The sequence below is a fragment of the Stenotrophomonas sp. SKA14 genome, from assembly GCF_000158575.1.
Classification (GTDB): Bacteria; Pseudomonadota; Gammaproteobacteria; order Xanthomonadales; family Xanthomonadaceae; genus Stenotrophomonas; species Stenotrophomonas forensis.
The window spans coordinates 3,367,225-3,422,853 of the sequence record NZ_DS999412.1; the positions used below are offsets into that span (position 1 = coordinate 3,367,225).

A 55,629-nucleotide genomic window follows, 5' to 3' on the forward strand; every position below is an offset into this window, starting at 1 on the left:
GTGAGCGGCATGGATGCCGCGACCAAGCCTACATGGACGTATTTACGGCGTCCCCCTCAACCGGACCCACCCCGCCAACCCACGGATAGCCAGCTTCTGCTGTTGCTTCGGCTCTGGCTTGCAGCAGGTGCAGGGCTGCAAGCCCTGCAAACCAAAACCCCCTCAGTGAACAGCAGGCCGCGACGGCGGCAGCCACGCCGCCACGATGCCCAGCAACGGCAGGAATGCAGTCAACTGGTAGACGTACTCAATGCTGGTCTTGTCCGCCAGCAGACCGAGCACGGCCGCGCCCAATCCGCCCATGCCGAACGCGAAGCCGAAGAACAGACCGGACACCATGCCAATGCGGTGCGGCATCATCTCCTGCGCGTAGACCACGATTGCCGAGAACGCCGAGGACAGCACGAAGCCGATCAGCACCGCCAGCACCGTCGTCCAGAACAGATCCGCATGCGGCAGCATCAATGCGAACGGCGCCACGCCCAGGATCGAGGTCCAGATGATCGGCTTGCGACCGATGCGGTCACCCAGCGGGCCGCCGAGGAAGCCGCCAGCGGCAGACGCCACCAGGAAGGCGAACAGGTGCAGCTGCGCCTGTGCCACCGGAATGCCGAAATGATGGATCAGGTAGAAGGTGAAGTAGCTCCCGATGCTGGCCATGTAGAAGTACTTGCTGAAGATCAGCACCAGCAGGATCGCCAGCACCTTGGCCACGGTGCGCGGCGGATGCCGCGGCGCCATCGACGCGGTGCTGGCCGGACGCGGCGCGCCCAGGTGCAGCGCATACCAGCGGCCGACATAGGTCAGCAGCGCGATGCCGATCAGGGCGGCACCGGCGAACCACGAGGCCGCGTGCTGGCCATACGGTACGATCACCGCAGCGGCGATCAGCGGGCCGAGTGCGGTGCCAAAGTTGCCGCCGACCTGGAATACCGACTGCGCGAAGCCATGACGACCGCCCGAGGCCAGCCGCGCGATGCGCGAGGCCTCGGGGTGGAAGATCGCCGAACCGATGCCGACCATCGCCGCGGCCAGCAGCACCACAGCGTAGCTCGACGCGAAGCCGAGCAGCAGCATGCCGCACAGGGTCGAGGCCATGCCGATCGGCAGCGAGTACGGCGCCGGGCGCCGGTCGGTTGCCATGCCGACCAACGGCTGGAAGATCGACGCGGTGAGCTGGTAGGTCAGCGTGATCAGGCCGATCTGGGTGAAGCTGAGATTGAAGCCGCCCTTGATCACCGGATAGATGGCCAGGATCAACGACTGCATCATGTCGTTGACCACGTGCGAGGTGGAGATGGCAGCCAGCACGCCGGGAGCCACCGGGCGTGAGGTCGTTGCAGGAGAAGCCAGGGCGGACATGGACGCAGTCAGGTTGGGGGCGAGCCACGCATGCTACGGTTGCCCTCCCCTCCCTTCTGCCGCGTTCGGGTCATGGCCTATCGCAAAAAGGACATTGCCGGTGACGTCGATCCGACGGCGCCCTGGCGCGATGTCCCCCAGCATCGCCCGGTCACCTATCGGGTCACCCAGTACCCGGCCGGTAGCCACATCGCGGGCCACAAGCACCAGCGCCACCAGCTGGTCTATGCCATCTCGGGGCTGATGGTGGTGCGCTCGGAAGTGGGCCGCTGGGTGGTGCCCTCGACCCGTGCGATCTGGATGCCGGCCGGCATGGTGCACGCGGTGGACTGCATCGCCGCCGTGCACATGCGCAGCCTGTACATCGACCCGTTGTTCGCGCCGCAGTTGCCGGCCGAAGCGTTCGCGGTACAGGTGGCCCCCCTGCTGCGCGAGCTGCTGCAGGCCGCCACACTGATCAAGGGCGAGCACATCGAAGACAGCCGCGATGGCCGCGTGGTGCGCCTGCTGCTGGACGAACTGCATCGCATGGACGTGCTGCCACTGCATCTGCCTGCCGCGACCGACCCGCGCCTGCAGCGGATCTGCCAGCACATCCAGAAGCACCCTGGCGATGACGCCACGCTGCAGGACTGGGCGCAGGCACTGGAGGTGGACGTGAAGACCATCCAGCGGCATTTCGGCAGCGAACTGGGCATGACCTTCGGCCAGTGGCGGCAACAGGCGCGGCTGCTGGCTGCGATGGAACGGCTGGCAGTGGGTGACAAGGTCATCGATGTGGCGCTGGCGATGGGCTACGACAGCCCAAGCGCGTTCACCAGCATGTTCAAGCGACAGCTGGGGCAGACGCCGGCGGCGTTTTTCCGTTGACCCCAAACGAAAACGCCGGGCGTGGCCCGGCGCTTCCGTTCAACGCGTCCGTTGAAAAACTCAGGACGTCATGCGGTCCCAGAAGCCCTTCACGCCATCCATGAAGGTGGCCGACTTCGGCGAGTGCTTGCGCGCTTCCTCACCGACGAAGGTGGTTTCGAACTGCTCCAGCAGCTTGCGCTGTTCGTTGGTGAGGTTGACCGGGGTCTCCACCACCACGCGGCAATACAGATCGCCCTCGCTGCGGCTGCGCACCGAACGCACGCCCTTGCCGCGCAGACGGAACAGCTTGCCGGTCTGGGTCTCGGCCGGGATGCGGATCTCCGCCTCGCCGCCCAGCGTGGCCACGCGCACGGTGTCGCCCAATGCGGCCTGCGAGATGCGGATCGGCACTTCGCAGTGCAGGTCGTCGCCATCGCGTTGGAAGATGGCATGCTCGCGCACGCGCACTTCCACGTACAGGTCACCCGGCGGGGTACCGGCCGGGCCGGCCTCGCCCTCGCCCTGCAGGCGGATGCGGTCGCCGGTATCGACGCCGGCCGGCACCTTCACCGACAGCACCTTGTCTTCCTCGACACGGCCGTTGCCGTGGCAGGTCTTGCAGGGCTTGGCGATGATCTGGCCGCGGCCGCCGCAGTTGTGGCAGGCCTGCTGCATGGCGAAGATGCCGCGCTGGATGCGCACCTGGCCGCGGCCATGGCACACATTGCAGGTCTCGACCTTGCCGTCTTCGGAGCCACTGCCATCGCAGTCGCCGCATTCGGCCAGGGTCGGAATCTCGATGCGGCGCTCAACGCCACGCACCGCTTCTTCCAGGTCCAGCTCCATCACGTAGCCGATGTCGGCGCCGCGACGGGCCTGGCGCGGGCCACCGCCTGCTCCACCAAAGATGTTGCCGAAGATATCGCCGAAGATATCGTTCATGTCCGGGCCGCCCGGACCGCCACCACCGCCCATGCCGTGCTCGAACGCAGCGTGGCCGTGGCTGTCGTACATGCGGCGCTTGTTGCCGTCGGACAGCACTTCGTAGGCTTCCTTGCACTCCTTGAAGGAGGCTTCGGCCGCCGCATCACCCGGGTTGCGGTCCGGGTGGAACTTCATCGCGCAGCGACGGTAGGCCTTCTTCAGCTCGTCGTCGGTGGCGGTGCGGGCAACGCCCAGCACTTCGTAGTAATCGCGCTTGCTCATATCGTGAATCTGGTTCCGGAAAGTCGGGATTCGTCAAAGCGGAAGAGCGGAACCAGGTCCGCTCTTGCGTCGGGCGCCCCGACACGCCGGTGGCGGCCAGGACCCTGATGCGACAACGGGACGCTGCCAGGCAGCGTCCCGCGTCGGTCCGGATCAGGACTTCTTGTCGTCCTTGACTTCGGTGAACTCGGCATCGACCACATCGTCGTTGCCCTTGCCAGCGTTGCCGGCGTCGGCGCCCGGGGCGGCACCGCCCTGGTCGGCCGAAGCCGCGGCGAACAGCGACTGGCCAGCCTCTTCCAGCACCTTCGACTTGGCTTCGATCTGTGCCTTGTCGTCCCCCTTCATCGCGGTTTCCAGATCGGCCAGGGCCGCTTCGACCTTGCCGATCACTTCGCCGCCGACCTTGCTGCCGTGCTCGGTGATCGCGCTGCGGGTGCCGTGGATCAGGGCGTCGGCCTGGTTGCGGGCCTGCACCAGCTCCTGGAACTTCTTGTCTTCCTCGCGGTTGGCTTCCGCGTCGGCGACCATGCGTGCGATCTCTTCCTCGGACAGGCCCGAACCGGCCTTGATCTCGACCTTCTGTTCCTTGTTGGTCTTCTTGTCCTTGGCCGACACGTGCAGGATGCCGTTGGCGTCGATGTCGAAGGACACTTCCACCTGCGGCAGGCCGCGCGGGGCCGGCTCGATGCCGGACAGGTCGAACTTGGCCAGCGACTTGTTGAAGCGGGCCTGTTCGCGCTCACCCTGAAGCACGTGCACGGTCACGGCCGACTGGTTGTCCTCGGCGGTGGAGAACACCTGCGAGGCCTTGGTCGGGATGGTGGTGTTCTTCTCGATGATCTTGGTGAACACGCCGCCCATGGTTTCGATGCCCAGCGACAGCGGGGTCACGTCCAGCAGCAGCACGTCCTTGACGTCGCCGCCGAGCACGCCGCCCTGGATCGCCGCACCCAGTGCCACCGCTTCGTCCGGGTTGACGTCCTTGCGCGGTTCCTTGCCGAAGAACTCGGTCACCGCCTGCTGCACCTTCGGCATGCGGGTCTGGCCACCGACCAGGATCACTTCGCTGATGTCGCTCGAACGCAGGCCGGCATCGTTCAGGGCGACGCGGCACGGCTCGATCGACTTCTTGATCAGGTCTTCCACCAGCGCTTCCAGCTTGGCGCGGGTCAGCTTGATGTTCAGGTGCTTCGGGCCCGAGGCGTCGGCGGTGACGTACGGCAGGTTCACTTCGGTCTGCTGGGCGCTGGACAGCTCGATCTTGGCACGCTCGGCGGCGTCCTTCAGGCGCTGCAGGGCGAGCGGATCCTTGCGCAGGTCGATGCCCTGGTCCTTGTTGAATTCTTCAACCAGGTACTCGATGACGCGGTTGTCGAAGTCTTCGCCGCCCAGGAAGGTGTCGCCGTTGGTGGCCAGCACTTCGAACTGCTTCTCGCCGTCGACGTTGGCGATCTCGATCACCGACACGTCGAAGGTACCGCCGCCCAGGTCGTACACCACGATCTTGCGATCCTTGTTGTCGCCCTTGTCCAGGCCATAGGCCAGCGCGGCCGCGGTCGGCTCGTTGATGATGCGCTTGACGTCCAGGCCGGCGATGCGTCCGGCGTCCTTGGTCGCCTGGCGCTGGCTGTCGTTGAAGTAGGCCGGCACGGTGATGACCGCTTCGGTGACCTTCTCACCGAGGAAGTCCTCGGCGGTCTTCTTCATCTTTTCCAGCACCTTGGCCGAGATTTCCTGCGGCGCCATCTTCTTGCCGTCGCTGGTGGACACCCAGGCGTCGCCATTGTCATGGGCCAGGATGCCGTACGGGACGTGCGCGATGTCCTTCTGCACTTCGGCGTCGGTGAACTTGCGGCCGATCAGGCGCTTCACCGCGTAGAAGGTGTTCTTCGGGTTGGTCACGGCCTGGCGCTTGGCCGAGGCGCCGACCAGGACTTCGCCGTCCTTGGTGTAGGCGACGATCGACGGGGTGGTGCGATCGCCTTCCGAATTCTCGATGACGCGGGCCTTGCCGCCGTCCATGATCGCCACGCACGAGTTGGTGGTGCCGAGGTCGATACCAATGATCTTGCCCATGGGGGAGACTCCTGAGGATGCTTGTTTGGGGTCAGTCCGGCCGTTCGGCCGGTGGATGAATACGATGTGGGGGAGGCTCGTGGAACATTCAAGCCATCTCCCGAACGCTGTGTTTCCGGTCGTCCGGTGCGTTCAGCGTCGGGCCGGGTCGCGGGTCATTCCCGCCGCCCGACCCGGCACGGGTCAGTCGGCGGCCACCACAACCAGCGCCGGCCGCAGCAGGCGCTCGTTGAGCAGGTAGCCCTTCTGGAACACGGTCACCACGGTGCCGGGGGCGGCGCCCGGGGTCGGCACCTGGCTGATGGCCTGGTGATGTTCCGGGTTGAACGGCTGGCCGGTCGGGTCCAGCAGGACCAGGCCGTTGTCGGCGGCGACCTTCAGCAGCTGCTTGTAGGTCAGCTCCAGGCCTTCGCGCAGCGGGTGCGGGTCATCGCCGGCAGCCTTCAGGCCTGCATCCAGGCTGTCGAACACCGGCAGCAGCTCGCCCAGCAGCTTTTCGTTGGCGAACTTGCGGGCCTGCTCGATGTCGCGGGCCACGCGCTTGCGCTGGTTCTCCAGGTCGGCGCGCTCACGCAGCGCATCGGCCTTGATCTGCTCGACTTCGGCGCGCAGGCGCTCCACTTCGTCATTGACGCCGGCGGCGGCGGCCGCATCGGCGGCACTCTGCTGGGATTCGATATCTGGATGTTCGTGGTTCATGTCTGGGTCCCTGGCGGTCAGTCTCCGCCTCCACCCACCCTAGTGTGGGCGGGATGCTGCGTTTCAAGCGTCGGATGTTCCCGGCGTGCGCCCGGCCGGCGAAAAGGCCGCGCCCAGCACATCAGCAGTGGCCTGGACCAGCGGGATCATGCGGTCGTAGGCCATGCGCTTGGGCCCGATCACGCCCAGCACGCCCAGCACCTGGCCGTTGGCGGTATAGGGGGCGGTGACCAGCGAAACGCCCTGCAGTGGCATCATCCCGGTCTCCTCGCCGATGAAGATACGCACGCCCGGCGCCTGGATGGTCCGCTCCAGCAGCTGCAGGATCTCGCGCTTGCTGGAGAACAATTCGAACAGCTCGCGCAGGCGCTCCAGGTCGGACAGGTCCTGCACGCCCATCAGCCGGGTCTGGCCGGCCACCAGCATGTCGTCGGCCGCCGGCTGCAGGGCCTGCTCGGCCAGCTCGATGCTGTGCGCCAGCAGCTGTTCCAGCTCGGAGCGGGCGTCGCGCAGCTCCAGCAGCAGGCGGGTGCGGATCTCGGCCATCGGCAGCCCGGCGAAATGGGCGTTGAGGTAGTTGGCGACCTGCTCCAGCTGCCCCGGCGCGAACTCCTGGCGGGTCTCGATGACCCGGTTCTGCACCTCGTTGTCGGCGAACACCAGGATCGCCAGCACCCGGCGCCCGTCCAGCGCCACGAAATCGATCTGGCGGAAGGCGAACTGCTCGCGCCGTGGCGCGCTGACCACGCCGACAAAGTGGCTCATCGCCGACAGCAGCTCCGAGGCGCTGCCCAGCAGGGCCTGGGTGCTGCCGCCGCCGGCCAGCTCCTGCCGCAGGCGGGCCAGTTCGCCCTCGCCCGGCGGCTGCATCTGCAGCAGGCTGTCGACGAACACCCGGTAGCCATGCGCGGTCGGGATGCGCCCGGCCGAGGTATGCGGCGAGGCCAGCAGCCCCAGGTCCTCCAGGTCACCGAGGATGTTGCGGATGGTGGCCGGGCTGACCTCCAGGCCGGCCACGCGCGCCAGCGTCTGCGAGCCGACCGGCTCACCGTCCTGGATGTAACGCGCGATCAGCGTGCGCAGCAGATGGCGCGCACGCGGGGCAAGCTGGTCGGGAGAACCGTGCATGGAATCAACCTGTGAGACACGGACACTAGATAATGGCGGCGCATCACCTTGGCAAGTCATTGGACCTCCCTCGCCCGCGTGCTAGCGTTGCGCGGCTGCTGATACCTCTTACCCATGCTCAGACATCTTTCGATCAAGGATTTCGCCGTCGTCCGCGCCACCGAACTGGAGTTCGGGCCGGGCATGACCGTGGTTTCAGGCGAGACCGGCGCCGGCAAGTCGCTGATGGTCGACGCGCTGGGCTTCCTGTCCGGCCTGCGCGCCGACAGTGGCGTGGTCCGCCATGGCGCGGCCCGCGCCGAGCTTTCCGCCGAGTTCGCGCTGGACCAGCTGCAGGCCGCGCGCCAGTGGCTGGCAGACAACGAGCTGGACGATGAAGAGCAGTGCCAGCTGCGCCGGGTGATCCGCGCCGACGGCGGCTCGCGATCCTGGATCAATGGCCGTCCGGTCACCCTCGCACAGCTGGCTGACCTGGCCGCGCTGCTGGTGGAGATCCATGGCCAGCATGAACAACAGGCGTTGCTGACCCGTCCGTCGCAGCTGGCCCTGCTCGATGCCTACGCCCGCAACGAGGACGCGCGCCGCCAGGTGCGCCGCGCCGCCGCCGCGTGGCAGGCACTGGTCGACGAATCACTGGCGCTGTCGCAACAGGGCGACGTGAGTGACCGGATCGGCTTCCTGGAGCACCAGCTGCGCGAACTGGACCGCGAGGACCTGGAACCGGAGTCGATCGCCGCACTCGGCGCCAGCCACCGCCGCCAGGCCCATGCCAGCGCCCTGCTGAGCGCCTGCCAGGCGGCCAGCAACCAGCTCAACGGCGACGACGGCAGTTCCGCGCTGGACCTGCTGCAGCAGGTGCGCCACGAGCTGTCGCGCCTGATCGAGCACGACCCGCGCCTGGGCGAGGTGGACGGCCTGATCGAGAATGCCTCGATCCAGCTGCACGAAGCCCTTTCGCTGCTGGACCGCGTGCATGACGACCTCGACGCCGACCCCGAGCAGTTCGAAGAGAACGAGCGGCGCCTGGGCCGCCTGCACGACCTGGCGCGCAAGCATCGCGTGCCGATGGACGAGCTGGGCGCGCAGCGCGAACGCATGCATGCCGAAGTGGAGCAGCTGCGCGGCGCCGACGAGCGCCTGCAGCGCCTGGCTGGTGAGATCGACAAGGCCGCCGCCGCCTGGCGCGTACAGGCCGAAGTGCTGACCGTCAGCCGTCGCAATGCCGCCGCCGAACTGTCGGCCACCACCACCGGCATCATCGCCGAGCTGGGCATGGGCGGCGGCCAGTTCCTGATCGAACTGGAGCCGCAGGACAACGGCAAGCCCGACCCACAGGGTGCCGAGCGCGTGGAATTCCTGGTCGCGGCCAATGCCGGCCAGCCGCCACGCGCCCTGCGCAAGGTCGCCTCGGGTGGTGAACTGTCGCGTATCTCGCTGGCCATCGAAGTGGCCGCGCTGGACCTGGATGCGGTGCCGACCATGGTGTTCGACGAAGTCGACTCCGGCATCGGCGGCGCGGTGGCCGATATCGTCGGCCAGAAGCTGCGCGCGCTCGGCGAGAAGCGCCAGGTGCTGTGCGTGACCCACCTGCCGCAGGTCGCCTCCAAGGGCCACGCGCATTACCGGGTCAGCAAGGCGCCGGTGGAAGGCATGACCCAGAGCGCTGTGGAGAAGCTGGACAGCAAGGCACGTGAGGAAGAACTGGCGCGCATGCTGGGCGGCGTGGAAGTGAGCAAGGAAGCGCGCGCCGCCGCGCGCAAGCTGCTGGTAGAGTCGAGCTTGCTCGACTGACCGAGGTCATCCACGCATGGCATGGATCTACAGGTAGTGCCGGCCGCTGGCCGGCAACCGGACCTCTGCAGGCGAAGATCGTGAGGTTGCCGGCCAGCGGCCGGCACTACCCCCGTGGCTGCGCCAGATCCACCGTTTCCACCAGGTAGTCCAGGAACGCGCGTACCCGCAGCGGCAGATAGCCGCCCTGCCCCAGGAACACCGCGTGCACCTCCTCCAGGTCACCGGGGTTGGCCTCTTCCAGCACCGGCAACAGGCGCCCGGCGGTGATGTCGGCCTGCACCTGGAAGGCGGCCAGCCGCGCCATGCCCAGCCCGCCCAGCACCAGCTGGCGCAGCGCATCGCCATTGCTGGCACGGGCGTTGCCGCTGGGCAGCAGCATGCGCTCACGACCGTCCTGCAGCAGCGGCCAGCCCTGCATCGCCCGCGCATGGCCGATGTCCAGGCGGTTGTGCGCCTGCAGCTCCTCGACGCTGGCCGGCAGGCCGTGCCGCTGCGCGTAGGTCGGTGCGGCCACGATCATCATCCGCGTCGCGCCCAGTCGCCGCGCCACCAGGCTGGAACTCTTCAGCGGGCCGGCGCGCACCGCCACGTCGGTGCGCTGCTCAAGCAGATCGATCACCTCGTCGTTAAGGGTCAGGTCCACCCCCACCTGCGGGTTGCGCTCGAGGAACGCCGGCAGCAGCGGCAACAGGAAGTGCTGGCCGAACGGCACGTTTGAATTGACCCGCAGCCGCCCGCGCGGCTCCGCATGCGCGCTGGCACAGCGTTCGGCCTCGTCCAGGTCGGCCAGCACGCGCAGGCCGCGCTCGTAGAAGGCGCAGCCTTCCGGGGTCAGCTGCAGTTGGCGGGTGGACCGCTGCAGCAGGCGCGTGCCCAGCCGCTGTTCCAGCCGGGCCACCAGCTTGCTGACTGCCGACGGGGTCATGTCCAGGGTGCGGGCGGCGGCAGAAAAACCGCCGGTCTCGATCACTCGCACGAAGACTTCCAGTTCGCCGGATCGGTTGATGTCGGGTCGCGCCATGGCAATGAATCCAGTTCACAGATGATTGTCCATACGCAGTCTAGTTCACAGATGAGGGCGGAATCACCATGGCGGCTCCTTTCCCCGGAATCGCTTCATGGACCGCCTCCGCACGCTCACTGCCAGCACCCTGCTCGCCCTGTCCGGCGCCGCCAGTGCCGCCCCTGCCCCGCACTGGGTGGCCAGCTGGCAGGCCAGCCCGCAACCGGTGTGGGGCGCCGACTTCCAGTTCCCGACCCTGGTCCCGGCATCGCTGCACGACCAGACCTTCCGCCAGACCGCGCGCATCAGCCTGGGCGGCGCGCGCCTGCGGGTAAGGTTGAGCAATGCCTACGGCACACACCCCCTGCGGATAGGAGCGGCCAGCGTGGCCGCACGACCGGGCGCGACACCACAGCCGCTCCACTTCGACGGCCAGCCTGGCGTGCTGATCGGCCCGGGCCAGGAACGGCTGAGCGATCCGCTGGCCCTGCCCACCGGCAATCAGCAGGCCCTGCAGGTCAGCGTCTTCGTGCCGGGGCCGACGCCGCTGCAGACCTTCCACTGGGACGGCCGCCAGACCAACTGGATCGCCGGCGGCAACCAGAGCCAAGCGCGCCACCTGAATCGGGCCACGCCCACCACCGCACGCCTGTTCCTGAGCGGGATCGAGGTCGAAGCCGCCGCCAGCGCACGCAGCGTGGTGGTGATCGGCGATTCGATCACCGACGGCGCCACCGCCAGCCTCGACCAGGACCAGCGCTGGACCGATCATCTGGCCGCGCGGCTGGCACCCCACGGCGTCGCGGTGGTCAACGCTGGCATCTCCGGCGGCCGGCTGCTGCGTGACGGCATGGGCGAGTCGGTTCTGGCCCGCCTGCAGCGCGATGCATTGGATCAGCCCGGCGTGGCCAGCGTGATCGTGCTGATCGGCATCAACGACATCAGCTGGCCCGGTACCGCCTTCGCCCGGCAGCAGGCGCGTCCCACGCTGGCCGAGCTGCAGGACGGCTATCGGGCGCTGGCCGAACAGGCACGTCGGCGCGGACTGCGCATCCTGGGCGCCACCCTGGCGCCCTTCGCTGGCGCCCTGCCCGGCACGCCACTGGACGACTACTACCAGCCCGACAAGGAGGCGCTGCGCCAACAGCTCAACACCTGGCTGCGCACGGACAGCCAGTTCGACGCGGTGATCGATCTGGACGCGGCCCTGCGCGACCCGGCCGATCCGTCACGGATGGCGGCGGCCTACGACTCCGGCGACCATCTGCATCCGGGCGACGCCGGCAACCAGGCGATGGCCGAGGCGGTGGATCTGGAGGTGTTGATGGCGCCATCCACGCATGGCGCGGATCTACTGTGAACGACGAAAAACCCCGGGCGAGCCCGGGGTTCTGTCGCGTCCGGCTAGCCGGGACGGCTTACTTGCGCTTCTTGCGCACGTACAGCACCAGCGAGTGCTCTTCCAGCTCGTAGCCGTGATCGGCCGCGATCTTGCGCTGCAGCTCCTCGATCTCGTGGCTTTCAAACTCGATGATCTTGCCGCTGTCCACGTCGACCATGTGGTCGTGGTGGCCGCCGCGGTCCAGCTCGTAGACGGCCTGGCCGCCTTCGAAATTGTGCTTCAGCACGAGGCCGGCAGCCTCGAACTGGGTCAGCACCCGGTAGACCGTGGCCAGGCCGATCTCGTCGCCATGCTCCAGCAGCTGGCGGTAGATGTCTTCGGCGGTCATGTGGTGCTGGGCATTGCGCTGCTCGAGCAGCGCCAGGATCCGCATCCGCGGATGGGTCACCTTCAGGCCGACTTTACGCAGGTCGTGGGTTTCCATAGGTCTCCGTTCATTGGCGATTTAGCGCCAGCTGCCTCGGATTGGGTCGCGGTGGCACGCCGGGAGTGTATCATCGGTTTGATTTCCCCAACCGCCAGTCCCGATGCGCAATCTCCTGTTGGTCGCCGCCGTCGCCCTGTCCACCACCGGGTGCGGCATCATCTACAAGCAACCCATCTATCAGGGCAACCTGATCCGGGAAGATGCCGTGGCCAAGCTGCAGGTCGGGCAGAGCAAGCAGCAGGTCACCGTGCTGCTGGGCACCCCGTCCATCCCCGACCCGTTCCATGCCCAGCGCTGGGACTACACCTCCAGCCAGCGCGTGAACCGCCTGGGCCGTACCGAGGTGAAGAATTTCGTCGTGTTCTTCGACAACGACACCGTGACCCGTTGGGAAGGCGACTACTTCCCGGGCAACGACAAGGCCCTGGCCCAGCAGACCGTGCGCCAGTTCGGCCGCAACCTGCCGAAGGACAAGAAGAAGAAGGGCCGCTGAGGCACCCTGCCCGTCCGCGCGGACGGGTCATGGGCATCAACCGCCGAGCGCGCGCCGCCGGCGGTTGTCCTTGGGGTCGGCCAGCAACGGGCGTAGCAGCTCGATGCGGTCGCCTTCCTGCAACACCTGCTGCGGGCGCGCCAGCACGCCATGCACCGCCACCGCCGGGCATCCGGCAGTGCCGTCCAGCGCGGCGGCGGCGATGGCATCGGCCACGGTCGCGCCCTCTTCCAGCTGCAGCCGGCGCGACAGCACCCGCTGCGGCCAGGCCAGCACCACCTCGACCTCGATCATCGCTCAGCCCTCGTCGGCGACGCGGACGAAATCGTTGACCATCCGATCGGCCAGTCCCTGGAAGCCGATCGCCAGGGCCGGGCCCAGCAGGCGCGAACTGGGCTCGAACTCCAGGGTCAGGGTGACCTTGCAGGCATCTTCGGCCAGCGCATGGAATTCCCAGCGGCCGTGCAGTTGCTTGAACGGGCCATCGCGCAGCTGCATGTCGATGCTGTGCGGGCGCTGCAGGGTGTTTTCGGTCTGGAACCAGGTGCTGAACGAGCCCAGGCCCAGGTCCAGGCGCGCCACCAGCCGGTCTTCGCCCTGCTCCAGGATCTGGGCGGCCGAACACCAGCGGAAACGGCGCGGATAGGCCTGGACATCGTTGACCAGGTCGAACATGCGCGCGGCCGAATGTTCGACCAGGGCGCTGCGGCGGATAGTAGGCATGAATACAGGACGTTTCGGCAATCGACCGGGCGGGCCCGAATCGGAGACAATACGGAAATGAGCAAGAACAGCGGCAAGGATAAAGCAAAGAGCGCGACGGCCAACAAGACCATCGCGCTGAACAAGCGTGCCCGCCACGAGTACCACATCGAGGATCGCTTCGAAGCCGGCCTGGCCCTGCAGGGCTGGGAAGTGAAATCGATCCGTGCCGGCCGCGGCAACATCGTCGACGCCTACGCCTACGTCAAGGATGGAGAGATCTTCCTGATCGGCGCGCAGATCACCCCGTTGATCCAGGCCTCGACCCATGTGGTGGCCAACGACCGGCGCGAGCGCAAGCTTCTGCTGCACCGGAGCGAGATCGACAAGCTGGTCGGCAAGGTCGAGCGCGATGGCTACACGATCGTGCCCACCGCGATGTACTGGAGCAAGAACAAGATCAAGCTCGAAGTCGCGCTGGCCAAGGGCAAGCAGACCCACGACAAGCGCGATGCCGCCAAGGACCGCGACTGGGCGATCGAGAAGCAGCGCGTGATGCGTCGCGGCAACCGCGACGCGTAAGCGGTTGCGCATGCCCCTGTAGAGTCGAGCTTGCTCGACTGCTTTGGCTTTCTGTAGAGCCGAGCCATGCTCGGCTGGCTTGGCTTTCGGTAGAGCCGAGACATGCTCGGCTTCGGCAATGACTCGACTCTACAAGCGGCTCAACCGGCCAGCGCGCCCAGCTTGCGCATCCGCGGCGCCAGCGCCGCATGCATCACCGCCAGATGCATCACCACCGCCAGTTCGGGTGCGTGGCGGTCATCGCCCGCGCGCCACCGCTGTGCGAGCTGTGCCGCATCGGGTGGCAGCAGCGCCAGCAACTGCGTATCGTCCAGCGCGTCGGCCGCGCCCTGCAGCTGCCTGGCGACCTGCCGCGACTGCCACACATGCACGCCGATGCTCAAACTGGCCAGCGACATCAGCACCACGGCCAAGCCGTGCTCGAACCACTGCGACAACACCTCCGGCCCCCACAGCAGGGCCGCCAGCACCGCCAGGCCCGGCAGCCGCCAGCCCAACCAATGGATGCGACCGCGCTGCGCCCAATGCACCACCACCGCGCTGGCTACCAACGCCGCCGCCGCCGTTGCCGGCAGCTCGGTCAGCCAGGTGGCGGCGAGCAGCAGCCCCAGCAGCGCCCAGACCCAGCCGGGGGGCAGCGCGCGCCGCTGATAATCGGCACCGACCGGTCCTACCAGCTGTCGCAGGCTGCGTTGTTGGCTTGCCTCGGTCACCCACCGTCTCCGTGTCTGCTCTAGCTTGGATGGTCGTCGCCAGTGTGTCGCAAATTCGTGCCAATGAAGTTACCAATCCGCTATGCCGGCCGCACTACACCTCGCTGCCGATTGCCAAGGTGACTGTTCAGCTGTTTTGCCGTAGCATTGCCACCGTTGGGCAGGCCCTGACCGTGGCGACACGGAATCGGCCTTGTACCTTGCAGCACTGTAGAAACCGGGGGTGCATTGGTTTCGACGGGGGTTGTGAAGTCGCCTGGCGCATGCCGAGGGGGTAGCTTTCCTCGTAAATCCAGCTGCAAAACTCTAGTTGCCAACGACGACAACTACGCTCCGGTCGCTCTCGCAGCCTAAAAACTGCGGTGCGTGACCTTCTGCCGACTTAGGCGGAGCCTCGAAACTGCTTGTGTCCATGCTCGCAGCGTAGAGTCATTATCATGGAATCGCGCTGGGCGGCTGCCTGTCAGTCCGGCACTAGAACACAACAGGCTGGTTCCCGGATGCGCTTTGCACGCCGTGCTGTTCGGGGATGAGATCTAACGGCGAGCTAAGCATGTAGTGCTGGGGATGGAGTGCCTTCGGACGGCGGTTCAATTCCGCCCACCTCCACCAACTGCTTGCAAAATCTATCACTAAGTGGCTGATTTTGCAAGGGTTTTGGCATCGGAGTGATACACGAACTGAGCCTGTCTGCAGGTATCAAAGTAGGTATCACTCCGTGCCAAAGCCATTTTTCCTGCGCCGACCGAGCGGGCTATACGTCCGTTTTTTTGTGCCTACGGATCTACAGCCTCTTATTGGCTCCCGCTACCTGGTGCGACGCCTGCCCCCTGCTTCAATCGATCTGATGCGGCTTACAGCGGCAAGCGCCGCTGTGGCACTCTCTCAGGCATTCGACCGCATCAGACGTAGCCCAATGACCGAGAAGGATCGGGACGCCCTGCTGAGAGCGTTGGCCGGAACCATTGACCGCTGGACCGGGAACATTGAGCTGCCTAACGGCGCGAGATTGACCGACCTACAGGTGAATGGACGCGAGGACGCCAAAGCTCTGCTGGACACCATCAAGGGACTCGCGAGCTCAGGCTTTGCCCAAAGTTCACCGCTGCCCGGAGCCGGGGACACCCTGACAAAGCGTGTTGGTCTCTACCTGGAAGACCTTAGGAACGCTAAGACATCGCCAGGCAATCTGCTCGACAGTGAAAACACGCTCACCATCTTCCGCGAAATAGCAGGGCTCGACCTGCTCATGTCGCAAGTGGGGGAGACCCAAGTGCGCGCCTTCCTAAATGGGCTTCATGACTGGCCGAGCAATGCGCGCAAGAAGGCAGAATACAAAGAACTGAGCGCCGCGCAAATCATCGCCAAGGTCAAGCAACAACGCGCCAAAGGGCTCGTTATCGCGGGCCTGTCTGATCGGACTCTAGGCAAACATCGTGACCGACTGGCCAGCTTCCTCAATGCACAAGTAGCCGGTGGGCTGCTCACACGTTCGCCGCTCGATGGAATCAAGCGCCAGAGCTCGGCCACCGCAATCGCCACGCTCCCCCGTCGCCCCTTCAGCATTGAGGAAATCAACCAACTCTTCGATATGGAGAAGTTCCTTCCCTGGTCAGAGGAGCGGCCTGATCGATACTGGGGAGTCCTGCTAGCAGCGGGCACTGGGGCGCGGGTCAACGAGCTTGGGCAACTCTATGCCGACGATGTGGCCGAGGTGAATGGCATTTGGGGAATCCACATTCGTGCGGGGCGGCGGGATCAAAAGCTGAAAAACGCAAACTCCTTGCGCTTCATCCCACTCCACCCACGCTTGTTGGAGGCGGGCTTCTTAACTTACGTCGAAGATGTAGCGCAGTCGGGCCATGAGCGCCTGTTTCCCCACCTGCCTTGGCATAAGAAGGCAGGCTACGGGGACGCCCTCGGAGATCAGTTCCGCGCCTATCTTGTTGGCTTGGGCATGATGCAGCCCGGCATGGGCTTCCACTCGTTCCGACATACTGCGAGCACCCGGCTTCTCTATGCGGGGGTGCTTAGCTCTATTGCCGCTGCCATTACGGGGCACAAGGCGCATATGCCCGGCGAGCTCGGAACCTATGTAGATGTGCCCACGCTCCAATCGCGCGCAGACGCGGTAGCGCTTCTCCCCGTTCCCGAAGGTCTGCCGGCCTATCAGCCTGGAGAGGCAGCGCAGTCTCTCAAGCAAGCGCAACTCAGAGCGAAGCGGAGGGTGGTGAATGCAGCTGCACGTGAACGAAAAGCGGTCGCTCTTGCCAAAAGCGCGCACTCCACGACGCCAGCAAGTCGGATGAGGAAGCCATCGAAGGCGTCGTAGCGCCCGGGGGATCGCGGCGACAATGATTAGGCAACGCCATCAACCACTCCAGGTGCCCAAGATTCGGGGCTGGACTCTTGCTATCGCCTCGCTGTCTGCTTTGCCACCCGTCCCGGCGCGTCTTGCCAAGTCTGGCCCTGCCGAAAGGCACGCGGCGCCCCGCCAAAAATGTGACAGACATCAAACTATTGAATAGATGGGTTGCCTGAGGCAGGATCTCATGACTGAAGGGCGCATCAGCCAGGGAATTTCAGGGGGAAAGTAAAAGCTCGCAGTAGGCGTCAAGAAGCCCGGCAGATGTATCTGTCGGGATGATAATTGTGGCACGGGATGAAAACGACCAATAAATATGCCGACATCTACGCCCGCGCGAGCAATGAACATCTCACGTCAGCCGCTGCTGACCAATACGGCGCACAGATAATGCGCCGCCCAACTTCGCATGAGCAGAATACGTATCCAGGAGAACAAGCGTGTCTAGCCCGTTCCAAGATGTCGCACCCCGCATTACTGGAAATCCGAAGGTCAGAGAACCGCAACAAGGAGCCTATGAGGCGCTAGCACAGCATGTAGCTGACGGTGCGGACATAAGAGAAGTTAGCGTAGTACTGCCCGTGGGATGCGGAAAGTCAGGAACTATAACGCTCACTCCATTTGCGTATAAATCGAAACGAGCATTGATCATCGCTCCCGGCGTTGCGATTGCAACGCAGCTGGCAGCTGATTTCGACTTTAGTAGCGAGAAGCTATTCTATGCACGCTGCGATGTGATGGACGGCCCCAATTATCCAGAGCCAGTGGAAATAAGAGGCACCGATGCAAATCGAAGTGACCTTGACGCCGCACACGTTGCCATTACAAACATCCAGCAGATTTCCGGCGATGGCAACAAGTGGTTGCGAACGCTTCCTGCCGACTTCTTTGACCTGATCATTTTCGACGAGGGCCATCATAGCGTTGCAGCAACCTATGAGGCCCTGAAAGCAAAATTCCCTGCAGCCTCGGTCGTGAACTTCAGCGCCACGCCTCTTAGAGCTGATGGCCAGATGATGAGCGGTCCCGTCGTTTACTCATACCCAATCTTCAAGGCGATCAGAGCGGGCTATGTTAAACAGCTCAAAGCAATCCAACTCAATCCGAAGACCTTACGCTATGTCAGGCGACCAGGCGATTCGGAGGTTGAAGTCTCCCTAGATGAGGTCCGACGCCTAGGTGAGGAGGACGCGGATTTCCGCAGAAGCATCGTAACGTCCGAAGAAACACTGAATACCATTGTTGATGCGTCCCTCAGGGAGCTCGACCGGCTCCGTAACTTGACAGGGGAGCCACGCCTAAAGGTAATCGCCTCGGCATTGAATTATGAGCATTGCATTCAGATTGTGGAGGCTTATCGCGCACGGGGAAGGAAGGCCGATTTTGTGCATTCCCGTGAGAGTAAAAAGAATGACCAAGTCATGCAAAGGCTGGCGAATCATCAACTGGACGTGATCGTACAGGTGAGAAAACTTGGCGAAGGTTTTGACCATCCGTTCCTGTCGGTAGCGGCGGTCCTTAGCGTGTTCTCCAACCTGTCTCCATTCGTCCAATTCGTTGGGCGAATCATGCGCGTAATCAAGCAAGATGCGCCGGGGGACGTTGTAAACCAGGGCAGTGTGATCTTTCATGCGGGCGGCAACATTGCCGCCAGGTGGGGAGACTTCCAGCAGTTCAGCGAAGATGACCAATCCTTCTTTGACCAGCTTCTTCCTCTTGAAGGCTTGGATCCAGCAGATCCCACGGAGTTCCGTGAGTATGCGCCTCGCGACACTACCAATGGGAAGCCCGAGGTCAAAGAGCAGTCCGAGGTGGAAATGCAGGAAATCCACCTCCTAAAGCAGGAAGAGGAAGACGCCATTCGCCTGTTGAAGCAGAGCGGAATTATCCCTGCAGACTTTGACCCTACTACCCAAGCCCTCAAGCCCATCGCTGTCCCTAAGGCAGCAAAACGACAGGCCGCCAGAGACGCTCTTAACGAGCTTATTCAACTCCACGCAGGACGAATTCTCAATGAGCGAGGAATTAAGCATGGCGGGCGAGAGTTGGATCACAGACGGCTTGGTCGCGACAACTACGTAGTGGTAGTCACCACTCTCAACGAGGCGGCGAACACCTTGGTCGGCCGGAAGCCAGGGGAACGAAGTGAGATGTCACAGGTGGAACTGGACACCATTCGGGGGCAGTTCGATGCCCTTACAGCAAGCGTTTGCAGGAAGCTGTTCGATGGCGACTAAGTCCTTGATCGTCTCGACAATGGTAGACAGGGCGAAGAAGGCCCACAACTGCCAAGCTAACAGTAAACATAGGATCGAACGCGGAGACATTCGACTAGGGGTGCGAAAAGACCGGGGCTGGGATCGATACTGTGTTGCTTGTGCGCAGAGCATGATCGAGCGCGGTTTATTGCGACTGGGAGAACTGAGCAAGTTGGAGCCTGAGGAAAGCGAAGACTAAGAGGCAACATAGGCCCATCATTCCGCGCATGGAGGATGGGCCACTCTGCTTTCCTGCCTAGCTGCATTCGCTGGAATGGGGCTGCTTAGATGGTGCGCGTTTCAGTAAGCCAAGCTTTCATCCTAGCGAACCATTCATCCCTCTCAGTCTCATTGACAGCTGTGCTCTTGAGCCAACGGTCGGAGTGGCGCACGAAAGGAACCAGCCAGAGCGGGTGAACAACGTCCCGCACCTGGACTTCCAGACGATGGGTGATGACTCCTTTGTAGCTGTATTCCCCAGTGCGGATGGCGAGCACTTCAGCCCGCCGCAGGTAGCGCTCGCCCTTCACGGGCTCCCGGATCCAGATAGTGTCCCTGCCCAGGTCCAAGGCGATATGGTCATGGCAAACAGTGGGCTCAAACTCTTCAGGCCTATGCTTCTTCAGTTTGGGCGCGCGGCGACGGAACAGCCACGGCAAGCCCCACAGCAGCGCAAGGGGCCAGAAGACCAGCTGCCCGAACAGCATCAACCCGAACACGGCACCCTCAGCCGTCGTGCCCTTTTCGAACACCACACCGCACAGCCACCAAAGTGCAAGACCGGTGATGATCCAGCGGACTACCTTGAACAAGGTCCACATACGAGCTTCCTAGCGATGGTTGGGAAGGACCTGGGTCAGCGACGGTCTACGACAGTCCAAGTGCCATCGACCTTATCGATGACGAAAGTGCCGACAAGCTGCTGTTGCTCAGTGCGAGTGCCCAGCTGATACCGCGCAGTTCCGGTGACACTGCACGCATAGCCGGGGCTGTCCCCACGCACGCACTCTCCTACCTTCAAGTGCTCAAACGTCATCGTCGTTCCCGTCGCCTCCTTGAAATACACGGCCAAGGCTTTCTCAACATCGCCGCTCCCAGGACCACCCGAGCAAGCAACCAGCAGCGCAGTAGCGGAAAGCGTCCAAAGCTTCTTCATGTGTGTTCCTTCAGTCGATGAGTAGGCAGTGATTGCCCGGATTCGTTGCAGTGCCAGGTAGGACTTCGCTATCAATCAGTGACCCGGCCTTGTTGATGACGATCACGATCTGACTAGGCCGCGCAGAGGAGTCCTCCTCACGCTCCCCTAGATAGACCAGAGCGACGGCATCCTTGAAGTCATAGACCTTGCCGAAGCCAATGACGCTATGCGCTTCGGGAGGCAGCAGAACCGGCTTTCCATCGAGCTTGATAGCGCGTTTGTAGTCCCGGCCTTCGACGGAGTCGATGCGGCCGATGCTGGTTCGGATGGGGCCGGTGGGGATCGCGGAGCCATGACCCGTGGCCCAAATGAAAGCGGATACCTTCGGCCGCCCTCCCCCATCCACCCTGAACTGGCCAGTCTGCAGTTGGCACGACAGGCTGGGCATAGCGTCAGCAGAAGCAGTGAACGCCAGAAGACCCACCAATGCCCAGCACCTCATATCCATAACCACCTCCTCGCCCAACGAATATTTGCGTTCAATGCAAATGACCGGCTAAGCTTAGGCGGGCACACTTCGGGTAGTCAATGCCCTTCTTGCTGCCCCGAATGCCCGCGCCGTTACCAACAACCACTGCTCTTGGCCAACGCCTCCGCGCCGCACGCGCAGCCAAGGGCTGGACTCAGGCCCAGCTAGGGGAACTATTGATGGGAGTGGATGACCCAAACACCACTGCGCCCCGCATCAGCAGGTATGAGAGGGGCCTTCATAAGCCTGATCTGGAGACCATTGAGAAGCTCGCGGAGCTTCTGGATCTCCCAGCCGCTTACTTCCTTGCTGCCTCTGACGTGGTTGCGGAGGCAATCTTGGTGCTGACACAGCTTGATGCCCGAAAACAGAAAGAAGCACTGGCGCTTCTAAAAAGCCTCGCCCCCGCTAGCAAGTGACGCGCACCGAACGGCCTAGCGACTTCCTACGCTATGCCTAGGTGCCAGCAAGGAAGACCCTAATGACAAGCCTCGCCTACGACCTCCTGATGGCATTGATTCCCGGCACGGCCGCTGGATACTACTCGGGCTTGCTGATGGCCAAGCTCTCAAAGTTCAATGCGCTGAAATACGAGGCACTTCGAGCTATTCGATCAATCAACTACATGGGCGATGCCAGTAACACACAGATCATCAGTTCAGATAAGAGTGAAGAACTTCACCTGATAGCATCCGAGCTCTTCCTTCTCAAGCACAAGGGCGCCGGAATTTCCTTGATGCAAGTTAGCAATGAGCTTCTAAATTCCATAGCAGCATGTAAGCACTCGGCGCATCCCGTCGATAGCTTCATAAAACAGATCAGTGACTGGCAAGCTCGAATTCGCGGCCTAAAGGTAGGACCACGCTTCTTCCTTCCTTGGGGTCAAATCTGATGTGCCTTTGACCGAACATTAAAACATTCGTCGGCGCCCGGAAATTTTCGGTCCGCTCCGTTTTTCTGCTGTAGAACTCCAAGTGCTCCTTTACGGACAAGGCCACCTCCGCCCCCGATTCAGGACACATCTTCCTGCTGACTCAGGACACTATGGGCCCGCTGTTTTGCCTCGGTCTTTGCTTCTAACCGCCGACCGACCGAGGCAAAGTCTCCCCCAACCCGCAATAAGCGAGCCTGGGGACCTTTGCCGGGCCGGCCTACTCTTGCCTAGGCAGAGGACCATCGTCGGCGCTGTGATCACTGTCAATACACAGCTGCGGCAGGTTCACGCCTGACATGGCGCCGGGGCTGGGGTCCTGCCACCAGCATTCACTGGCGTCTCTCCCATGGGCTTTGCCCCGTGATCAGGCTGTCGCCTGACGCTCTCCAATCTTGCCCTTCGCATACATGGCCGACCCGAGACGGGGCACACAATCCAAGGCCAGCTAGGGAACCCATGCCTTGGAACCTCCGCGACGCAGAAGCCATGCTGCCGGATGTGGACGTATTCCTCCACGGTTTAAGGCCGCTATCCGTAGGAGATGGATAGCCCCGGATTGTCACCGGGCGCGAACTAATCGGACCTCCGTGCGATAGCCATTGGTTCCAGCTGGGTTGCGAGGGGTTGCGCTCTTCCCGATGTCGGCTATGTTGTTGCTTGGGGCCGATGCCTGGGTGTGTAGAGCTGCTTTCTACCTACTCGCAGCCGTTGCTGTTATCAACGAGCTGCCGCTAAAAAACAGCATGAGGCCAACGCCAATTCTGTCAATGCCCCCCGAAGAATATTCGGGGGCATTGTTTTTCTAGCTTCAGACGCGAGGTCCGCGACATCTTCTTTGGTCCTTTTTCTCCAACTCGCTATCGTTCAGTTGTTCCGTAAGCGTGCGCGTTGGGGTAGTTCCAGAACACTGCGATTTGTGCGGCTGTGCTGTATCAGCAGTGATTGGATAGCGCTTCAGCATTGATGCTGCGAGCCTATCCAAAGCTTCTACACTCGTAGCTGCCTGCGCCGCATACTTCACCTGTGCTTCCGGGCCTGTAGCTAGACGCGCAGCATCGTGCCGCGTCCTGCGCCGCTCAATGCGCTCTTCGCCACTCCGACGCCGCTGCGCCCAATCGCGCCTGCTACCGCTCCAGAGCGACGGCTTGGGATTTTTCCTCTCCCATGTCACCAATTTCATTTGGGCTTCCGTGAGTGAAATGTTTGCCTTAACTTCGGCTTGTAGCCTGCGCTCCCATCGAGTGGCGTCACGAGCCACCTGCTTCAATGAACTGTGAAGCTCGCGCATATCGTTTCGATATGACGCCCTGTGGGGGTAGGCGCCCGCCCTGCTCGACATGTCAAAGAGCTTGGCGACCGTCGAAAGACTTTGCCGAACGGCAGCATCTATATCCTCCAGCCAAACCCGTCTCGCTTCCATCTCCAGCTGCTCTATTTCAGCGTCGTAACGAGCCATGGCCTCGTCTGCTTGCTTGTTCGCAATCTTGCTACGAAGACGCCTAGCCGCCTTCATCAATACTGGCTTGAGACTTGGCGGAAAGCGCGATGCGGCAGACCCCACTCGTGCAGCTCGCTGCTCTACTGATGCTGGCCTTTTTCGTGCTCGTGGCGGCGCCAGCGCGACCTGCCCGAGGTGCGGTTGCCGCTCTTCTTTGCCAACAGCTGCAAGCCGCTCACGTTGAGCTGCTTCTTGCGTATGGGAGCGTGGCGTCGCCATCACCCTTCCCTCTTGCTCCAAGCGTTCCAGGTAGTCACGCAGTTCAATGCGATTGGCGTTTTGGATCTGGTTATTTACCGTGGCCCGCTCGCTATCTTCACCCCTCCTACGCATCGCGGTTGCTGCCTTACCCTCGTGCTGGGTGGCTTCGCGAGCCAGCATGGCTGCGAACCCGATATAGCCATCAGCTTCGGCGGCATGTGCTTGCTTAGCTAGGCTGCGATGATCAACACGTTCAGCGACCTGTGCTCGTTCCAGATGCGAATTGATACGGTCAGCCACCGCCTCACGAAGAATGCGGATAGCCTCCGGTCCTGCGCCACCACGCGCATCAAATTCAGCACATGCACGTTCACCCAGGCCATCAGGACCGATCTGACGAGGCGTCATAAGGAGATGCACATGGTGATTGCGCTCATCCCCTTTCTTATCGGGCTCATGGACTGCAACAAGCACCGCAACCTGATAGCGGTCAACCAACATCTGACCCAAGTCGCACGCGAGCGCACGACGCTGCGCTTCGTTCAGTTCTGCAGGCAGAGCAACTTCAAGCTCTCGCGCCGTCCTGGCGTTTAGCCGGGTCTCGGCCATTTCCGAGCGATTGAAACAGGCGACCGGATCTCGCGCCCATTCGGGGGCATTTTGCGGGGCCAACATATCAACCGAGGCAACGCCACTGCGCCTTGTGTAGTCGTGTTTGATACCGGTCAATTCGTCATTAATCACAATGCCCGCACGATACGCCGCAGCGGCAGTAGAGGAATGACCCTTGCCGCGCGAAAAGGCTTTGACGGTGGCGTGATAAATGGCCATTTCGATTTTTGTCCTTGCTCCTGCTCTTGTTTTTGGCGACGCCCCCGAGGGGGCTAGCATCGGGGGCGGCCTGCGAAGCGGGCCGGGGTCTGGGGCGGAGCCCCGGCGCACGGTTTCCCGCAGGGAAACCATAAGTGCGCTCTTGCTTTGATCCTTGCCGCCACTATTCGTGACGGCTTCGGGCAAGAGACCGGGGCTCGCTTCGCTCGCGTTTCCCGCTGGGGCTGGCTCGCTCTCGCTCGCCCGTGCCCCTCTATTTCAGGATGGCAGGTAATTGCAATATGACAAGTCGATGACTTGCCAATAGCCGATTTTCTGTTTGCATGAGGTGCAGGACATCAGGAGAGCTCAACAATGGCAACACGCTCTATACAAGAACAAATAACCGCCGCCACTGAGCGTCTCGCAAAATTGAAAGCACGGGAGATGCTGGCCGAGCAAAGATCAAAAGCAAAGACAAGAGCGAGCGAACGCAAAGCAGACGCGCACCGCAAGATTCTCCTGGGCGGCGCGGTCATCGCTGCGGGGGCTGATGCATTGGATGAGGCCGAGCTTGTTGGCCTACTACTTGCGTATCGAGATCGCATTGAAAAACCGGAAAACGCTCAACAAAGAGATGGAATGCGCACACGCGGGCGCATTTATCTAGCGGAGCGAGAAGCGTCCCGTGCAAGGAAGCGCTGACCATGAAGCCTTCACAACTAAATCATGCGGTTCTCTGTGAACTGAGACACCAACATCGGCAACGTGGCATCTCATTGATCGAGGTGATGCTGGCAGTAGGCGCTATGACACTACTTTCCGGTGCGGCTTTCGCTATCTATCAGTCATCGGCAAACAACGCAGATGTTCGCGCGGAACAAGCGAATATTCACACCATTGCTCGAAATGCAGACATGACGTATGGAGCGCTCGGCTCCTATGCGGGACTGACAACCGCTCAGGCTATTGCCGACCGCGTTCCACCCGTTTCAATGAACTCTGGCGTTGGCCTAATGAGCCGATGGGCGCAACCCGTTATTCTTGAGCCTGCCACCATTGATGGTCGCCCCAACGCAGGGTTGAAGATTGTTTACCACGCGGTTCCAACGCGTGCGTGCCTAAAGCTAGCTGCTGCAGCAAGTGAAGGCATGTATGACCTGGAAATAGGCGATACATCCGTCTTCCATCGAAGCAACAATGGTCGTCCGACTGTATTGGACATCCAAGCCGCGACTCAACAATGCAGGAATCCAGCGCAGCTCGCGTTCACATACTACGGCGGCGCTACTGGCCTGTCAGCGCAAGTTCTCACACCCGTTGCACTGCCAACGCCCCCTCCAACATCAGCTCCGCCACCACCGGCGCCGGTGGTGGCGCCACCGCCCGTAGCTGTTACTCCACCGGCTCCATCTCCTGGCTGCGCAGCGGCTCCCACGGCTCCAGCCACAGGAACGACACCTGCGGGTCAAACGTGTTCGTTTATTTGGAATTCGGTAGCGGCTCCTGCTTGCTGGGCTCCGCTGGCGTTATGCGTGCCAATCGCCGCTCAACCTCCAATTCCAACCGCACCACCGGCACCACCCGCCGTCACTCCTCCTATTGTCCCTCCCGTCATCACACCCGTCTGCTCAGCGCCTTTACCGTTGAGCGAAAGCGCGGCGCAAACGGGCGTTTGTCCTTCAGGCACTCTCACCATCAGTGGCGCCAATTCTTTTCCGCAGACCCGCACCCGCACTACGACGTATTCATGCCCCGACCCGTTCGCAAGCCCAACAGCACTGACGGGACCATGGTCAGCCTGGTTACCGGCAGCAGCAAGTATGTGTGCTCCCGAATGCACGTCTGCGCCGCCAACCAGCGTTGCAATCACGCGCGCCGCGCCAGCAGAGAGCCAGAACGTGGGTTGCCCGGCCGGGCAGGCAGGTCAGCACTGGCGACAACGCAACCGCGTTGAGAACGGCACGCGCACCACGTCCTGGTCCTGCCCGGCCGCGACCGGATCCCCGGTGTCGAGCACCTCGGAGAGCTGGAGCGGCACCTACACGGCATCCAGTGGTTGGGTTACCACCTCCAACACCTGCACGCCCCCGGCACCTCCGGCAAGAACCTATCCGACCTACACCGGGAAATCGTGGATTTCCTGGGGCGACGGTGGGCTTTACGGCTGGGGCGTGTTCTGCTCGGTGTCGCAGTTCCTCGCTGACGGATTTCACTGCACGCAGAGCGTTAATACCAACGATGACGCGACGTTTTCGGGTGGCCTCGCGAGGCCTCAAGAACAGGCATTGACGCCAGAGCGCCGGACCTGCGTCGCCGCACTTAAACAGAAGCTGACACCAATGCCTGGATTTGGCTCCCCAAGCACCGGGCCAGTTAGTTGGCCGACAGAGTGCGCCTGTGAGGTGGTCGGAGCTGGCTCGGCGTTCTACTGGCAGACCGTGGGCGCATCGGACTGGTCAGCCTTCGAGTTCCAATGCCAGTAAACGGCCATTGGTTCACTCCGCGGAGAGGGAGACCGGGCCAAGCCAAGCCAAAAAAGCAAAGCCCCCGCGCGAGCGAGGGCTTTGGGTGTCGGCGGGCAAAGCAATTTCTCTAATTTTTCTAAGCTGCCCATAGGGCAGTGAACTGCCGACGTTCCAGATCTAAGGCAGTTCAAGGCGTTGTCAAGCGTTCGACCTGCATCACTCCGTGGAGAGGGCTACCGGGCCAAGGCGCTCGGTCTTTCCGTTGACCAGGTGCAGCAACTGCCCGCCAGCAATCAGCCAACCATCTCCGTTAGCGCGGTCGGCCTTGCTGAACCCTACTGCTCCGTCGTTGCGCAGGGTCGGGGCCCCGGCATTGCCGTCCTTGTAGAAATGGCTCCACGCCCTGGCGGCCGGCGTCATCGTCAGCACCTTCTGCCAAGGATGGCTGTGGATGGTTTCGCCAGTGAAAGCAGAACCTTCCATCACCTCGCTGGTCCGTATGACACAGCCGTGTGGCACGCCATCTGTGTAGAGGCGCAGGGAAAAACGCTGGCCGTCGCTGGCAATCGCGCCACAGGCCTCGTTCCCGCTCTGGCGGGTGTAGTCGTGGAGCACTCGCCCAGTGCGTCGGAGGAAATCCGGTAAAGCCTCGCCGGGTTCGCTGACATGGTCGCCCAGATGCTGGCGCTCCCAACCCTGTTTGGTTCCGGCGGGCGGAATTGAACCGGCCTGCGCCAGTGCCTCACCACACGCTCCAAGCCAAATGGTCAACACCACCATCACCGATGCAATGCGCACAACTGCTCCTAAGCAGTTGTGCTTTGCACCTCGGCCCCATGCCGGGTATCATCAGAGGTATGAAAATTTGCACCTTTTGGAAGCTAAATATCGTTTGCTTTCAATAGGTTGCAAATGGGCGCAAATGGCTCCGCCCACCTCCACCAATACCGGGTCCGCAAGGGTCCACGAAGAGCCGGAATCCCTCGTCAAACAAGGGGTTTCGGCTTTTTCGTTTTCCACGGTTGTGCATGCCGTTCCGTTGCCGTCTATGAGACGGCGGGGTACTTCCAGGGGTACCGAGCCGCCCACGAAATCCCGACACCCCGTGCCCCTGACCGACGTTGCGATCCGCCGCGCGAAGCCAGCCGACAAGCCGCAGAAGCTGTCCGACGCGGGTGGCCTCTATATCCACGTCACCGTTGCCGGAACGAAGAGCTGGCGCGTGATCGCGCGGACAGCGTCAGGGAATCAAAGGTATTCGAGGTGCCGCTGATCGCCTCAGCCTTGGGGTACGGTCGCAATTCAAGATGGGCCCGAAGCATTCGGCGGTCGGCCCCAGCCAGCAGCGTCTTGGGCTCGACCAGGGAACTGGCCGGCAGGATGAGACTGGCAAGGCAGTTCGCCGCTTACACAGCTGAGCATGATTCGAAGGCCCCCATGAGGCCACCACTCCAGCTTGTGCCTTCGCGATTTGGATGACTAGTACAATTGAGAGATACAAGGCCCAACCAACATACACACGGAGATGTCATGAGCAAATGGATACTTCTTGCGGCAGTGGCTGCGGCGCCAGCGCAGGCCCAGAATGTAAACAACTTGGCCTCACTTGCCTCTTTCGTCAATGACACGAGAACTGCGTGCAGCGCGCTGGCATCGACCCACCGCAGCAGCGAACTACAGTACATCCAGAAAATGACTCTGGACTCTCAGGCTGCAAGGCAAAAGATTCGAAACGATGTCGAGCTGTACAGCATCGGCCACGGTAGTGTGAGCACGGATCGCTACAGATTGGATCTGATGAAGGCCCAGTCCGAGATTGATAGAGAAGCTATCGAACGCGGCATGCTCAACAACAAGGAGCGCACCGCAGAGGTCGCAACCTGTGTGACGGATGCAGTACCTAAGGGCAAAGCAGCCTACACCGCATTCAAGAAGGGAAAGCGTGCACCTGCAGATCTGAACCTTGCCAATGACATGATGACCTCTTGGCTGGTGAACATTGAAACGATCTCGTTGGATAAGCCCGAGGGCACCAGCGAATCGAACGAGTCGTGGAAGCGCGCCAAGGCGGCAGTCGAGCTCAGCTCTCCGTAAGATCCCCCTTGCCAGCGGTACCGCCCAAAGCCTCGCCAGTCGGGGCTTTGTTCGTGCCAAGGAGAATACTCACGAATCGCGTTTACAGAAAAACCACGCTCTGTGATATTCGCACCGTCGACCAACACCGTGCTGGACCGCGGCAGTCCGGGATGGACAACACGGCTCTCAATTCAGCTTCCGGTAGTGCCCGGGCTAACAGCGAAAACGGCAAAGAACCACGCATTGCCGCTGAGGCGGTCATCGACACCACCGCACCGGAAGCCCCGCGCAACGCCGGTGATGCTGGAACAGACATTCGGCTAACCGCACTGACGCCTGATCAGCCCCCTACGTGCCTCCCCGCAACCGCCCCACCCCGCTACACCCAGCGCCGCACGCGCTGGCAGAAAATCGCATACGCCCCTGGAAAACGCGCCGAAAGCGCGCGTTCTTCCGGCACGATCTGCCAGCGGGTGATGTACAGCACGAACAGCGGCACGGCCAGCCACGCGACCGGGTTCTGCAGGTACAACATGGCCCCAGCCAGAACAATCGACTGGCCCAGGTACATCGGATTGCGCGTGTAGCGGTACACGCCGTGGGTGACCAGCGCGCTCGACGCCGACGGACGCAGCGGATTGACGGTGGTACGCGCACGCCGGAAGGCCAGCTTCGGCAGCAGGTTCAGCACCACGCCCAAGGTCACCAGCGCAGCTGCAAGCACCCCCGGCATCGGCAGCGGCACCCGCATGCCCACTGCCACGCGGCTGGCCAGGTAGCCGATGCCGCCGCACAGCAGCATCACCAGTGGTGGTGGAATCCGCGTCTCAAGCCAACGCATCGCCGTCCTTGCATGCCTGCATTCACCGCAGTGTCACACGCGAATGCCTGAATCGCTTGCATGGCGGTGGTTTCAAGGCACAAACCGACCGCCCGGTATCTTCCGCTTTGACAGGCCGGACGCTAGAGTGGCGCCACCGCGCAGGAGGATCGTATGGCTACCACGGGCTTGGGCTTCATCGGCCGCACGACCCTCATCATCACCGTGCTGCTCAGCTTGGGCGGTTGCGCGACGCTGCGCCAGTTCGGGCCGTCGGTACAGGTGGCCTCGGTCACACCGGGGCAGTACATCGCCCTCAAGCGCGGCGACATACTGACCTCCGGCAAGCTCAGCGCAGCGACCACCGAGACCCTGCGCGTGGCCGGCCTCGATGAGGGCATCTGTGCCAAGCCCGGCCTGCCCTGCATCGAGGCAATGGAAGGCAGCATCGTGGTGCGCGAGGAAGACAAGCGCTCGAGCCTGGCTGAACTGTGGCTGCAGTACGCGATGACCCTGCCCGCCCCCAAGCGCGAGTACTCCGCGTCGGGCCGCGCCAAGACCGCGATCACCGAACTGGACGCCGACTTCCAACCGCGCCTGGACGCATGGATGCAGGTCGCACGCCAGGCCTACGCCTATCTGTTCTTCACCGAACGCACCGCCAACCAGCGGGGCTTCGAAGACCGCCAGACGCAGGTGCGCGACTACTACAACCTGGCCGTGCAGGAAGCCTCGGTGCAGCTGTACAACGCCTACGCGACCGGCCGCGTGCACAGTGAGGCCAGTCATTTCCAGCTGGGCCGCTGGACCTTCGTGCTGGCGCCTTCCACCGAGGCATCACCGCTGGACACGCGCACGCCGACCGAGCTGGTGCCGGCCGCTTCGCTGTCATTCACCGGCACGCTGCGCAGCGTGCATCGCCGCGATGGCTTCGGCGCCGAGCTGGTGGCGGTGATGGATGATCCGGCAGGCACCACCGCCTCCACGACACCCGCCACGCACGCAGCCGCCGCGACCACGCAGAGCTGGAGCGAGATGCCTTCGCCGTCGATGACCGTGCTGCTGCGCTTCTCCGGAAAGAATCTATGGGAAGTGCTGCACGACGACGAGCCGGAACTGGAGATCCACGACCCCTACCAGGTCACCGAAGTCACCCTGCACGGGCAGGAGGTACCGCTGGCGGCGAACTTCACCGCTGGCTACGCGCTGTGGCTGGCGAGATCCAACTTCAGCCACCAGTCGCTGCGCTCGCTGTTCGGCGGCAAGGGCGGCATCGACACGCCGCACCTGTACATGATGCAGCCTTATGATCCCAACCGCCGCGTGCTGCTGATGATCCATGGCCTGGCCAGCAGCCCGGAAGCCTGGGTCAACGTCGCCAACGAGCTGATGCGCGACGACGAGATCCGCGAGGATTTCCAGATCTGGCAGTTCTACTACCCGACCAACATGCCCATCGCGATGAGCCACGATGCGATGCGCCACACACTGGCCGAGGTGTTCAGGCATTTCGACCCCAGTGGCAGGGCGCAAGCGTCGCACGACATGGTGCTGGTCGGGCACAGCATGGGCGGGGTGATTGCGCGGCTGATGGTCTCTTCATCCGGTGACCATCTGGTCGATACCCTGCTGGCCACTGCGCAGATGACACCGGCGCAGCGCGAACTGTTGCGCACTCGGGGGGCGCCGGTACTGACCTTCCTGCCGGAACCGGAAGTGTCGCGCGTGGTGTTCATCGCCACGCCGCACCGTGGCACCGACGTCGCCGGCACCCGCCTGGGCCGCTGGATCGGTCGCCTGGTGCGGCTGCCGCTGACCGTGCTGGAAGACGTCGCCACCATCGCCAACGATGGCCAGGTCGACCGCAACGATGGCAAGCACGGCTACCAGATGAACAGCATCCAGAACCTGGACAAGGACGACGCGTTCGTCCGCGCCGTGGCTGACCTGCCGATGGCACCCAAGGTGCAGTACCACTCGATCATCGCCCGCGCCAAGGCCGACGGGCCGTTGGAAAAGACCGATGACGGGCTGGTGCCGTACTGGAGCTCGCACCTGCCCAACGCCGTGTCGGAAAAGGTGATCGTGTCCGGGCACAGCGTGCAGGAAGCCACGCCCGCGATCATCGAGCTGCGGCGGATCCTGCACGAGGACATGCAGCAGCACGGGGCAGCCGCCAGATAGCCTCGGGCGACTGAGGGAAATCCCTCATCGCGCGTGCGCATCCACGCTTCTATGCTGGCCTTACGTTCCCCGCAGGAGGTCCGCATGAACACGCAAGAGCCCAGCCGCCAGCCCAGCCCCGATCCGGCCGAGCGCGATGCCTTCTTCCCCTCGCCGTACTCGCTGTCGCAGTTCACGTCGCCGAAGAGCAACCTGTCCGGTGCCGACTATCCGGACGCGCGCCGCGATGGTCGCTGGAAGGTGCTGATGATCGCCGCCGACGAACGTTACCTGCCCACCGCCAACGGCCATCTGTTCTCCACCGGCAACCATCCGGTGGAAACCCTGCTGCCGATGTATCACCTGGACAAGGCCGGCTTCGACATCGACGTGGCCACGCTGTCGGGCAACGCCGCCAAGTTCGAGTGGTGGGCCTTCCCGCACGAGGACAAGGAGATCGGCGGGCTGTACGAACGCTATGAAGAACGCTTCCGCCAGCCGCTGGCGCTGGACGACGTCGTAGCCGCACTGGATGCGGGTTCGGACTATGCGGCAGTGTTCATTCCCGGTGGCCATGGCGCGCTGATCGGGCTGCCGCAGAGCCGCGCGGTGAAAACAGTGCTGCATTGGGCGATGGCCGAGCAACGCCACATCATCACCCTCTGCCACGGCCCTGCGGCATTGCTGGCCGCTGGTGTCGACGAAGCCGATGGCGGCTCACTGTTCCGCGGCTACCGCATCTGCGCCTTCCCCGATGCGATGGACCGGCAGACACCGGAGATCGGCTACATGCCGGGACAGCTGCAATGGTTCTTCGGTGAGCGGCTGGCGCAGCAGGGTGTGCAGATCGTCAATGAGGGCATCGATGGCAGCGTGCTGCAGGATCGCCTGCTGCTGACCGGCGACAGCCCGCTGGCGGGCAATGCGCTCGGCAAGCTTGCCGCACGCACCCTGCTCGACGCACTGGCCGGGCGCTGATCCGGATGACCGCGCTGGTGCAGGCGTTGCTGGAGCTGGAGCGCGCCCGTTCGCTGGATGCGGTGGGCGCGGTACTGCATGGCATCGCCGCACCGCTCGGCTACGACCGCGTGCTGGTGTTCGCCACCGGCACCGGACTGAAGCGCGGCACGCAGCGCGTGTACTGGATCAACGGCGACTGGCTCGGCGAGGGCAGCGATACCGATCTCGCCGGCTATCTGCATGCCTGCCCGGTCAATCGCCATGTGCTGGACAGCGACGCGCCGTTCTTCTGGAGCAAACGCCAAGGGCTGCGCGGTGAGCGCTACCAGGTGGTGAAGCAACCGCGTGGCGAAGGCCTGCATGGCCTGCAGGTGCCGGTGTTCGGTACCACCGGGCTGGAGGGTGCGATCAGTTTCGCAGGCACGTCCATCGATGCATCCGCCAGCGCACGCCTGCAGCTGGAGGCTGCTGCAACCGCAGCATTCCGCGCCGCGCGCCGACTGGCTGAAGTTCCTGCAGCGCTTTCCGGAAGCCTGCTGAGCACGCGCGAGCGCGAGGTGCTGCGCTGGGTGGCTGCCGGGCGTCGCCAGGCGGAAATTGCCACCACGCTCGGGCTTTCCGCGCGCACGGTGGAAAACCACCTGCGCCATGCACGCCAGCGCCTGGGTGTGGCGACTACCGCGCAGGCGGTACGCGCTGCAACTCGTCGCGGCGAGATCGAGGACTGATCGCAGCGAGGCACTTCCGGTGGTCGGGTATCGCGTGATACACACCCCATGCGCATGTGCGCGATTGCAGAAGCAAGGATGATGCTTATGAAACTGCAACTGGCCGCGATGGCCGCGTTGGTGGTGGCAACTGCAACCCTGGCTCCGGTAGCGGACGCCAACACAGGGGTCCCAAGAGAGAATGTTTCCTGTGTGCCAGTGAATGTGGACCGCAACCGCGTCCACCACCATTGCACGGAAACGTACACCGATGAATTCGGCAACGTCTACACAGCCGAATATTGGATCGACGAGTACGGTAACCCTTACCTGCGCGACTGAGCCGGGGAAATGCGCCGGGTCGCCCATCGGGCCGGCGCGCATGCAGCGACTCCCGCACGCCAGCCTGACGTGCCGCGGGACGTTGCACGACAACGCGCAGATGCGCGATTGCAGACACAAGGATGATGACCATGAAACTGCACCTGGCCTCGATGGCCGCACTGACCGTGGCGTTCGCCGGAATGATGTCGACCGGCAACGCCATTGCCGGGGTAACCAGCCCACCGGGCAGCGTGACGCGCTGCGAACCGTTTGAAGTGGAGCGCTATCGCATCCACCAGCATTGCATCGTGACCATGCCCGATGCGGACGGCGACATCTTCCTCACCGAATACTGGATCGACGAGTACGGCAATCCGTACCTGATGTAATCCATTCTTGACAAGGAGCGTTTGCATGAAGCTGCAGAAGATTCTGTCGGTCGGCTCGTGGGTGGTCCTACTGGCGCTGGCTTCGCTGGCCCCCGTCGCCACCACGACGGCCGCCGAAGTCGTCGAGGTCCAGGAAGAATGCGTGCCCTTCCGCTTCGCTGGCAACGTGTACCACCAGCGCTGCACCTCGTACGTGGTCTACGACGACGGTACCCGCGAGGCAACCGGGCATTACAACCGTGACGAGAACGGGATGATCTACGATCCCTGATCGTCGCTGCACGATCCGCCGGGCGGGGCCTTCAGCGCCCGCCCGGCATTGCCAGCCGCCCATCCCGGCATACCGCTGCCCTCGCCTTCCATGGCATGCTCCGTGAAACCGTTTTCATGGAATGGAGGGATTCCACGATGTTGTCGCGTTTCCGTCGCCGGGCGCTGTGCGCGCTGCTGTCGCTTGCTCTGCCTGTCTTCGCCTGGGCGGCCACGCCTGCGCCGCTGAAAGTGATGTCGTTCAATGTCCGCACCCCGGCCGATACCGAGCCTGGCAAGCGCTGGCCGGACCGTCGCGATGCGATGGTCAAGGTCATTCTTGATGCGCATCCGGCGGTGATCGGCACCCAGGAACTGGTGAAGGAACAGGCCGATTACCTGTCCGAGCACCTGCCCGGCTACCGCTGGTTCGGCGAAGGCCGTCGGGGTGGCAGCGGCGACGAGCACATGGGCGTGTTCTACGACAGCAAGGTGTTGGCCATCGAGGCGTCCGGCAACTTCTGGTTGTCCGATACGCCGGACGTGCCCGGCAGCATCACCTGGGGCAACCTGTATCCGCGCATGGTCACCTGGGCGCTGTTCCGGCGCCTGGAGGATGGTCGTCGTTTCTACTTCATGGATACCCACCTGCCCTACCGCGACGAGGACGAACCGCGCCGGGTGAAGGGTGCCGAGCTGATCGGCAAACGCCTGGCCACCCTGCCGGCCGACCTGCCGGTGGTGCTGACCGGCGACTTCAACAGCGAACCCGGCGGCGAAACCTACAAGGCGTTCACCCGCGTGCTGCAGGACACCCGCACCCAGGTGAAAGCGCCGCAGGGCCCGCGCCTGACCTTCCATGATTTCACCGGCAAGGCCACCGTGCAGCTGGACTGGGTGCTGGTGCGCGGCTTCACTGCACGCAGCTTCCTCACCGACGACCGCCGCATCGACGGCGTGCTGCCGTCGGATCATTTCCCGCTGGTGGTCGAGCTGGACTGGCCGAAGCGCTGAACCTGCACGGCAGCCGCGCTACGGTGGCGGCTGCCGTGACAGCAGGCGGTACAGCGCCTGATGCTGGTCGCGTGCCTGGCAGATGCGAGCGCCGACGGCGAGAAACACGGCCACGCCGATCAGCCCCAGGCCGAGCAGCGGATCCGGCAGCCGTATGAATCCGATCGCGGCCGCCATCGCCGCCAGCACCATCAGCACCACCACTGCCACCGAAAGCCCTGCGCCGGGTGGCCCCGGATCTCCGAACAACATGCGCTGGGTATCCCGTTTGCCATCGGTCATCACCTGTCCTCCCAAGAGCCTGCCCCACTAGTTACACGGCGGACACGGCTTCCGGCAGAGTCAGAAACGTCATGACTGTGACAACGTCCACAGCCTGCATCGCGCTACCCGGTCCCGGTTGCCGAACTGCGGGATTCAGCGGCGACGGCCAGCACCTGATCGCCGAAGGAATCGGCACCCTTCCGGGCCGTCGTTCGCTGGCCCTGAATCAGGAAGGGGACGGACGCTACTGCCTCCGTCCCCTCGGGGTTACTGCAGCTGCGCCACGCTGGGCGCCTGCGGCGACTGCCCCCAGCCGCCCAGTGCCTTGTACACACCCACCACGCTCACATTCACCTCTGCCTCGGCCGCAGCCAATGCATCGTCGGCGGCCAGCTGCGTGCGCTGCGCGTCCAGCAGGGTCAGGAAGTCTTCCGAGCCCTCGCGATAGCGGATCTGCGCCAGCGATTCGGCACGCCGCGCCGCCTGTGCCTGCTCGACCACGATCGCCAGCCGCGCCTGCTGCTTGGAGTAGCGGGTCAGTGCGTTCTCGGTGTCTTCCAACGCCAGCAGCACCGCCTGCTCATACTGCGCGGCCACACCTTCGGCCTCGGCCTTGCTGGCACGCAGGCGTGCACGCACGGTGCCGAAGTCGAAGGCTGCCCAGCTCAGCGACGGGGTCAGCGACCAGGCCTTGTTGTTGCCGTTGACCAGGCCGCTGGCATCGCCACCCAGGAAGCCCACGAAACCGGACAGCGACAGCCGCGGGAACAGATCGGCCGTGGCCACGCCCACGCGTGCGGTCGCGGCCGCCAGCCGGCGTTCGGCCACGCGCACGTCGGCACGCTGACGCAGCAGTTCGCGGGTATCGCCCAACGGAAGGGCCTTGGCGAACGCCGGCACCTCGTGCGGTGCGAGCATCGCGGTGAGCACTTCCGGGCGCTGGCCCAGCAGCACCGCCAAGCGGTTGCGCGACTGCGTCTCGGCCACTTCCAGCAGCGGGATGTCGGCCTCGATCGCCTTCAGGCGGGCACGGCTGCTCTGCACGTCCAGTTCGCTGCCGGCCCCCAGCTCCCAGCGCGCCTCGGTCAGCTTCTGCGTGTCGCGCAGATTGACCAGGGTGTGCTGGGCCACCGCGATGCGCTTCTGCGTACCGCGCAGCTCGAAGTAGTTGCGCGCTACCTCGGCGGCGATCAGCACCTGCGCATCGGCCAGGTTGGCCTGCTCGGCATCGAGGTCGGCACGCGCGGCTTCTGCAGCGCGGCGCTTGCGGCCGAACAGATCCAGCTCCCAGCCGGCGTCGAAGCCGAGCTGGTAGCTTTCACTGAACACCCGCTGCCCACCCAGCTGCGGATCGGGTTGCTTGCGGCGGTCGTAGCTGCCGCCTGCAGTGATGTGCGGGGCCTGGTCGAAACGGCTTTCGACGAACACCGCGCGGGCCTGGCTGACGCGGGCCACGGCCACGCGCAGGTCGAGGTTGTCCGACAGTGCGCCATGCACCAGTTCTTCCAGCACCGGATCATCGAACTGCGCCCACCAGCTGGCCACCGGCGACGTACTGGTGAACACCGGCTGCTGTGCGCCCTGCAGGACGACCGGTTCCTGCACCGGCGCCTTGTAGTTCGGGCCGACGCTGACACAGCCCGCCAGCACCAGGCTGGAGACGGCCATCGCCAACGTGCGGATCACCATGGCAGCACCTCGCCCAGGTAGGTGAAGCTGCCGCTGGCACCGGATTCGCCGATCAGCGCCATTTCCACGCTGGAACGTGCGCCTTCGCTGATTTCGATCTCGCCGTTGCCACCGTTCATGTCGGTCTTCACGTATCCCGGATGCACGGTGTTGACCTTGATCGGGGTGTTGCGCAGTTCGTAGGCCAGGCTCAGGGTCCAGCTGTTCACCGCCGCCTTGGAGGCGTTGTAGGCCGGAATCTTGAAGTCGTAGATGCCCGACGCCGGGTCGGCGTGCAGCGTCTGCGAGCCGAGCATGCTGGAGACATTGACGATGCGACCGGACTTGGCCTGCTTGACCAGCGGCAGGAACGCCTGGGTCACGGCCACCAGCGCATACACATTGGTATCGAAGGTGCGCTTCCAGGTATCCAGCGACTGTTCCGAGGGGGCCTGCGCCGGGTTCTCGATCATGATGCCGGCGTTGTTGACCAGGATATCGAGGCGGCCGTGGCGCTGGCGCACCTGCTCGACCGCCTCGGCGATGCTCGCTGCATCGGTCACGTCCAGCTGGATGGCTTCCACCGGCAGGCCCTCGGCCTGCAGCTTCAGCGCCTGCTCCACGGCGGTCTCGCGCTTGCGGCCGGCCAGCAGCGTGTGCACGCCGGCCTGGGCCAGCTGGCGCACGGTCTCGGCACCGATGCCGCGGGTGGCGCCGGTAACCAGCGCGATCTTGTTCTGATGGGAGTTCATGGATTCATGCCTTGTGAGGGGAAAGCCGCCGCCGGCCAGCGACCGGCGGCGGCGGGGTTCCATGTCAGTGATGGATGGTCGGCTCGCCGTGCTGCACCAGCTGGCCACCGCCGTTGCGGGTGACGAACTTGCGCAGGGCGACGTAGAACACCGGGGTGAGGAACAGGCCGAACAGGGTCACGCCCAGCATGCCGGCGAACACGGTGATACCGGTCACCGAGCGCACTTCGGCGCCTGCACCGTGCGACAGCACCAGCGGCACGGTGCCGGCGATGAACGCGATGGAGGTCATCACGATCGGGCGCAGGCGCAGGCGGCAGGCTTCCAGCGCGGCTTCGACGATGCCCTTGCCGCCCATCTCCAGCTCTCTGGCGAATTCGACGATCAGGATCGCGTTCTTGCACGCCAGGCCCATCAGCACCACCAGGCCGACCTGCACGAACACGTTGTTGTCACCACCGGTCAACCACACACCGAACAGCGCCGACAGCAGGGTCATCGGCACGATCAGGATCACCGCCAGCGGCAGCGACCAGCTTTCGTACAGCGCGGCCAGCACCAGGAAGGCCAGCATGATCGCCACCGGGAACACGATGAAGGCCGCCTTGCCCTGGGTCGCCTGCTGGTAGCTCAGGTCGGTCCATTCGGTGGTCATGCCCACCGGCAGCACCTTGCCGGCAATCTCGGTCAGCTTGTTCATCGCCTCGGCCGACGACAGCAGGCGCGGGTCGGCTTCACCGGCCAGGTCCGCTGCCGGATAGCCATTGAAGCGCAGCACCGGGTCCGGGCCGAAGGTCTGCTTGATGGTGACCATCGAACCGATCGGCACCATCTCGCCACGGTCGTTGCGGGTACGCAGCTTGCCGATGTCCTCGACCGTCTCGCGGAACGGACCGTCGGCCTGGGCGATCACCTGCCAGGTCCGGCCGAACTGGTTGAAGTCGTTGACATAGGCCGAACCGAGGTAGGTCTGCAGGGTGTCGAACAGCTCGGTGAGCTGCACGCCCTGCGCCTTGGCCTTGACACGGTCCACTTCCGCATCCAGCTGCGGCACGTTGGCCTGGTAGCTGGAAATCGGGAACGCCATGCCCGGGGTCTGCGCAACGGTACCCTGCATCGCCTGCACGGCATTCTGCAGTGCGCCGTAACCCAGGTTGCCACGGTCCTCGATGAACATCTGGTAGCCGTTGCCGTTGCCCAGGCCGAGGATCGGCGGCGGCATCATTGCGAACGCGAAGCCCTCCTGCAGCCCAGCGATCTTCTGGTTGATCTCGGCATTGATCTGCGCGGCGGTACGGCCATGACGCTCGGCGAACGGCTTGAGCGGAATGAATGCCACACCGGTGTTCGGCGTGTTGGTGAACTGCAGCGCGTTCAGGCCCGGGAACGAAATGGTATGGGCCACGCCGTCGGTTTCCTGGGCGATCTTGGCGACCTTGCGCAGCATTTCATCGGTGCGCGCGATCGAGGAGCCTTCCGGCAGCTTCACACCGGCGATCAGGTACAGCTTGTCCTGGGTCGGGATGAAGCCCGGCGGCACCAGCTTGAAGATCACGCCGGTACCGACCAGCAGGATCGCGTAGACCACGAACACCGCGCCACGACGGCCGAGGATGCGGGCCACGCCACGCTCGTACTTCTCCGAACTGGACTTGAAGAAGCGGTTGAACGGACGGAACACCCAGCCGAACAGGCGGTCGATCAGGCGGCTCGGGCCGTCCTTCGGCGCGCCGTGGGCCTTGAGCAGGCGCGCAGCCAGCGCCGGCGACAGGGTCAGCGAGTTGATCGCCGAGATCACCGTGGAGATGGCGATGGTGACCGCGAACTGCTTGTAGAACTGGCCGGTGACACCGGACAGGAAGGCCATCGGCACGAACACGGCACACAGCACCAGCGCGATCGCCACGATCGGGCCGGAGACCTCGCGCATGGCCTGGTGGGCCGCTGCGGTGGGCGACAGGCCTTCTTCGATGTTGCGCTCGACGTTCTCCACCACCACGATCGCATCGTCGACCACGATGCCGATCGCCAGCACCAGGCCGAACAGGCTCAGCGTGTTGATCGAGAAGCCCAGCAGGTACAGCGCGGCGAAGGTACCGACCACCGACACCGGCACCGCGATCAACGGGATGATCGAGGCACGCCAGGTCTGCAGGAACAGGATCACCACCAGCACCACCAGCGCGATGGCTTCCAGCAGCGTGGAGACCACGGCCTTGATCGAGTCACGCACGAAGATGGTGGTGTCATACACCGCTTCGTACTTCACGTCGGCCGGCATGGTCTTCTGCATCTCGTCCATCGTCGAGATGACCTGGTCACGGATCTCCAGTGCATTGGCACCCGGCGACTGGAAGATACCGATACCGACCGCGTTCTTGCCGTCCAGCTGCGAGCGCAGCGTGTAGTCGCCGGCACCCAGTTCCAGGCGGGCCACGTCGGCCAGGCGCACGATCTCGCCATCGACGCCGCTCTTGAGCACGATGTCGCCGAATTCCTTTTCGGTCTTCAGTCGGCCCTGGGCGTTGATCAGGGTCAGGAACTGGCTGTCCGGCAGCGGTTCGGCGCCGAGCTGGCCGGCCGAGACCTGCACGTTCTGCTCGCGCATGGCGCGCACCACGTCACTGGCGGTCAGTCCGCGCGAAGCCACCTTGTCCGGGTCCAGCCAGGCACGCATGGCGTAGTCGCCGCCACCGAAGATCTGCGCGTCACCCACGCCCGGAATACGCGCCAGCGCATCCTTGACGTGCAGGCGTGCGTAGTTGCGCAGGTACAGGGTGTCGTACTTGCCTTGCGGCGAGGTCAGGTGCACCACCATCAGGAAGGTCGGCGACTGCTTCTGCGTGGTCACGCCCTGCCGGCGCACGTCCTCGGGCAAGCGCGCCTGCGCCTGCGCAACGCGGTTCTGCACCTTCACCGCCGCCGCGTCCGGGTCGGTGCCCGGGCGGAAGGTGACGGTCATCTGCAGCACGCCATCGGAGCCGGCGACCGACTTCAGGTACATCATGCCTTCGACGCCGTTGATCGCCTCTTCAAGCGGCGTGGCAACAGTCTCAGCGATGACCTTGGGGTTGGCGCCCGGGTACACCGTGCGCACCACCACCGACGGCGGCACCACTTCGGGGTACTCGCTGATCGGCAGGATTGGGATCGTGATCAGGCCTGCGGCGAAGATCACGATCGACAGCACCGCCGCGAAGATCGGCCTGTCGATGAAGAAACGGGAAAAGTCCATGGAGGAATTCCTGGGAAATGCCGTCGGCGGGCAACAGCCGCCCTGCCCCTCGCCGATATGACGAAGACAGGGAAGGCTGCCGCGGGCGCCGGCAGCTAAGCGGAAACGCGGATCAGGAGACGGCGGATCAGTGGTTCAGTGCGGCGGTGGCGTCGCGGCCCGGTGCCGGCGCGGCCTGTGGCTGCATCGCCACCGCCTTGGCCTGCACCGGCATGCCCGGCATGAAGACCTTCTGCACGCCGTCGATGATCACCTTGTCACCGGCAGCCAGCCCGTGCTCGACGATGCGCAGGCCTTCGGCGGTACGGCCGAGCTGGATGTCACGGCGCTGCGCCTTGCCATCCTTGTCGACCACGTAGACGTACTTGCGGTCCTGGTCGGTCAGCACGGCCTTGTCATCGATCAGCATGGCCTGGAACTGGCCGCTGCCGAGCAGCTGCACGCGGGCGAACAGGCCCGGGGTGAACTGGCGATCGGCATTGTCCAGCAGCGCACGGACGCGGATGGTGCCGGTGCTGCGGGCCACCTGGTTGTCGAGGAAGTCGACCTTGCCCGAGTGCGGGTAGCCTTCTTCACCGGACAGGCCGACCTTCACCGGCAGATCGCTGTCACGCTCGCTCGGGCGCTCACCCTTGCGTGCCATCTGTGCGTAACGCAGGAAGGTGCTTTCGTCGGCATCGAAGTAGACGAACACGGTATCCAGCGAGACCAGCGTGGTCAGCACGCTGGCGCTGTCGCCGGCGGTGACCAGGTTGCCCGCGGTCACCATCGCGCGGCCGGCACGGCCGTCGATCGGGGCACGCACCTTGGTGAACTCCAGGTTGAGGCGGGCAGCGTCCAGCGCTGCCTGCGCCGCCTGCACGGCGGCACCGGACTGGTCAGCGGCAGCGCGACGCTGCTCGGCGGTCTCGGTGGAGATCGCCTGCTGCTCGGACAGCCGCTTGGCACGCTCGGACTCGCTGCGGGCCAGGGTGGCCTGGGTGCGGGCACGCGCCAGTTCGGCGGCGGCACGATCGTACTCGGCCTGGTAGCTGCGTGCGTCGATGGTGAAGAGCACTTCGCCCTTCTTCACTTCCTGGCCTTCGACATAGTTGACCTTGTCGATGTAGCCGGACACGCGCGGGCGCAGTTCAACGCTCTGCACCGCTTCGACGCGGCCGCTGAACTCGTCCCACTGGCTGACCTGCTTGACCAGCACCGGCGCGGCGCTGACCTGCGGCGGCGGCGGCGCACCGGCTTCTTCGGCATGGCCGCCGCTGCACGCTGCAAGCACGGCCGCGGCGAGGATCGACACGCCGACCATCGCAATGCGATGGCCGAAACGATGTGGGGTGGTATTGGGGGAAGTCATGGCATGCATCCGTACGGAGGGGTGGTACAGCTATATGAAAAGGTGTTGCGAAAATCGGCGGCGCATACTGCGACCTCAACCTTGGTCGAGGTCAAGCGACGCCTGCGGTATCGCGCCAGAGCGGGGGTACTTCCAGGTGCAGCAGGCCGCGCGGCAATTCGGCATCGCTGCTGTCGCAACGGACGATGGCGCGGTTGTCGCGGCACCCGTCGAGCAGCGAGACCACGCGGCGGCCGACCAGCAGCGAACTCGGCCACTCGATGCAGGCGTTGGCCGCATTGGCCGGGGTACAGACCGGGCTGCAGACTTCCAGCATCTGCGCACGCACGCCCAGCGCCTGCGCTTCCTGATGCACCACCTGCGCATACATGCGCAGCGCGGCGGTGGTGATCGAGGTCTCGCCGTAGCCCGCCCACGGCTTGGCATTGGCCGGGCTGCCGATCATCACGTAGCGGCGCGCGTGCACGTTGTCCTGCAACAGCGGCAGCAGGTGGCGCACCGCATGCACGTGCGGCATCAGGTCGGCCTGCATCGCGCCCATCAGCTCGTCACCGTTGCGATCGGTCACGCGGCCACGGCGGTAGGGGCCGCCCATCGCAGCGATGATCGCTGCCAACGGACGCGGCCGCTGCGCGATGCGTTCGGCCAGTGTGCGCGCCGAGCCGTCATCACTGAGCGAGCCCAGCAGCGTCTCCAGGCCCGGCTCATCGGCGAACTGCTCACGCAGCGCGGCCAACCGGCCCGGATCGCGACCGACCACCAGCACCGGGCTGCCGGCTTCCAGCAGCGCGCCGACCACACCCTGGCCCACGGCACCGGTGCCGCCGAGGACCAGGACTTCGGGCGTCAGAATCCCATTCACGGGACATTTCCTCCCAAATCCGGGATAGTCCCAATTCGACGCAGCCGGTCACCCTTATGCGGGGTCAGGCGCATGACGCCGCCACGCTGCTGACGCATGGGCGCGGTAAACTCCCGGAAATCCTTGTGCACCAAGGAACTCGGGCGGGCTTCAACGGTCATCGCCAGGTCCAGGGTGTTCTGGCCGGCATTCCGGAGACGGGCAAGAATGTTGCGCAGGCTCATGGCGGACGGGCTCCAAATAACGAATGGCGCCACGATAGACCTCAAACCTTTACTTGATTAGTCCTGATTAAGGGGAATAATCATCCCGTTCCCGGTCCAATCGTTCTGTCACGATTGACCCATCCCCGACGTCCAGGACCCCCGACCATGTCCCACGATCTCAACGAGACGCTGATCTTCGTCAAGGTGGTCGAGCAAGGCAGCTTCATTGCCGCTGCCAAATCGCTCGGCCTGCCCAAGACCACGGTCAGCCGCAAAGTGCAGGAACTGGAAACGCGCCTGGGCGCGCGCCTGCTGCACCGGACCACGCGCCGCCTCGGGCTGACCGAAGCCGGTTCGATCTACCACGAGCATTGCCAGCGCATCGCGCGCGAGCTTGAAGAAGCCGAGAGCGCGGTGAGCCAGCTGCAGTCCGGCCCGCGCGGCTGGCTGCGCTTCACCGTGCCCTATTCGATCGGCATCACCTGGATCGCCCCGCTGCTGGGCCAGTTCCATGCGCAGTATCCGGAGATCCGCCTGGACATGCACATGGGCAACGAGAAGCTGGACCTGATTGCCGGCGAAGCGGATCTTGCACTGCGCGTCGGTGCCCTGCCCGACTCCAACCTGGTCGCGCGCAAACTCGGCAGCCTGCGCACGCAGGTGTTCGCCAGCCCGGCCTACATCGAACGCTATGGCGAGCCGCTGCATCCGGAAGAGCTGCAGTTCCACCGCATCCTGGCGATGCGCAAGCCGTACCACACCGGCAACTCGCCGCGCTTCACCTGGCAGCTGGGCGAGAACGGTGGCGAACTGCGTGACTTCCCGGTCACGCCGCTGATGACGGCCAATGACATGTCCGCACTGAACGGCGCACTGGTGTGCGGCGAGGGCCTGCTGCTGACCGGCGACGTGATGGCCAAGCCGTTCGTCGAGTCCGGCATGGTTCGCCGCGTGCTGGCCGGCTGGACGGGCCCGGAGGTGGACTTCAACGCCGTGTTCGCCGGTGGCCGCCTGGTCTCGCCGAAGGTGCGTGCGTTCGTCGACTTCCTGGTCGAGAAGCTCAACTTCGACGCCAACTACATGCTGGCGCAGTGCCCGGGCGCGAAGCTGGCACAGCAGCAGAAGGCGCAGGAAGACGCCGCGCTGGAAAGCAGCGGCAAGCGGATCCTGGAGAAGGTTGCCGCCTCGGCGGCATGACCTGCGTCTGTAGAGTCGAGCCATGCTCGACTGTTTTCCGGAAGTCGAGCATGGCTCGACTCTACAAAGGCGCGGTCGAGCACGGCTCGACTCTACAGTTCCGAGAGCACGTGCTCGACCAGCGCACGTAGTTTCGGCTCGGCCTGCCGACGGCTGGGGTAGTACAGAAAGAATCCGGCAAACCGCGGGCAGTACGCGTCCAGCACGGACACCAGCTCGCCGCGTTGCAGCCACGGCCGCCAGGTCTCTTCCATGCCGATGGCCAGGCCTGCGCCGGCCAAGGCCAGCCTGACCATCACCCCCATGTCGTTGCTGGTGATTTCCGGCTGCACATCGACACTGAACTCACGGCCCCGCTCTTCGAACTCCCAGCGATAGGGCGCCCTGCCCGGCGCACTGCGCCAGCCGATGCAGCGATGGCTGGCCAGTTCCCGTGGGTGCGCCGGCAATGCATGGGCATCACGATAGCCCGGCGAGCACACCACCAATTGGCGCTGCCGCGCCGATACCGGCACCGCGACCATGTCCTGGGCAATGACCTCGCCCAGACGCACGCCTGCATCGAATCCCGCGTCGACGATATCGAACGCTTCATCGGTCACGGTGATGTCCAGCTGCAACGCCGGATAGCGCGCGGCGAAACCGGCCAGCATCGGGCCGGCCAGGAACGCCTCGGCAATGGAGGACACGGCAAGCCGCAGTTGTCCGGACACGGCGGACTGCCGGCGCATGCTGGCCTCCAGCGCATCGCCCAGTTCCGCCAGCGCAGGGCTGACCGACACCAGCAGCGCCTGCCCGGCATCGGTGAGGCTGACGCTGCGGGTCGTGCGCAGCACCAGGGCTACACCCAGCGACTGCTCCAGCTTGGCGATGGTCTGGCTGACCGCCGAACGGGTCACGCCGAGTTGCTCGGCCGCGGCGGTGAAGCTGCGACAGTCGGCCACCCGCTGGAACACCCCCAGAGCATTGAGATCGATGGCCATTGGTTAGCAACTCTGTACAAGGTGATCAGCAGTCGCCATCTTATCGCGACAAGGTGCGCCGTCTACCGTGGCAACACCGGGCACACCCCGGCACTCCCTACCCTTCTGAGACACCGCCATGGCCCTTTCCCGAACCATCCTCATCACCGGCGCCTCCAGCGGCATCGGCGCCGCCATCGCCCGCTCCCTCGCGCAACCGGGGGCACGCCTGGTACTGGGTGCCCGCCGCCTGGAGCGTCTGCAGGCGCTGGCCGACGAGCTGCGCCAGCAGGGGGCCGAGGTGCTCGTGCATGCCCTGGACGTGACCCGGCGCGCGCAGGTGGAAACCTTCGCCGAAGCCGCCCGGCAACGCTTCGGCGCAATCGACGTGATCGTCAACAATGCCGGTGTGATGCCACTGTCCCTGATGGGCTCGCTGAAAGTGGAGGAGTGGGACCGGATGATCGACGTGAACATCCGTGGCGTGCTGTACGGCATCGCTGCCGTGCTGCCCGGCATGATCGCCCAGCGCAGCGGCCAGATCATCAACATCGCCTCGGTCGGCGCGCTGTCGGTGGTGCCGACCGCAGCGGTCTACTGCGCGACCAAGTATGCGGTACGCGCGATTTCCGACGGCCTGCGCCAGGAGCACCGCGAACTGCGGGTGACCTGCATCCATCCTGGCGTGGTGGAAAGCGAGCTGGCCGACAGCATCACCGATCCGGCCGCCGCCGAGATGATGGTCGGCTACCGCGCGATCGCCCTGCAGCCGGATGCGATCGGGCGCGCCGTAAGATTTGCGATCGAGCAGCCTGCGGATGTGGACGTGAATGAGATCGTGGTGCGGCCGACGGCGACGGTGTGAGCCTAGTATTCCGCTCTGGTAGAGGTCGAGCTTGCTCGACCGCCTTCTGTAGAGTCGAGCCATGCTCGACTCCATACACGCAGTCGAGCATGGCTCGACTCTACAAAAGCGAAAAAAAGCACGCGGTCATGCGGTGTGCCGAGCAACGCTGGGCACCCACAAAAATGCCGCCTGCAAGGGCGGCATTTTCGTTCCGGCGGGCAGACTTCCGGTAGATGCCGACCTTGGTCGGCACTGCACGCAAACGCAGCGAACGGGAACGCTATCGGCGTGCCGAGCAAGCTCGGCACCTACGGAAAATGCCGCCTGCAAGGGCGGCATTTTCGTTCCGGCGGGCAGACTTCCGGCAGATGCCGACCTTGGTCGGCACTGCACGCAAACGCAGCGAACGGGAACGCTATCGGCGTGCCGAGCAAGCTCGGCACCTACGGAAAATGCCGCCTGCAAGGGCGGCATTTTCGTTCCGGCAGGCAGACTCCCGATAATGCCGACCTTGGTCGGCACTGCACGCAAACGCAGCGACCGGAAACGCTGTCGGTGTGCCGAGCAAGCTCGGCACCTACGGAAAATGCCGCCTGCAAGGGCGGCATTTTCGTTCCGGCTACGCCGGAACCGTAACGCTGCGCGTTACTGCTTGAGCGGAATCACGCGGATCTCGACGCGGCGGTTCTTGGCGCGGCCGGCGTCGGTGCTGTTGTCGGCAATCGGGTACGACTTGCCGGCGCCCAGCGTTTCAATGCGCACGCTCTGCACGCCCTGGCCGATCAGGTACTGCGCAACCGAGTCGGCACGCTCCTTCGACAGGCGGTTGTTGACTGCGTCACTGCCGATGCTGTCGGTGTGGCCAACCACTTCGATCATGGTCTGGTTGTAGTCGCGCAGCGTGCCTGCCACGCCATTGAGCGAACCATAGAACTGCGGCTTCAGGGTTGCCTTGCCGAAGTCGAAGGTGATGCCGTCCGGCAGGTTCAGCATGATGTTATCGCCCTGGCGTTGCACATCGATGCCGGTGTTGGCGGTGCGCTCGCGCAGTGCGCGTTCCTGGCGATCCTGGTACTGGCCGACAGCGGCGCCACTGAGTGCGCCGATACCGGCACCGATCAGCGCATGCTGGCGGCGCTCGGTGGCGCTGTCGCCGGTCAGCAGGCCGGCGGCCACGCCGATGGCGGTACCGATCAGCGCGTTGCGGCCAGTGCGATTCTGCTGCTCGGTCGGGTTGCCGTACTGGTCACTCTGCACATAGGAGCCGCCGGTGGCGCAGGCCGACAGGACGGCCGCACTCATCAGGGCCAGTGCGACGTTGCGGGTGGTGTTGCGGATCATGGGGTTCTCCTTGGTTTCCGGTCGGGCCGGCGGCTTGCGGGCGCAAAGAGAATAAACAGGCAAATGCGATGTCGGGATGATGATGCAGCCCGCCGACAGGGCCGCGTTCAGCTATCTGACCGGATCGCTCAGCTCACGCTTTACGCTGCGCCGGACTGGCGGTAGGCCTGCAGCGCGGCGTCCCGGCCCACCGCCAGGTCCACCAGCGGCGTGCGCGGATAGCCCGGCGCATGCGCGGCCAGCAACTGTGGATGCTGCCACGGTGCGAAGCGGGCCTTCACCGGCAGTGCCGCCAGCTCGGGAACCCAGCGGCTGATATAGCGCGCCTGTGGATCGAACTTCTCGGCCTGGGTGACCGGATTGAACACGCGGAAGTACGGCGCGGCATCGGCACCGGTTCCGGCCACCCACTGCCAGCCCATCGTGTTGTTGGCCAGGTCGGCATCGACCAGGGTGTCCCAGAACCAGCGCGCGCCGTGCAACCAGTGTGCGCGCAGGTGCTTGCACAGGTAGCTGGCGACGATCATGCGCACCCGGTTGTGCATGTAGCCGGTGTGCCACAGCTCGCGCAGGCCGGCATCGACGATCGGCACGCCGGTGTTGCCGCGCTGCCAGTCGTGCAGTTGCGCCACGCTGGGCGTGGCCCACGGGAAGCGATCAAAGCGCGGGTTGAGGTTGTCGGTGGGGGTCTTCGGGAAGTGGTGCAGCAGGTGGTAGGCGAAATCGCGCCAGCCCAGCTGACGCAGATAGCCGTCGATGTCCGCGTCGGTGCCGGCGCTGCGCAGGCCCTCCAGCGCATGGGCGATGCGCCATGGCGCGATCTCGCCGAAATGCAGGTGCGGCGACATCCGCGACGTTCCGACGCGATCCGGCAGGTCGCGCTGCTCGCGATAGCCGCGCAACGCACCGTCCTCGAACACGGACAGCGCCTCCAGCGCGCCGGCCTCGCCCGGCCGCCAGTGCTGCCAGAAGCCGCTATCCCAGTCGAGCGTGGGCGCGAGCCGCAGCTCGTCCAGCGCCAGGCCGTCGGCCTTGTGTGCTGTCAGTGCCTTCGGTGCGGCCGTCAGCGCCGGCAGGCACCAATGACTGAGTACGTTGCGCCAGTACGGAGTGAATACCTTGTACGGTTGGCCCTGCTGGGTCGCGATGTCCCAGGGTTCGAACAGCAGGCTGCCATTGCAGCTCTGCGCATCGATGCCGTGCTCGCGCAGCGTGCGCTTGATCTCCGCGTCGCGCGGTTGGGTAGCCGGTTCGTACTTGCGGTTCCAGTACACCGCCTCGGCGCCGATCTGTTCGACCAGCGCCTGCAGCGTCGCCAGGCTGTCGCCGTGGCGCAGCACCAGCGACGAGCCGCGCGAACGCAGGTCGGCATCCAGCGCCGCCAGCGAACGGTGGCGCCACGCGTCGGAGGCCGCGCCCGGCACCCACTCACCTTCCTCGTGCGGCGCGTGGATGTAGACCGGCACCACCTCGTGGCCCGCCTCCAACGCGGCCTGCAGGGCCGGATTGTCCTGCAGCCGCAGATCACGACGGAACCACACCAACGCTACCGACACGTGCATCGCCTTCATTCTGGATGGCGCACATGATAGCCAGCGGCAGTGAAGGTGATGCGTGGGCGGGGCACCCACGCATCGCGTGGATCTACCGGTTGAAGCGCTGCATCGCCTCGCTGATCAGCGCACGCGCCTCGGCGGCATTGCCCCAGCCATTGAGCTGGACCGGGTTGCGGCCGGCCGGCAGGTCCTTGTAGACCCGGAAGAACGCCTCGATGCGCTGCCGCTCGATCTCCGGCAGATCGGCCAGGTCGCGGATGTCGGCGTAGGTCGGGTCGACCTTGTCGGTGGGCACGCCGATGATCTTCTCGTCGTGCTCGCCGCCATCGATCATCTTCAGGTAGCCGATCGGCCGGAAACGCACGATCACGCCCGGATGCAGCGGCTCGCGGGTCAGCACCAGCGCATCCAACGGGTCATTGTCACCGGCCAGGGTACGCGGCATCGAGCCGTAGTTGGCCGGATAGGCGACCGGCATCGACTGGAAGCGGTCCACATGCACCAGCCCATCTTCCTTGATCTCGTACTTGGTGAAGCTGCCGGCAGGGATCTCCACCGCCAGGTTCGCTTCCTGCGGGGCCTGCTTCGGCTGGGCCACCAGGAACGGATGCAGCACGGCATCGGCGGCGGTCACCGCACTGGCCAGCAACAGCAGGGCAGTACCGATGGCAGCAAGGGGAAGGATGCGAGAGGGAGTGGTCATCGGCGTGCGCTCATTCCCAGCAACGGTCGGCGCGACCCTTGGCGGTCTGCGAACGGGGGCAGTCGCGCGGCGTGATGCGGCCGTCGATCAGCTCCGTTCGCGTCTTGCTACCCTTGGCGTCACGCTGCAGTTCGAAGGCATCGTAGAGACGGCCGGTCACCGTGCGCGCTTCATAGCGCAGGCGCTGCGGGTCGACGTTCAGGACCTGGAACAACTGGGTGTCCTCGGCCACCGGATCCATCGTCCTGCGTGCTTCGTCGGAAAGGCGGTACTGCTTCGGCCCAGCCACGGTCACCACGTACTGCGGCGTCGCAGCGTGTCCTTCACCCCGACGGCCGTAGGTGTGATCGTGCCCCTGCAGCACCAGATCGACGTTGTGGCGGCGTACCACCGGCAGCAGCACGTCACGCAACGCGGCGTTCTCGCGGCCTTCGCGCGGCGAGTAGAACGGCTGGTGCAGCAGCACGAGGGTCCACGGCTGCGGATTGCCGGTCAGCACCTTGTCCAGCCACTGCGCCTGCGCCTTGGCCGTACCCAGGTCGAGTGCCGAGGTGCCATCGACCACGGCCACGCGCACGCCCTGCGCATCGAACCAGTAGCTGGTCTGCTGCGCCGCACTGGCGCCGTTGCCCGGCAACGCGAAGGTCACCGGCCAGTGCTTGCCCAGCACGCGGCGCTCCTGCGGGGTGTCCTCGAACTCCTCGAAGTACTCGTGGTTGCCGATTGCCGGCGCCACCAGCGTTTCCTGCGCCAGCCAGCCGGTAGCCGCAAACCATTCGCCCCACTCGCTGTCGTCCATGTTGTCGCCGCCGCTGACCAGATCGCCGGCAAACAGGCTCATGCGCGCCTGCGGTGCCGCCTTCTGCGCAGCACGCACGACCCGGCTGACATGGCTGACGTTCTTGTTCTGGGTGTCACCGAAGTACAGCAGGGTCAGCGGCTGGTCGGCGGCCGCCAGCGTGCGCAGCTGGTTCCACGCACTCCAGCTGCCATTGCCCTGCACGCGGTAGACGTACTGGGTATCCGGCTGCAGGCCGCCGATGTCGGCACGATGGTGATGCGACAGCCCGTTTTCGGTCTGCAGTGCGCGCGTCGTCGCACGCACCTGACGGATGCCCTCGACGGCCGGCGAATCTGCAGCCAGCGCGATCTCCAGCAGTGGCGCCTGCACGCTGCCATCGGTACGCCAGGCCACGGCGAAAGCGTGGCTGGGATCAGCCGACGGCGAGGCGACGATGCGGTCCGGCACCGTCGTCGCTGCGTAGTGGCGGCTGCCCGCCGGCACCTGGGTATTCGGCTCGGCCGCCGCGAACGACAGCGACGGCAACGCCAGCATCAGGCCCAGCGCCAGGCCATGCATCATGTGACGCCCGCTCATGCGCCACACTCCAGCGGCAGCGCGAGCTGCTTGGCGATGCTCTCCCAGTCGAACGCCACCACGCCCTGGTCGTCATGCACCGCATACAGCGCACCGTGCGGGAACCGCGCACTGGGCTGCTGCATCATCCAGATGCCATCGGTGTTGGCCACGGTGTTGCCCTGGAACGCGCCCACCGGCTTCAGCGTGTGACGATCGAACAGGTGGAACACGCTGCGCTGCTTGCCCTGCTCGGTGGTGATCCACCAGCCGTCCTTGCCACAGGTGCGCAGGGTCACGCCTTCGGCCTGTGCCTTGAACACGTCACGGCCGAAGGTGGTGCCGGTGAAGCGGCCGGCCAGTGTGTAGACCTTGAACTCGCTGGCGTAGCTCTCGTCCTCTTCGGCAATCAGCAGGCGATCGTTCTCGGGGTCGCCCCAGATCGATTCGACCACGCGCAGCGCACCGGCCTCGGTGGTATCACCGATGCTGGCTACAAGCTTCGCTTCGACCTTGGCACCGTCGCGGGTCACGTGGTACTGGCGCACGCGCTTGTCCAGTTCAGCCAGCGGCGGCAGGATGTCACGCCCCTGCGCATCCTCGCCGTTGTCCCAGGAGTCGGTGACGTAGACGCTGTAGCCATCGGCCCGGCGGTCGACCCACAGGCCGTACGGCTTGCGCAGGTCGTCCGCAGCGAACGTCGCCAGCGGGGTGAAGTCCGGCAGGCTCAGCACCTGCACGCGGTGATTGTCGCGCTCCACGATCCACAGCAGGTCGTCGGTCACCGCGATGCCGTTTGGGCGGTCGAACTGCCCCTTCGCGGTACCGCTGCTGCCAACGTCACGCAGATGCTGGCCGGTACTGCCGTCGTAGACCACCAGCTTGTCGGTGGCCTTGGCGGTGGCGATCAGCCACAGCGCTCCGTCCGGTGCACGCCAGGCCGCCGGCGAATCGATGTTGTCAGCCGGCGTCATCGGCGACAGGAACGCCTCGGCGATGGTGGCCACCGCACGCTCGCCGGTGGCCTTCGCTGCCGTCGCGGGCGCCGCCGGATCATTGCCCGTGGCCGGCGTACAGCCAGCCGCCAGGCTGGCCATCAGTGCGGCAGCCAGGACGGTGATGCCACGCCCCATCACAGTGCCACCTTCAGGCCCAGCGCGTAGGTGCGGCCATACTCTTCCATCTGCAGGGTGCGCGAGCGCGTGCCCTGGTACAGCTCAAGCGGCTTGTCCAGCAGGTTCTGCGCTTCGAAATACATGCTTACGCGCGGGGTGAACTTGTAGTCCAGCGAGAAGTCGAGCTGGGTATTGGGCGCCACATAGATGTCGAAGGCACGGCCCTTGCCGATGCTGTCCAGGTATTCACTGCGGTACACCGCCGCCAGTCGCGTGCTCAGGCCATACTTTTCATAGCCGATGTGTGCGCTGTAGACGTGCTTGGAGGCGCGCGGCAGGGTGAAGTCTTCGCCCGCACGATCCTTGATGCCAGCATCGAACGTAGTGTCGAGCCAGGTGCCGCTGGCACCAACCAGCAACCCGTCCAGGCCGGCCGGCAGGAACGCCAGCTGCTGCTGCCAGTTGAACTCCGCACCGCGCACCGTGGCCTTGCGGCCGTTGATCGGCTGGGTCACGTCGAAGCCGCCATAGTCCGGGTCATTGGTGCGCACGGTTTCCACGATGTAACCGTCGATCGACTTGTGGAACAGGCCCAGCGACACGATGCCGGTGCTGCCGATGTACTTCTCGACGGACAGATCGATGTTCTTCGATTCGTACGGATCCAGCTCCGGATTGCCCAGCCGCACTTCTTCGTCACCGCGGCTGTAGCCCACGCGCGGCGAAATGTCACCGAACGACGGGCGCGAGACAGTCTTGTTGGCCGAAGCGCGCAGCACCCAGTCGTCCGCGGCGTCGTAGCGCAGGTGCAGGCCCGGCAGCACGTTGGTGTAGCTGCTGTTGGCCACGCGCGGGGTGACGGTGAAGCTGCGGCCATTGGCCGCCACGTCCACCTGGTTGCCGGTAGCCTTGAACTGGGTGTTTTCCACGCGCACGCCGCCGATGATGCGCAATGCGCCGATGTCCCAGGTGCCCATCGCGTAGCTGGCGAAGATGTCCTCGCTCGCCACGTAGTCTTCTTCCAGCGAGGTCATTGCATTGCCGCCGACATCCTGCGGCCGTGCACTGTACTGGCTGCCATTGGCCGCCCAGAACGCGCGCATCGCGGCCGAGTCCATGCCATCTCCCATGTTGCCGTGACGGTACTCAGGCGAAGAGGTGGTCCAGTTCGACAGCGCCACCTTCGGGCCGACGCGCAGCTCGCTCTCATCAACGTTGACGTCACGGTCGCGCCAGCGGCCCAGCAGGCCGATCTTGATGCTGCCGCTGTCACCGTCGAAGCGCACGTTGACCTGCGCGCTGTGTTCCTTGTCATTGACCTGCTTGGGCGAGAGCACGAAGCGGTCGAACGCGTAGTTGCCGTTGTCCAGCCACTGCGGGTTATCGAAGCTGTAGCTGGGCAGGCGGCTGCGCTGGTCCAGGGTGCCGTTGAAGGCCTTGCCGTTGAGCTTGAAGCGCGCCTCCATCTCGTCGTTCACCCGCTCTTCGGTGCGGGTGTAGCCAACCTTGTAATCGACCACGGCATTGGTCAGCTTGTTCTCGCCGCCCAGGCTTGCCGCAAAGGTGTTTTCCTTCTTGGTGCGGTAGCGCATGCGCTTGTCGATCGAATCCTTCGGCATGCCATCCAGGCGGTACTGGTCGGTGCCGGTCTTGACCATCTTCGCGTCGTCGAAGTTGAAGATCACGCGCTGGCGGGTCTCCGCATCATCGAACTGGCTGTACAGCGTGCGCAGGTAGTACTTGCTGTCTTCGTTGGGACGCCAGTCAAGGTTGAGGTTGGCACCGATGCGCTTGCGCTCGATCTCGTACTTGCGGTGCTGCAGGTTGATCGCGGTGACGTCGCCAGGCGCGGCATCGTCCTCGCCGTCGTATTCCACTTCGGTGTTGTCCGACTCGAACTTGCGCTTCTGGTAGTTCACGCCCAGCGCCACGCCGAAGGTGTCGTTGAACACCTCGCTGTAGTTGAAAGCGGCCTTCGGGCTGGTCTCGCCGGACAGCTGCTGATGGCTGCCCTCGATCTTGGCGCGCAGGCTGCGGCCGTCGCGATCGAAGGCCGACGCCGATTCCACCAGCACCGCGCCACCGATGGCATCACCCGGCATGTCCGGGGTCGGCGACTTGACCACTCGCAGGCGCTCGGTGGAATCGGAGGGAATCACGTCCAGCGGCGCAGCGCGGCTGGAATCTTCCGGCGTACCGATGGCGATGCCATCGACGCTGACGCTGTTGAGGTTGGCGTCCAGGCCGCGGATGACCACGAAACGGCCTTCGCCCTGGTCACGGGTCACGCTGACGCCCGGCAGGCGCTGCAGCGACTCGGCCACGTTCTTGTCCGGGTACTGGCCCAGGGCATCGGAGGACACGGCGTCCTCGATGGCATCGCTGCTGCGCTTGAGGTCGACCGCGCGGATCTGCGATTCGAGCTGCGCACGCACTTCGATGCGGTCGAGGTCGACCGCGTCGGCGGCCACCGCGCCGGTGGCGGCGACCGCCTGCTGCCCGGCGGCCTGCAGCGGTGCTGCGGCCCCCATCGCCAGGGTCAGGGTGATGGCAACGGCCAACGGAGTCTTGATATGCACTGGGAATCCCCATTCCTGTTAAGAATGGGTCTGCACGGTATGTCCGCAAGGTTGCATGGCCATGACATGGATCTGCACATTTGGCGAAGCGCGGGTTTGGGTTCGGCCCACCGATCCGGCAAAATGGCGTCCTCTCTCCTTTTCCCCTTCCCGACCATGAAGATCGTCGAAGTGCGCCATCCGCTGGTGCAGCACAAGATCGGCCTGATGCGCAACGCCGCACTCAGCACCAAGGATTTCCGCGAGCTGGCCAACGAGCTGGGCACGCTGCTGGCCTACGAGGCCACCG

General features: G+C 64.4%; 53 protein-coding genes and 1 other RNA gene (1 of these 54 only partly in view). 24 read left to right on the forward strand and 30 right to left on the reverse strand.

What is annotated here, in order from left to right:
• Window positions 1–162: 162 nt before the first annotated feature.
• Window positions 163–1,362, reverse strand: a complete 1,200-nt coding sequence (locus SSKA14_RS15065) for an MFS transporter (protein WP_040007963.1) — start codon at window positions 1,360–1,362, stop codon at window positions 163–165.
• Window positions 1,363–1,434: 72 nt separating this feature from the next.
• On the opposite strand from SSKA14_RS15065, the gene SSKA14_RS15070 reads away from it, so the two are divergent.
• Window positions 1,435–2,232 carry a helix-turn-helix transcriptional regulator gene (locus tag SSKA14_RS15070; RefSeq protein ID WP_008267270.1) on the forward strand — a complete coding sequence of 266 codons (798 nt, stop codon included), beginning with the start codon at window positions 1,435–1,437 and terminating at the stop codon, window positions 2,230–2,232.
• 60 nt (window positions 2,233–2,292) lie between these two features.
• Here SSKA14_RS15070 and dnaJ read toward each other — a convergent pair whose 3' ends face one another.
• The 4 genes from dnaJ to hrcA form a co-directional block, all read right to left on the reverse strand.
• Entirely contained in the window at window positions 2,293–3,420 is a 1,128-nt protein-coding gene (gene dnaJ, locus SSKA14_RS15075) for a molecular chaperone DnaJ (RefSeq protein ID WP_008267487.1), read from the reverse strand.
• Window positions 3,421–3,573: 153 nt separating this feature from the next.
• Window positions 3,574–5,499: a molecular chaperone DnaK gene (gene dnaK, locus SSKA14_RS15080; protein ID WP_006434175.1), complete on the reverse strand. Its 1,926-nt coding sequence runs from the start codon at window positions 5,497–5,499 to the stop codon at window positions 3,574–3,576.
• A gap of 183 nt (window positions 5,500–5,682) precedes the next feature.
• Complete coding sequence (gene grpE, locus SSKA14_RS15085) at window positions 5,683–6,198, reverse strand: nucleotide exchange factor GrpE (protein WP_008267012.1); 516 nt, start codon at window positions 6,196–6,198, stop codon at window positions 5,683–5,685.
• Window positions 6,199–6,261: 63 nt separating this feature from the next.
• A complete protein-coding gene (gene hrcA / locus SSKA14_RS15090) occupies window positions 6,262–7,326 on the reverse strand; it encodes a heat-inducible transcriptional repressor HrcA (RefSeq protein WP_008266321.1) in 1,065 nt (354 codons plus the stop codon).
• A gap of 114 nt (window positions 7,327–7,440) precedes the next feature.
• Between hrcA and recN the strand changes: the two genes are divergently transcribed.
• Window positions 7,441–9,117, forward strand: coding sequence for a DNA repair protein RecN (gene recN / locus SSKA14_RS15095; RefSeq protein ID WP_008265704.1), 1,677 nt, complete (start codon window positions 7,441–7,443; stop codon window positions 9,115–9,117).
• 106 nt (window positions 9,118–9,223) lie between these two features.
• Here recN and SSKA14_RS15100 read toward each other — a convergent pair whose 3' ends face one another.
• Window positions 9,224–10,141 carry a LysR family transcriptional regulator gene (locus SSKA14_RS15100; protein WP_008268128.1) on the reverse strand — a complete coding sequence of 306 codons (918 nt, stop codon included), beginning with the start codon at window positions 10,139–10,141 and terminating at the stop codon, window positions 9,224–9,226.
• 97 nt (window positions 10,142–10,238) lie between these two features.
• Between SSKA14_RS15100 and SSKA14_RS15105 the strand changes: the two genes are divergently transcribed.
• Window positions 10,239–11,483, forward strand: coding sequence for an SGNH/GDSL hydrolase family protein (locus SSKA14_RS15105; RefSeq protein WP_008266454.1), 1,245 nt, complete (start codon window positions 10,239–10,241; stop codon window positions 11,481–11,483).
• 58 nt (window positions 11,484–11,541) lie between these two features.
• Here SSKA14_RS15105 and fur read toward each other — a convergent pair whose 3' ends face one another.
• Window positions 11,542–11,949, reverse strand: a complete 408-nt coding sequence (gene fur, locus SSKA14_RS15110) for a ferric iron uptake transcriptional regulator (RefSeq protein WP_005409235.1) — start codon at window positions 11,947–11,949, stop codon at window positions 11,542–11,544.
• Window positions 11,950–12,052: 103 nt separating this feature from the next.
• Here fur and bamE point away from each other — a divergent pair, with 103 nt between their 5' ends.
• Window positions 12,053–12,445 (forward strand): outer membrane protein assembly factor BamE, encoded by a 393-nt coding sequence (bamE, locus tag SSKA14_RS15115; RefSeq protein WP_008267885.1) that lies wholly within the window; start codon window positions 12,053–12,055, stop codon window positions 12,443–12,445.
• 36 nt (window positions 12,446–12,481) lie between these two features.
• Here bamE and SSKA14_RS15120 read toward each other — a convergent pair whose 3' ends face one another.
• Both SSKA14_RS15120 and SSKA14_RS15125 read right to left on the reverse strand, forming a co-directional pair.
• A complete protein-coding gene (locus SSKA14_RS15120; protein ID WP_008268432.1) occupies window positions 12,482–12,739 on the reverse strand; it encodes an RnfH family protein in 258 nt (85 codons plus the stop codon).
• A gap of 3 nt (window positions 12,740–12,742) precedes the next feature.
• Window positions 12,743–13,168 (reverse strand): type II toxin-antitoxin system RatA family toxin, encoded by a 426-nt coding sequence (locus SSKA14_RS15125; RefSeq protein ID WP_032959119.1) that lies wholly within the window; start codon window positions 13,166–13,168, stop codon window positions 12,743–12,745.
• A 57-nt stretch (window positions 13,169–13,225) separates the two neighbouring features.
• On the opposite strand from SSKA14_RS15125, the gene smpB reads away from it, so the two are divergent.
• Entirely contained in the window at window positions 13,226–13,729 is a 504-nt protein-coding gene (gene smpB / locus SSKA14_RS15130; RefSeq protein ID WP_040007975.1) for an SsrA-binding protein SmpB, read from the forward strand.
• Between the two features lie 140 nt (window positions 13,730–13,869).
• Here the strand turns inward: smpB and SSKA14_RS15135 are convergent, their stop codons facing one another.
• Window positions 13,870–14,442, reverse strand: a complete 573-nt coding sequence (locus tag SSKA14_RS15135) for a hypothetical protein (RefSeq protein WP_008266275.1) — start codon at window positions 14,440–14,442, stop codon at window positions 13,870–13,872.
• Window positions 14,443–14,661: 219 nt separating this feature from the next.
• Here SSKA14_RS15135 and ssrA point away from each other — a divergent pair.
• The 3 genes from ssrA to SSKA14_RS15145 all read left to right on the forward strand — a co-directional run bounded on the left by ssrA (window position 14,662) and on the right by SSKA14_RS15145 (window position 19,044).
• Window positions 14,662–15,054: a transfer-messenger RNA gene (gene ssrA, locus SSKA14_RS23500) on the forward strand.
• A gap of 304 nt (window positions 15,055–15,358) precedes the next feature.
• Window positions 15,359–16,774 (forward strand): site-specific integrase, encoded by a 1,416-nt coding sequence (locus SSKA14_RS15140; RefSeq protein ID WP_024958278.1) that lies wholly within the window; start codon window positions 15,359–15,361, stop codon window positions 16,772–16,774.
• A gap of 473 nt (window positions 16,775–17,247) precedes the next feature.
• Window positions 17,248–19,044 carry a DEAD/DEAH box helicase family protein gene (locus SSKA14_RS15145; RefSeq protein WP_004153231.1) on the forward strand — a complete coding sequence of 599 codons (1,797 nt, stop codon included), beginning with the start codon at window positions 17,248–17,250 and terminating at the stop codon, window positions 19,042–19,044.
• A gap of 305 nt (window positions 19,045–19,349) precedes the next feature.
• Here SSKA14_RS15145 and SSKA14_RS15155 read toward each other — a convergent pair whose 3' ends face one another.
• The 3 genes from SSKA14_RS15155 to SSKA14_RS15165 are packed head-to-tail and all read right to left on the reverse strand — an operon-like array spanning window position 19,350 to window position 20,651.
• The gene (locus SSKA14_RS15155) at window positions 19,350–19,886 is read right to left on the reverse strand and encodes a hypothetical protein (protein ID WP_004153229.1); all 537 of its coding nucleotides are present in this window, start codon (window positions 19,884–19,886) and stop codon (window positions 19,350–19,352) included.
• 35 nt (window positions 19,887–19,921) lie between these two features.
• Window positions 19,922–20,221 carry a hypothetical protein gene (locus SSKA14_RS15160; protein WP_024958276.1) on the reverse strand — a complete coding sequence of 100 codons (300 nt, stop codon included), beginning with the start codon at window positions 20,219–20,221 and terminating at the stop codon, window positions 19,922–19,924.
• A 10-nt stretch (window positions 20,222–20,231) separates the two neighbouring features.
• The gene (locus tag SSKA14_RS15165) at window positions 20,232–20,651 is read right to left on the reverse strand and encodes a hypothetical protein (protein ID WP_232281404.1); all 420 of its coding nucleotides are present in this window, start codon (window positions 20,649–20,651) and stop codon (window positions 20,232–20,234) included.
• Between the two features lie 161 nt (window positions 20,652–20,812).
• On the opposite strand from SSKA14_RS15165, the gene SSKA14_RS15170 reads away from it, so the two are divergent.
• Both SSKA14_RS15170 and SSKA14_RS15175 read left to right on the forward strand, forming a co-directional pair.
• Window positions 20,813–21,151 carry a helix-turn-helix transcriptional regulator gene (locus SSKA14_RS15170; protein ID WP_049441679.1) on the forward strand — a complete coding sequence of 113 codons (339 nt, stop codon included), beginning with the start codon at window positions 20,813–20,815 and terminating at the stop codon, window positions 21,149–21,151.
• Window positions 21,152–21,213: 62 nt separating this feature from the next.
• The gene (locus SSKA14_RS15175; protein ID WP_040007985.1) at window positions 21,214–21,624 is read left to right on the forward strand and encodes a hypothetical protein; all 411 of its coding nucleotides are present in this window, start codon (window positions 21,214–21,216) and stop codon (window positions 21,622–21,624) included.
• A gap of 850 nt (window positions 21,625–22,474) precedes the next feature.
• On the opposite strand, the gene SSKA14_RS23505 is transcribed toward SSKA14_RS15175, so the two are convergent.
• Window positions 22,475–24,196 carry a MobA/MobL family protein gene (locus SSKA14_RS23505; RefSeq protein WP_004153227.1) on the reverse strand — a complete coding sequence of 574 codons (1,722 nt, stop codon included), beginning with the start codon at window positions 24,194–24,196 and terminating at the stop codon, window positions 22,475–22,477.
• Between the two features lie 354 nt (window positions 24,197–24,550).
• On the opposite strand from SSKA14_RS23505, the gene SSKA14_RS23510 reads away from it, so the two are divergent.
• The gene (locus tag SSKA14_RS23510) at window positions 24,551–24,880 is read left to right on the forward strand and encodes a conjugal transfer protein TraD (RefSeq protein WP_076738497.1); all 330 of its coding nucleotides are present in this window, start codon (window positions 24,551–24,553) and stop codon (window positions 24,878–24,880) included.
• Window positions 24,881–24,984: 104 nt separating this feature from the next.
• The gene (locus tag SSKA14_RS24305; RefSeq protein ID WP_262986143.1) at window positions 24,985–26,661 is read left to right on the forward strand and encodes a type 4 pilus major pilin; all 1,677 of its coding nucleotides are present in this window, start codon (window positions 24,985–24,987) and stop codon (window positions 26,659–26,661) included.
• A gap of 198 nt (window positions 26,662–26,859) precedes the next feature.
• On the opposite strand, the gene SSKA14_RS15190 is transcribed toward SSKA14_RS24305, so the two are convergent.
• Complete coding sequence (locus SSKA14_RS15190) at window positions 26,860–27,441, reverse strand: hypothetical protein (RefSeq protein WP_004153225.1); 582 nt, start codon at window positions 27,439–27,441, stop codon at window positions 26,860–26,862.
• Window positions 27,442–27,691: 250 nt separating this feature from the next.
• On the opposite strand from SSKA14_RS15190, the gene SSKA14_RS24340 reads away from it, so the two are divergent.
• On the forward strand, window positions 27,692–27,916 hold the full coding sequence (locus SSKA14_RS24340; protein ID WP_332306292.1) for an Arm DNA-binding domain-containing protein: 225 nt from the start codon (window positions 27,692–27,694) through the stop codon (window positions 27,914–27,916).
• Window positions 27,917–28,173: 257 nt separating this feature from the next.
• Window positions 28,174–28,737, forward strand: a complete 564-nt coding sequence (locus tag SSKA14_RS15195; protein WP_008267404.1) for a hypothetical protein — start codon at window positions 28,174–28,176, stop codon at window positions 28,735–28,737.
• A 361-nt stretch (window positions 28,738–29,098) separates the two neighbouring features.
• Here the strand turns inward: SSKA14_RS15195 and SSKA14_RS15200 are convergent, their stop codons facing one another.
• The gene (locus SSKA14_RS15200; protein WP_008265656.1) at window positions 29,099–29,560 is read right to left on the reverse strand and encodes an isoprenylcysteine carboxylmethyltransferase family protein; all 462 of its coding nucleotides are present in this window, start codon (window positions 29,558–29,560) and stop codon (window positions 29,099–29,101) included.
• Between the two features lie 153 nt (window positions 29,561–29,713).
• Between SSKA14_RS15200 and SSKA14_RS15205 the strand changes: the two genes are divergently transcribed.
• The 7 genes from SSKA14_RS15205 (at window position 29,714) to SSKA14_RS15235 (ending at window position 35,345) form a co-directional block, all read left to right on the forward strand.
• Window positions 29,714–31,723: an alpha/beta fold hydrolase gene (locus SSKA14_RS15205; RefSeq protein ID WP_040007992.1), complete on the forward strand. Its 2,010-nt coding sequence runs from the start codon at window positions 29,714–29,716 to the stop codon at window positions 31,721–31,723.
• A gap of 84 nt (window positions 31,724–31,807) precedes the next feature.
• The gene (gene hchA, locus SSKA14_RS15210) at window positions 31,808–32,680 is read left to right on the forward strand and encodes a glyoxalase III HchA (RefSeq protein ID WP_008264623.1); all 873 of its coding nucleotides are present in this window, start codon (window positions 31,808–31,810) and stop codon (window positions 32,678–32,680) included.
• A gap of 5 nt (window positions 32,681–32,685) precedes the next feature.
• The gene (locus SSKA14_RS15215) at window positions 32,686–33,390 is read left to right on the forward strand and encodes a PA1136 family autoinducer-binding transcriptional regulator (RefSeq protein WP_040007996.1); all 705 of its coding nucleotides are present in this window, start codon (window positions 32,686–32,688) and stop codon (window positions 33,388–33,390) included.
• Window positions 33,391–33,477: 87 nt separating this feature from the next.
• On the forward strand, window positions 33,478–33,711 hold the full coding sequence (locus SSKA14_RS15220) for a hypothetical protein (protein WP_006433851.1): 234 nt from the start codon (window positions 33,478–33,480) through the stop codon (window positions 33,709–33,711).
• A gap of 131 nt (window positions 33,712–33,842) precedes the next feature.
• Window positions 33,843–34,082: a hypothetical protein gene (locus SSKA14_RS15225; protein WP_157635955.1), complete on the forward strand. Its 240-nt coding sequence runs from the start codon at window positions 33,843–33,845 to the stop codon at window positions 34,080–34,082.
• A gap of 25 nt (window positions 34,083–34,107) precedes the next feature.
• On the forward strand, window positions 34,108–34,353 hold the full coding sequence (locus SSKA14_RS15230; RefSeq protein ID WP_008264986.1) for a hypothetical protein: 246 nt from the start codon (window positions 34,108–34,110) through the stop codon (window positions 34,351–34,353).
• Between the two features lie 137 nt (window positions 34,354–34,490).
• The gene (locus SSKA14_RS15235) at window positions 34,491–35,345 is read left to right on the forward strand and encodes an endonuclease/exonuclease/phosphatase family protein (RefSeq protein WP_040008000.1); all 855 of its coding nucleotides are present in this window, start codon (window positions 34,491–34,493) and stop codon (window positions 35,343–35,345) included.
• 18 nt (window positions 35,346–35,363) lie between these two features.
• Here SSKA14_RS15235 and SSKA14_RS15240 read toward each other — a convergent pair whose 3' ends face one another.
• The 7 genes from SSKA14_RS15240 to SSKA14_RS15270 form a co-directional block, all read right to left on the reverse strand.
• Window positions 35,364–35,627 carry a hypothetical protein gene (locus SSKA14_RS15240; RefSeq protein WP_008264756.1) on the reverse strand — a complete coding sequence of 88 codons (264 nt, stop codon included), beginning with the start codon at window positions 35,625–35,627 and terminating at the stop codon, window positions 35,364–35,366.
• 249 nt (window positions 35,628–35,876) lie between these two features.
• Entirely contained in the window at window positions 35,877–37,298 is a 1,422-nt protein-coding gene (locus SSKA14_RS15245) for an efflux transporter outer membrane subunit (RefSeq protein WP_008265700.1), read from the reverse strand.
• On the reverse strand, window positions 37,292–38,029 hold the full coding sequence (locus tag SSKA14_RS15250; RefSeq protein ID WP_008265682.1) for an SDR family oxidoreductase: 738 nt from the start codon (window positions 38,027–38,029) through the stop codon (window positions 37,292–37,294). The genes SSKA14_RS15245 and SSKA14_RS15250 overlap by 7 nt, the downstream gene beginning before the upstream one ends.
• A gap of 64 nt (window positions 38,030–38,093) precedes the next feature.
• The gene (locus SSKA14_RS15255) at window positions 38,094–41,264 is read right to left on the reverse strand and encodes a multidrug efflux RND transporter permease subunit (RefSeq protein WP_008264501.1); all 3,171 of its coding nucleotides are present in this window, start codon (window positions 41,262–41,264) and stop codon (window positions 38,094–38,096) included.
• 127 nt (window positions 41,265–41,391) lie between these two features.
• The gene (locus tag SSKA14_RS15260) at window positions 41,392–42,615 is read right to left on the reverse strand and encodes an efflux RND transporter periplasmic adaptor subunit (RefSeq protein ID WP_040008003.1); all 1,224 of its coding nucleotides are present in this window, start codon (window positions 42,613–42,615) and stop codon (window positions 41,392–41,394) included.
• Between the two features lie 91 nt (window positions 42,616–42,706).
• Window positions 42,707–43,477 carry an SDR family NAD(P)-dependent oxidoreductase gene (locus tag SSKA14_RS15265; protein WP_008266323.1) on the reverse strand — a complete coding sequence of 257 codons (771 nt, stop codon included), beginning with the start codon at window positions 43,475–43,477 and terminating at the stop codon, window positions 42,707–42,709.
• On the reverse strand, window positions 43,474–43,701 hold the full coding sequence (locus tag SSKA14_RS15270; protein WP_040008006.1) for a hypothetical protein: 228 nt from the start codon (window positions 43,699–43,701) through the stop codon (window positions 43,474–43,476). The genes SSKA14_RS15265 and SSKA14_RS15270 overlap by 4 nt, the downstream gene beginning before the upstream one ends.
• A gap of 147 nt (window positions 43,702–43,848) precedes the next feature.
• Between SSKA14_RS15270 and SSKA14_RS15275 the strand changes: the two genes are divergently transcribed.
• On the forward strand, window positions 43,849–44,880 hold the full coding sequence (locus SSKA14_RS15275; protein ID WP_005416157.1) for a LysR family transcriptional regulator: 1,032 nt from the start codon (window positions 43,849–43,851) through the stop codon (window positions 44,878–44,880).
• A gap of 92 nt (window positions 44,881–44,972) precedes the next feature.
• Here SSKA14_RS15275 and SSKA14_RS15280 read toward each other — a convergent pair whose 3' ends face one another.
• Window positions 44,973–45,863 (reverse strand): LysR family transcriptional regulator, encoded by an 891-nt coding sequence (locus tag SSKA14_RS15280; RefSeq protein WP_008265354.1) that lies wholly within the window; start codon window positions 45,861–45,863, stop codon window positions 44,973–44,975.
• A gap of 118 nt (window positions 45,864–45,981) precedes the next feature.
• Here SSKA14_RS15280 and SSKA14_RS15285 point away from each other — a divergent pair, with 118 nt between their 5' ends.
• Window positions 45,982–46,707: an SDR family oxidoreductase gene (locus SSKA14_RS15285; RefSeq protein WP_008264799.1), complete on the forward strand. Its 726-nt coding sequence runs from the start codon at window positions 45,982–45,984 to the stop codon at window positions 46,705–46,707.
• A gap of 627 nt (window positions 46,708–47,334) precedes the next feature.
• Here SSKA14_RS15285 and SSKA14_RS15290 read toward each other — a convergent pair.
• The 6 genes from SSKA14_RS15290 to SSKA14_RS15315 all read right to left on the reverse strand — a co-directional run bounded on the left by SSKA14_RS15290 (window position 47,335) and on the right by SSKA14_RS15315 (window position 55,340).
• Window positions 47,335–48,030: an OmpA family lipoprotein gene (locus tag SSKA14_RS15290; RefSeq protein ID WP_008267948.1), complete on the reverse strand. Its 696-nt coding sequence runs from the start codon at window positions 48,028–48,030 to the stop codon at window positions 47,335–47,337.
• Between the two features lie 140 nt (window positions 48,031–48,170).
• Complete coding sequence (locus SSKA14_RS15295; protein ID WP_040009733.1) at window positions 48,171–49,586, reverse strand: deoxyribodipyrimidine photo-lyase; 1,416 nt, start codon at window positions 49,584–49,586, stop codon at window positions 48,171–48,173.
• Between the two features lie 88 nt (window positions 49,587–49,674).
• Complete coding sequence (locus SSKA14_RS15300; RefSeq protein WP_008267103.1) at window positions 49,675–50,289, reverse strand: inorganic diphosphatase; 615 nt, start codon at window positions 50,287–50,289, stop codon at window positions 49,675–49,677.
• 10 nt (window positions 50,290–50,299) lie between these two features.
• Entirely contained in the window at window positions 50,300–51,667 is a 1,368-nt protein-coding gene (locus tag SSKA14_RS15305; protein WP_040008009.1) for a metallophosphoesterase family protein, read from the reverse strand.
• Window positions 51,664–52,779, reverse strand: coding sequence for a phytase (locus SSKA14_RS15310; RefSeq protein ID WP_008264580.1), 1,116 nt, complete (start codon window positions 52,777–52,779; stop codon window positions 51,664–51,666). The genes SSKA14_RS15305 and SSKA14_RS15310 overlap by 4 nt, the downstream gene beginning before the upstream one ends.
• On the reverse strand, window positions 52,779–55,340 hold the full coding sequence (locus SSKA14_RS15315; RefSeq protein WP_008268741.1) for a TonB-dependent receptor: 2,562 nt from the start codon (window positions 55,338–55,340) through the stop codon (window positions 52,779–52,781). The genes SSKA14_RS15310 and SSKA14_RS15315 overlap by 1 nt, the downstream gene beginning before the upstream one ends.
• 156 nt (window positions 55,341–55,496) lie before the next feature.
• Between SSKA14_RS15315 and upp the strand changes: the two genes are divergently transcribed.
• On the forward strand, window positions 55,497–55,629 hold the 5' portion of the coding sequence (upp, locus tag SSKA14_RS15320) for a uracil phosphoribosyltransferase (RefSeq protein ID WP_008267054.1). The gene runs 500 nt beyond the window's last position; the window shows 133 of its 633 coding nt (coding positions 1–133); it begins with the start codon at window positions 55,497–55,499; its stop codon lies beyond the right edge, outside the window.

Excerpts from the sequence above, each read along its gene's own strand:
- SSKA14_RS15065 (WP_040007963.1), bottom strand. The coding sequence starts at position 1,362 with ATGTCCGCCCTGGCTTCTCCTGCAACGACCTCACGCCCGGTGGCTCCC.
- SSKA14_RS15070 (WP_008267270.1), top strand. The coding sequence starts at position 1,435 with ATGGCCTATCGCAAAAAGGACATTGCCGGTGACGTCGATCCGACGGCG.
- dnaJ (WP_008267487.1), bottom strand. The coding sequence starts at position 3,420 with ATGAGCAAGCGCGATTACTACGAAGTGCTGGGCGTTGCCCGCACCGCC.
- dnaK (WP_006434175.1), bottom strand. The coding sequence starts at position 5,499 with ATGGGCAAGATCATTGGTATCGACCTCGGCACCACCAACTCGTGCGTG.
- grpE (WP_008267012.1), bottom strand. The coding sequence starts at position 6,198 with ATGAACCACGAACATCCAGATATCGAATCCCAGCAGAGTGCCGCCGAT.
- hrcA (WP_008266321.1), bottom strand. The coding sequence starts at position 7,326 with ATGCACGGTTCTCCCGACCAGCTTGCCCCGCGTGCGCGCCATCTGCTG.
- recN (WP_008265704.1), top strand. The coding sequence starts at position 7,441 with ATGCTCAGACATCTTTCGATCAAGGATTTCGCCGTCGTCCGCGCCACC.
- SSKA14_RS15100 (WP_008268128.1), bottom strand. The coding sequence starts at position 10,141 with ATGGCGCGACCCGACATCAACCGATCCGGCGAACTGGAAGTCTTCGTG.
- SSKA14_RS15105 (WP_008266454.1), top strand. The coding sequence starts at position 10,239 with ATGGACCGCCTCCGCACGCTCACTGCCAGCACCCTGCTCGCCCTGTCC.
- fur (WP_005409235.1), bottom strand. The coding sequence starts at position 11,949 with ATGGAAACCCACGACCTGCGTAAAGTCGGCCTGAAGGTGACCCATCCG.
- bamE (WP_008267885.1), top strand. The coding sequence starts at position 12,053 with ATGCGCAATCTCCTGTTGGTCGCCGCCGTCGCCCTGTCCACCACCGGG.
- SSKA14_RS15120 (WP_008268432.1), bottom strand. The coding sequence starts at position 12,739 with ATGATCGAGGTCGAGGTGGTGCTGGCCTGGCCGCAGCGGGTGCTGTCG.
- SSKA14_RS15125 (WP_032959119.1), bottom strand. The coding sequence starts at position 13,168 with ATGCCTACTATCCGCCGCAGCGCCCTGGTCGAACATTCGGCCGCGCGC.
- smpB (WP_040007975.1), top strand. The coding sequence starts at position 13,226 with ATGAGCAAGAACAGCGGCAAGGATAAAGCAAAGAGCGCGACGGCCAAC.
- SSKA14_RS15140 (WP_024958278.1), top strand. The coding sequence starts at position 15,359 with ATGACCGAGAAGGATCGGGACGCCCTGCTGAGAGCGTTGGCCGGAACC.
- SSKA14_RS15155 (WP_004153229.1), bottom strand. The coding sequence starts at position 19,886 with ATGTGGACCTTGTTCAAGGTAGTCCGCTGGATCATCACCGGTCTTGCA.
- SSKA14_RS15160 (WP_024958276.1), bottom strand. The coding sequence starts at position 20,221 with ATGAAGAAGCTTTGGACGCTTTCCGCTACTGCGCTGCTGGTTGCTTGC.
- SSKA14_RS15165 (WP_232281404.1), bottom strand. The coding sequence starts at position 20,651 with ATGCCCAGCCTGTCGTGCCAACTGCAGACTGGCCAGTTCAGGGTGGAT.
- SSKA14_RS15170 (WP_049441679.1), top strand. The coding sequence starts at position 20,813 with ATGCCCGCGCCGTTACCAACAACCACTGCTCTTGGCCAACGCCTCCGC.
- SSKA14_RS15175 (WP_040007985.1), top strand. The coding sequence starts at position 21,214 with ATGACAAGCCTCGCCTACGACCTCCTGATGGCATTGATTCCCGGCACG.
- SSKA14_RS23505 (WP_004153227.1), bottom strand. The coding sequence starts at position 24,196 with ATGGCCATTTATCACGCCACCGTCAAAGCCTTTTCGCGCGGCAAGGGT.
- SSKA14_RS23510 (WP_076738497.1), top strand. The coding sequence starts at position 24,551 with ATGGCAACACGCTCTATACAAGAACAAATAACCGCCGCCACTGAGCGT.
- SSKA14_RS24305 (WP_262986143.1), top strand. The coding sequence starts at position 24,985 with ATGACACTACTTTCCGGTGCGGCTTTCGCTATCTATCAGTCATCGGCA.
- SSKA14_RS24340 (WP_332306292.1), top strand. The coding sequence starts at position 27,692 with ATGAGACGGCGGGGTACTTCCAGGGGTACCGAGCCGCCCACGAAATCC.
- SSKA14_RS15195 (WP_008267404.1), top strand. The coding sequence starts at position 28,174 with ATGAGCAAATGGATACTTCTTGCGGCAGTGGCTGCGGCGCCAGCGCAG.
- SSKA14_RS15200 (WP_008265656.1), bottom strand. The coding sequence starts at position 29,560 with ATGCGTTGGCTTGAGACGCGGATTCCACCACCACTGGTGATGCTGCTG.
- SSKA14_RS15205 (WP_040007992.1), top strand. The coding sequence starts at position 29,714 with ATGGCTACCACGGGCTTGGGCTTCATCGGCCGCACGACCCTCATCATC.
- hchA (WP_008264623.1), top strand. The coding sequence starts at position 31,808 with ATGAACACGCAAGAGCCCAGCCGCCAGCCCAGCCCCGATCCGGCCGAG.
- SSKA14_RS15215 (WP_040007996.1), top strand. The coding sequence starts at position 32,686 with ATGACCGCGCTGGTGCAGGCGTTGCTGGAGCTGGAGCGCGCCCGTTCG.
- SSKA14_RS15220 (WP_006433851.1), top strand. The coding sequence starts at position 33,478 with ATGAAACTGCAACTGGCCGCGATGGCCGCGTTGGTGGTGGCAACTGCA.
- SSKA14_RS15225 (WP_157635955.1), top strand. The coding sequence starts at position 33,843 with ATGAAACTGCACCTGGCCTCGATGGCCGCACTGACCGTGGCGTTCGCC.
- SSKA14_RS15230 (WP_008264986.1), top strand. The coding sequence starts at position 34,108 with ATGAAGCTGCAGAAGATTCTGTCGGTCGGCTCGTGGGTGGTCCTACTG.
- SSKA14_RS15235 (WP_040008000.1), top strand. The coding sequence starts at position 34,491 with ATGTTGTCGCGTTTCCGTCGCCGGGCGCTGTGCGCGCTGCTGTCGCTT.
- SSKA14_RS15240 (WP_008264756.1), bottom strand. The coding sequence starts at position 35,627 with ATGACCGATGGCAAACGGGATACCCAGCGCATGTTGTTCGGAGATCCG.
- SSKA14_RS15245 (WP_008265700.1), bottom strand. The coding sequence starts at position 37,298 with ATGGTGATCCGCACGTTGGCGATGGCCGTCTCCAGCCTGGTGCTGGCG.
- SSKA14_RS15250 (WP_008265682.1), bottom strand. The coding sequence starts at position 38,029 with ATGAACTCCCATCAGAACAAGATCGCGCTGGTTACCGGCGCCACCCGC.
- SSKA14_RS15255 (WP_008264501.1), bottom strand. The coding sequence starts at position 41,264 with ATGGACTTTTCCCGTTTCTTCATCGACAGGCCGATCTTCGCGGCGGTG.
- SSKA14_RS15260 (WP_040008003.1), bottom strand. The coding sequence starts at position 42,615 with ATGACTTCCCCCAATACCACCCCACATCGTTTCGGCCATCGCATTGCG.
- SSKA14_RS15270 (WP_040008006.1), bottom strand. The coding sequence starts at position 43,701 with ATGAGCCTGCGCAACATTCTTGCCCGTCTCCGGAATGCCGGCCAGAAC.
- SSKA14_RS15275 (WP_005416157.1), top strand. The coding sequence starts at position 43,849 with ATGTCCCACGATCTCAACGAGACGCTGATCTTCGTCAAGGTGGTCGAG.
- SSKA14_RS15280 (WP_008265354.1), bottom strand. The coding sequence starts at position 45,863 with ATGGCCATCGATCTCAATGCTCTGGGGGTGTTCCAGCGGGTGGCCGAC.
- SSKA14_RS15285 (WP_008264799.1), top strand. The coding sequence starts at position 45,982 with ATGGCCCTTTCCCGAACCATCCTCATCACCGGCGCCTCCAGCGGCATC.
- SSKA14_RS15290 (WP_008267948.1), bottom strand. The coding sequence starts at position 48,030 with ATGATCCGCAACACCACCCGCAACGTCGCACTGGCCCTGATGAGTGCG.
- SSKA14_RS15300 (WP_008267103.1), bottom strand. The coding sequence starts at position 50,289 with ATGACCACTCCCTCTCGCATCCTTCCCCTTGCTGCCATCGGTACTGCC.
- SSKA14_RS15305 (WP_040008009.1), bottom strand. The coding sequence starts at position 51,667 with ATGAGCGGGCGTCACATGATGCATGGCCTGGCGCTGGGCCTGATGCTG.
- SSKA14_RS15310 (WP_008264580.1), bottom strand. The coding sequence starts at position 52,779 with ATGGGGCGTGGCATCACCGTCCTGGCTGCCGCACTGATGGCCAGCCTG.